This window comes from Arthrobacter sp. 147(2020), assembly GCF_013116715.1.
Taxonomy (GTDB): domain Bacteria; phylum Actinomycetota; class Actinomycetes; order Actinomycetales; family Micrococcaceae; genus Arthrobacter_D.
Window position 1 is genome coordinate 1 of the sequence record NZ_JABFOM010000022.1, and the last position, 56,753, is coordinate 56,753.

The following is a 56,753-nucleotide window of genomic DNA, read 5'->3' on the forward strand; positions in this document are numbered from 1 at the left end:
GTGCCGGGGCGGGCGGGTGCGAGTTGTTGTTGGCAGCCCCCGCGTGGGAGTTTTAGAGCATGCGAATCTACCCTGCCTTTTTTCGAGCAGTCTTCTCCCGTATGGACGCCGAACGGGCCCACCAGATCGGGTTCCGGCTGATTCGTGTCGCGGAGCGCACCCCCGCTGGCCCCGCGCTGCGTCATCTGACGAAACCGCACCCGGGACTGCAGACCTCGGCGTTCGGGATTACGTTCCCGTCCCCGTTTGGTCTGGCAGCCGGATTCGACAAGGGGGGTCACGGCATTACCGCCTTGACCAGCCTCGGATTCGGTCACGTGGAGGTCGGCACGATTACCGGCCAGGCGCAGCCGGGCAACCCAGCACCCCGCCTGTTCCGCCTGGTGGAAGACCGGGCTGTGATCAACCGGATGGGATTCAACAATGACGGCGCGGCGGCCGTCGCCCCACGGCTGAGGGCGGCGCGGACCCGGCTGGAACGGCGGTATGTGGCCAACCGGCCGATCATTGGTGTCAATATTGGCAAGACCAAGGCGGTCAATCTGCGGGACGCGGTCGCGGACTACTTGGTCAGCGCGAGGGAACTGGCGCCCGCCGCTGACTACCTGGTGGTCAACGTCAGCTCACCCAACACTCCGGGCCTCCGGCTCCTGCAGAACGTCGAATCCTTACGGCCGCTCCTGACCGCGGTCCGGAAGGCAGCCAACGACAGTGCGGGGCGTCCGGTGCCGCTGCTCGTGAAGATCGCCCCCGATCTGGAGGACCAGGACATCGACGACGTCGCGGCCCTCGCCGTCGACCTGGGTCTGGACGGGGTGATCGCCACGAACACCACCATCACCCGCTCGGGTCTGGCCAGCGACAACGCGCTGGTGATGAAGTGCGGGGTGGGAGGGCTGAGCGGAGCTCCGCTGAAGCAGCGCTCCCTTGAAGTGCTGCGACGGCTCCGCGCCGCGGCTGGCGATCAGCTGGCCATCGTGTCGGTCGGCGGAGTAGAAACCGCCGAGGACGTCCTGGAACGCCTCGACGCCGGCGCCACCCTGGTGCAGGGCTACACCGGATTTCTTTACGAGGGCCCCTTCTGGGCACGGCAGATCAACCGGCGGCTGGAAGAGTTGCTCGCAGCACGCCATTAGCCCTTAAAACTCTCACTCCCCGCCGGATGTGTCCGGGCGGGGAGTGAGAGGTAGGAGCCTAGGCCGGGTATTCGCCGCGCTTCACCAGCGGCTTGGGCAGCCGGAGCCGTCGGAGCTGGAGGCCGCGAGTGACCCCGTACCAGAGATCGCCGCGGGCGGGCTCGCCGAACTTGGCGGTGAGGCGTTTCTTGAGGCTGCGGCGCAGTAGGAAGCAGTCCAGGACGACGGCGAGGATGAGCACCCAGAAGGCGTTGAGCACGAGTGCCTGCACCTGGAGGTTCTGCACGAAGCTGAGGATCACAAACACCAGCGCTGCGACCATGAGGAACTCACCGAGATTCCAGCGGGCGTCGACAAAATCCCTGATGTAACGGCGGGCCGGGCCCTTGTCGCGCAGGGGCAGGTAACGCTCGTCGCCGGTATCGAGGGCCTGGCGCATCCGGAGCCTCTCGGCCCGCTGCGCATCCCTGCTGGCCGCCTTCGCGGCCTTCCGGTCATCGGGGACGAGCGGGCGTTTCCGCGCGGCTTCCTGCGAGCTACGGCGCGGCGTCGGCACTCCCTTGCCAACGGGGCGCTCTTCGGGCAACTGGTCTACGGGGGCCTCGGGGGCCTCTTTTTTACGTCCAAACACCCTTCAAGGATACCCGCCGCGCCGGTCACGTGCGCCCGGTCACTTCGCTGCGGTCACTCCACAACGCCACTGTGTAAGGTCGACTTACATGACTGATGAACAACTCGCATCCCCCCACGACTTTTCGGCTGGAGACCTCCGCGCCGCCGTCGCCGCCGGCTTCGACCAGGTGGTCACTGACCTCATTGACCTTGTCGCCATCCCCGGGATCGCCTGGGAAGCTTTCGACCCGGCCGAGCTGGACCGCAGCGCCACAGCCGTCTCGGACCTGATTCGTGCCACCGGCCTCAACGACGTCCAGATCCTCCGGGTCACCACCGACGGGGTCGAGGGCGGTCCCGCCGTCGTCGCCCGCCGGCCCGCCGCACCAGGGAAACCGACGGTGCTTCTCTACGCCCACCACGACGTGCAACCGCCGGGCGACCCTGCGCTGTGGGAGAGCGAGCCGTTCACCGCCGTCGAACGCGAGGGCCGGCTTTACGGCAGGGGAGCAGCCGATGACAAAGCGGGCATCATGGCGCACATCGGGGCCCTCCGCGCGCTGGACGATGTCCTCGGGCAGGACTTCGGCGTCGGCGTCACCCTGTTCATCGAGGGCGAGGAGGAGGCCGGTTCGCCGACCTTCCGTACGTTCCTCGACACCCATCGGGACCTGCTCCAGGCTGACGTGATTGTGGTCGCCGATTCCAGCAACTGGAAGGTCGGCGTCCCCGCCCTGACCACGAGCCTGCGCGGTCTGGTCGACGGTACCGTCGAGGTGCAGGTCCTTGAACACGCGGTCCACTCGGGCATGTTCGGGGGACCGGTGCTGGACGCACCGACGCTCCTCGCCCGGCTGATCGCCACGTTCCACGACGACGCCGGCGATGTCGCCATCGCAGGGCTCGCTGGCGGCGACGACGCCACAGTCGATTATCCGGAGGCCGACTACCGTGCCGACGCCTCGGTGCTCGACGGCGTCCAACTTGCCGGTACCGGATCCATCGCCTCGCGGCTCTGGACCAAGCCCGCGCTGTCCATCATCGGGCTGGACGCACCCACAGTTGCCCTGTCCTCCAACACCCTGCTCCCACGGGCCCGCGCCAAATTCAGCCTGCGCCTGGCGCCGGGCCAGGATCCGGCATCGGCGATGGCTGCGGTCAAGGACCATGTGGCGCGTCACGCGCCATTTGGTGCAACCGTGACGTTCACCGAGGGGGAGACCGGTAGCGCCTTCGCCGCCGACACGGCTGCACCGGCCGCCCAGACCGCCCTGTGGGCGCTCCAGGAAGCGTGGGGGGTCCCGGCCGTTGAAGCCGGAATGGGAGGCTCGATTCCCTTCATCGCCGACCTGACCGAGGTGTACCCCTCCGCGCAGATCCTGATCACCGGGGTTGAGGATCCCGACTCCCGCGCACACAGCGCCAACGAGTCGCTGCATCTCGCAGAGTTCCAGAAAGCTGTCCTTGCCGAGGCATTGATGCTCTCCCGCATCAATGCCGAGGGTCTCTGACCAACCCGGCCGGGGACGCCGTCCGCGACCTGCCCTGGCCGGGGTTGGTCGCGGACGGGACTGCCGACGTACCATTAGGTAGGACACAAAACCGCGACGCGTGTCCACAGCGAGGAGAAACCAGTTATGAGTACTTCCACCAGCGAAACCACCACCGGAACCACCGAGGCGGAATTGGCCGCCCATGAGGTGATGCTCTCCGATGTTGCAGCCGACAAGGTACGCAGCCTCCTGGAGCAGGAAGGCCGCACCGATCTGCGCCTCCGCGTTGCCGTGCAGCCCGGCGGCTGTTCAGGCCTGATCTACCAGCTGTACTTCGACGAGCGTACCCTCGACGGCGACGCCGTCCGGGAGTTCGACGGCGTCGAGGTCATCGTCGACCGGATGAGTGTCCCTTACCTTGCGGGCGCCTCGATCGACTTCGAGGACACCATCTCCAAGCAGGGCTTCACCATCGACAACCCCAATGCGGGTGGGTCCTGCGCCTGCGGCGATTCGTTCCACTAGCACGTGTTTGCTGCCCAAACAAACACCCAGGATGACCTGCCAAAAGTTCCGCGGCAGGCCGTCTTTGTGTCATCCGATGGCGGCGGTTACGGGTAAGCTCTACAGTAAGTAGTAAAACTAAATGTGTGCCTTTTGCGCACACGGGGTAACGCCGCCACGGGTGGCAGACACGTAAGAAAAGGAAGGGCCGTCTGTGAGTTCGCAGCACCGAACCGGCACCCGGCGCGCAAGGGTCACCAAGATCTCCAGCCTCATGCTGGTAGGCGCGTTGTTTCTGTCGGGCTGTTCAGCTGAAGTCCAAAGGGGTTGGTTGCCCGCCGAGCGCGACAACACCAACCACACCGGTCGGATCATTGATCTGTGGGTGAACTCCTGGATTGCGGCACTGATAGTCGGCGTCATCACCTGGGGTCTCATCATCTGGTGCATCGTTGCCTACCGTCGGCGCCGGAATGAGACAGGATTTCCCCGCCAGGTCAGCTACAACCTTCCCCTTGAGGTCTTCTACCTGACGATTCCCCTGTTCATGGTTCTCGTCTTCTTCTACTTCACTGACCGGGACCAGCAGGCCATTGATGCCCGCGTGGACAACCCGGACCTGGTAGTCGATGTCCGTGGCAAGCAGTGGTCATGGGACTTCAACTACGTGAACGAAGACAAGTACTTCAGCGGAGTCCAGGCCAACCTGACCGGTGAGGAAGGTGTCCCCGAGACACTTCCTACCCTTTACCTGCCGGTTAACCAGACCGTCGAGCTCCAGCTCAATGCCCGCGATGTGCTGCACTCCTTCTGGGTGCCAGCGTTCCTGCAGAAGCGTGACATGATTCCCGGTCGCACCAACTACATCACCCTCACCCCCACACGGGAAGGCACCTTCGACGGGAAGTGCGCCGAACTGTGCGGTGAATACCACTCGGAGATGCTCTTCAACGTTGCAGTGGTTTCGCAGGAAGAGTTTGATGCGCACATGGCCACCCTTGAGGATGGCCAACTCGGTGAAGAATACGATCGCAACTCGTACTCCGACAACGAACTTGAACCAGCAGGGAGTAACGGCTGATGTCCACTTACGAATACACAGCTGACGACTCCGGCACCACCGTCGCGCCCCGGGTCGTCCCGCGGTCCAAGGGCCGTGTCGTGGTCAGCTGGATTACCTCCACCGACCACAAGACCATCGGGTACATGTACCTGATTGCGTCCTTCATCTTCTTCTGCCTGGCCGGCGTTATGGCGCTCGTCATCCGTGCGGAGCTCTTTGAGCCAGGAATGCAGATCCTGCAGACCAAGGAACAGTACAACCAGCTGTTCACGATGCACGGCACGGTCATGCTGCTGATGTTCGCGACCCCACTGTTCGCCGGTTTCGCCAACGTCATCATGCCGCTTCAGATCGGCGCCCCCGACGTCGCGTTCCCACGCTTGAACGCGCTGGCCTTCTGGTTCTTCCTCTTCGGCAGCACCATCGCCGTATCCGGCTTCATCACCCCCCAGGGTGCTGCGTCCTTCGGCTGGTTCGCCTATGCGCCGCTGTCCAACACCACCTTCTCCCCGGGGCTCGGTGGTGACCTGTGGGTGTTCGGCCTGGCGTTGTCGGGCTTCGGTACCATCCTGGGTGCGGTCAACTTCATCACCACCATCATCTGCATGCGTGCCCCCGGCATGACCATGTGGCGGATGCCGATCTTTACCTGGAACACCCTCGTCACGGCGATCCTCGTGCTGATGGCTTTCCCGCCACTGGCCGCGGCACTCTTCGCCCTCGGTGCGGACCGGCGGTTTGGTGCACACATCTTCGACCCGGACAACGGGGGAGCGATCCTCTGGCAGCACCTGTTCTGGTTCTTCGGGCACCCCGAGGTGTACATCATCGCGCTGCCGTTCTTCGGCATCGTGTCCGAGATCTTCCCGGTCTTCAGCCGGAAACCCATCTTCGGCTACAAGGGGCTCGTCTACGCGACGATCGCCATTGCCGCTCTGTCGGTGACCGTCTGGGCCCACCACATGTACGTCACCGGTGCGGTGCTCCTGCCGTTCTTCGCCTTCATGACGATGCTGATCGCGGTGCCAACTGGCGTGAAATTCTTCAACTGGATAGGCACCATGTGGCGTGGCTCGATCACGTTCGAGACGCCCATGCTCTGGAGCCTCGGGTTCCTGGTGACCTTCCTGTTCGGCGGACTCACCGGCATCATCCTGGCTTCACCTCCGCTCGACTTCCACGTCTCGGACACCTACTTCGTGGTGGCCCACTTCCACTACGTGGTCTTCGGTACCGTCGTCTTCGCGATGTTCGCTGGCTTCTACTTCTGGTGGCCAAAGTGGACAGGAAAGATGCTGAACGAGCGTCTCGGAAAGATCCACTTCTGGATGCTGTTCGTTGGTTTCCACGGCACCTTCCTGATCCAGCACTGGCTGGGCGTCATCGGTATGCCCCGTCGTTACGCGGACTACCTGCCCGAGGACGGGTTCACAGCGATGAACCAGTTCTCGACCATCGCGTCCTTCGTTCTCGGTGCCTCACTGATTCCGTTCTTCTGGAACGTGTACATCACCTGGCGCAGCGGCAAGAAGGTCGAGGTCGACGACCCTTGGGGCTTCGGTGCCTCGCTGGAATGGGCGACCTCCTGCCCTCCCCCACGCCACAACTTCACGTCACTGCCCCGGATCCGGTCAGAGCGTCCCGCACTGGATCTCCACCACCCCGAGCTGCAGCAGCAGCACACGCCAAGCTCTGCCGTAGGACAGGCACTTGGCGCGGCCGACCGGAAGGACGCCTAGCACATGAAGGTTGAGACCGGACTCTTCTTCTGGGGAGCACCTTTCTTCGTACTCGTCGGAGTGGTCTACGGCTACCTCACCGGGTGGACCGAATACGTCGGGTTCCTCGGCATCCTGCTGGTCGGCGGACTGGCCGCAATGATCGGGTTCTACCTGGGGTTCACCGGCCGCAGGATCGGAATGCGGCCCGAGGATAGGCTCGACGCCGAGATCCATGAAGGGTCAGGTGAACAGGGTCATTTCAGTCCCTGGAGCTGGTGGCCCCTCGTGCTCGGTCTGTCGGCTGCTGGCGGCTTCCTGGGCCTCGCAGTGGGCTGGTGGGTGCTCTACATCAGCCTCGGCCTCTGCGTGATCGCCCTGGTTGGCTGGGTCTTCGAATACAGCCGTGGGGACCACGCCCACTAAATCAAGGATTGCAAGGCTCTAGTCAAGCATTGCAACGATGGGCCCCCACCTCCGGGTGGGGGCCCAACGTCGTTAACGGCAGGCCGTGTCGGCTAACGATAGCGGACCCTGGTCGCGGGAGGCTCGTCGAGAGTCGCGGCCCCGCTGTGGGTCCGACCTTCGCTCGGGGTAGGGCTAGCGAGCGGGGTGCGGCTATCGCTCGGCCGGGACCTGAGGCTCCGCGCTGGTGATTCTGACGAGGTGCTGGTGACTCTGGCAGGGTACTGAGAGCTCAGACATGGTTACTGGGAGCTCAGACAGGGCCGGGGTGGTGCCGGCCCCGCGGCCCTGCCGTGGCGGACCCGCAACCGCGGTGGTGCTACAGGCCCCGACGGCCAGCCCAGAGTCCGTGCAGGAGGGGGAGCGCCGAGGCGAGCATCAGCACGTTTCCCAGGCCTGTGTCATCGGCCCTCACCACCGAGCCAGCGATCAGCAACGCCGCGAAGACCAGTGCCGAAGCGGAACGCTGAGCTGTGCGGTCCAGGCGAGTGAGCCGTTGCTCCAGTCGGGGGTTGGCGACGGTCAGGGAGCCGTCCTCCACCCGGGTAATGAGCCCGTCGATGCGTTGTGGAAGCCGCACGGCCACCGAAGCCGCCGTGAGGGCCTGTTGGGCCACATCCTGAACAATGTTGCCGCGCTCGTCCCGCAGGAGCTGGGCGGCGTAGGGTTCAACGGAATCCCACAGGTTGAACCGGGGGTCGAGTGAACTTGCCACCCCCGACGTCAGCGACATGGCACGGATGATCAACAGGAAGTTCTCGGGTAGCTGGAAAGGCAACGAGCGGACCAGATCCCCGAATTCAACAGCAAAATCAAGGAACTCCTTGGGATCCACCTCCCGCAGTTCAGCGAATCCCATGCCGCCAAACCGGGCAAACAGGTGGGTCATCGCCCGCTCCAGTTCACCGGTATCCGCCGAGGGAACCAGCACGCCCACGTCCTTGATGGCGGCGACCAGTCCCTTCCCATCGCGGGTCGCAGCGGCGATCAGCAGTTTCCGCAGCCCATCTCGGGTGCTGGGCGGGACCTCGCCCATCATCCCGAAGTCGATGAAGGTGAGCTTCCAGGTGGTGGGTGCTCCAGGATTCTGCCGGTCAGGCGTCACAAAAATGTTGCCGGGGTGCGGATCGGCATGGAAGAAACCGTTGGTGAACATCTGGTCGAACATGACGGATGCGAACACGGGGGCTACCTGTGCAGGATCGATCCCAGCGGCCGCCAGGGCCGCCGTATCGGTGATCTTGATCGCTGTGACATCCTCAAGTGTCAGAACGCGGCGGGTGCTCCGTTCCCAGACGACCTCGGGCACTCCCACCCGATCGTTCTCGTCAAAGTCGGAGGCAAACCGTTCCAGGTTCTGGGCCTCCCGCAGGTAGTCAATCTCCATCAGACTGATCTGCGCAAACTCTTCCACCAGGGCAGGTACGTCGGCCCGCGAGGACACGATGCGGACGCGGCTAAGCCAGCCGCCCACCTTCCGCAGCGCCGCAAGGTCAATGTCGATGATCGCGTCGATGCCGGGCCGCTGGACCTTGACGACGACGTCGGCCAGCCCCGTGTCGGCCGCATCCAGTGCACGAAGCTGTGCGCGGTGCGCCTGCCCGAATGACGCCGCGGCGATAGGGGACTCTTCGATGGACGCGAAGACCGTCTCGAGCGGCCCTCCTAACTCCGCTTCGGCGAGGATCCGGATAGCAGGAAAGGGTACCGGCGGCACCTCGTCCTGAAGCCCTTCGAGTTCCGCGGTGATCTCGGGTGGCAGAACATCGAGTCTCGACGACAGGAACTGGCCCACCTTGATCATCAGCCCACCCAGGTCCACCGCCAATACCCTGAAGCGTCGTGCGAAGCGCAGCATCCGTCGGGTCCTGGTACGCTCGGCGATTCGTCCCAGCCCAATGCGAGGAAGGACCAGCTCGAACCACCAGGTTACGGCGAGATGCCACGCCGCGAACCGCACGATGCGCCGGTAGCGGGCGCGCGTGGCACCCACGCCGGGGAGCGAATCCGCCGTACCCCGGCGGTCCAAGCTCACGCCGGTCAGTCTTGGGCGAGGATCGAGTACAACCGGCGGCGCGCATCATTGAGCACCTTGACTGCCTCCTGAACCTGCGCCGGTGTCCCGGTCCGCCCCACCTGGGCCGCGGCCTGGGCCAGTTCAACTCCGGCCTTGGGCAGAGCACCGAACCCAGTAGCGCCCGAGTGCTCGGATGGCCCCCAGGGGCTACTGCCGGCACCCGCCACCTCCTCACGGCCCGCCTCGGTCAGCGAGAAAATCTTTCGACCGTTGGACTCTTCGGCACTGATGAAACCCTCATCCGCGAGCAGCTGGAGCGTGGGATAGACGGATCCCGCGCTGGGCTTCCAGCTGCCCCCGCTGCGTTCCTCAATTTCATGGATGATCTGGTACCCATGCATGGGCCTTTCCGCCAACAGGGCAAGGATGGCGGAGCGGACCTCACCCCGGCCAGCGCGTGTCCCCGAGCGTTTCTCAAACCGTGACCGGAGCTCTTCGACTGCCTGCCACATCCCGTCGATGTTGTTGCCGCCGAATCCACTTGGTGGGTAGGAACTTCGCATGATGCTCTCCTCAGTCGTCTTCAACGATATATAACGATAGTCAACGATACCCCTGGGGGCCCGGTGGAATCAACGCTGTGGGGGGACACCTTTAGACTGGAAGCAGCCAGTTGTTGCAGCTGTAGGAAAGGTCGCCACCGGTGTCGAGCACGCTACTGCGGTTACTCGAGGAAGGGCTCCGCCCCGATTCGACCGCCCCCAAACATGTGCAGCTGCGGGAGATCCTGCGCGAGCTGATTACTGCCCATGCCGAGCCGGGAACTGCCATCCCCTCGGAGCGTGAACTGACCCAACATTTCGGGGTGGCACGCATGACTGTGCGCCACGCCATCGACGCCCTAGTAGCCGAAGAGGTACTGGAGCGGATTGTCGGCCTGGGCACCTTTGTCGCGCACACGAAGCTGGATCTGCAGATGAAGCTCACCTCGTACAGCGAGGAGATGCACCGCCGGGGTATGGTTCCCGATGCGCGGGTCCTCAGCTTCGAACAGATCGGGGCGACCCCGCTGATCGCCAGGGAACTCCAACTGGAGCAGGGGCACCCCGTCGTACGGTTCCGGCGCCAGCTACTCGCCGACGGCGAGCCGATGAGCGTCGATGAGAACTTTATCCCGGCGCATCGGGTGCCCGGGATCCTTGATGAGCCGGCTCCCACGTCGCTGTACAACGTGTTGAGTGAAAGGTTTGGCCTGGTCATGGAGTGGGGGGAGGACACCATCGAGGCAACCGCAGCCTCAGCCTCCATCGCGCGCCTGCTCAACGTCGACCTCGGTGCGCCGCTGCTCAAGATCCAGCGCCATGCGTATGTGGCCCGGTCGATGATTGACTACTCGGTGTCCTACTACCGCGCCGACCGCTACAAGCTGTGGGTGCCTCTTCAGCGCCCCGGTGTGCGTTCGCCCCGCGCCTACACCGCCAAGCGACTCAACGGCCCTTAGGGTGGCTCAGGTGGTCGCTCTTCCCACGAGGTAAACGAAAGGGCCCGACCCAGCTGGTGCTGGATCGGGCCCTTTTGTTGACATGTTACTTGGAGACGGCTGCCTTGTCGTGCTGTTCGGCAATCGCATCGTGGTGCCCATGCGAGTGGGCTGCCTCGAGTTCGGCCGGGGTTACCGGTGCAACCCGGTCCTCGAAGAAGAAGCGGGACAACCGGCCGCGAGCCTTTTCGGTCCGGGTGACGTGACCGTTGACGTCGGCTTCGGCAGGAAGCACGCTGTGGGACTCGTAGTTGACCAGGTTGTAGCGCTTGTACTCGTCAAGGGGTTCGTGAACCTCGATGAACTCGCCGTGGGGGAGCCGCACAATCCGACCGGTCTCCCGGCCGTGGAGGGCAATCTCCCGGTCCTTGCGCTGCAGCGCCAGCGCGATGCGCTGTGCAACCATGAACCCGATGATCGGTCCGACGAAGAACAACACCCGCAACCAGTACGTGACGTCGTTGAGCGAGACGAAGAAGTGCGTGGCGATGAGGTCGGAGCTGGCCGCTGCCCACATGACGCAGTAGAACACGACACCGGAGACGCCGACCGCCGTGCGGAACGGTGCGTTACGCGGACGGTCCAACAGGTGGTGCTCCCGCTTGTCCTTGGTGAGCCATGACTCGATCCATGGCCAGGCGAACATGAGGGTGAAGACAATTCCTGCAGGAACCAGCGCCGGGAGGAGCACGTTCAGCGACAGGGTGTTGACGCCCCACGGCATCGGGATGTTCCACTCGAGCGGAAGACCGCCCAGCCAGCCCGGCATCAGACGCAGCGCGCCGTCAACCCAGCCGATGTACCAGTCGGGCTGGGTTCCAGCGGACACGGGGGATGGGTCGTACGGTCCGTAGTTCCAGATCGGGTTGATCGTGAAGGCTGCCGAGATGGCGGCGATGATGCCGAACACGATGAAGAAGAATCCACCGGCCTTGGCGGCGTACACGGGGCCGACGGGGAAGCCGACCACGTTGTCGTTAGTGCGGCCTGGGCCGGGGAACTGGGTGTGCTTGTGGGTCACAACCATGAAGAGGTGGATCACGATCATCAGCAGGATGATCGCCGGAATCAGGAGAATATGCAGCACATACAGCCTCGGGATGACCACGGTACCGGGGAACTCCCCACCGAAGAGGAAGAAGCTGATGTAGGTACCTACAACCGGTACCGCCTTGATCACGCCGTCGATGATGCGGAGGCCGTTACCGGAGAGCAAGTCATCGGGGAGGGAATAGCCAGTGAACCCTGCAGCCATCGCCAGGATGAGCAGGACGCAGCCCACCACCCAGTTCAGTTCGCGGGGACGGCGGAAAGCGCCGGTGAAGAAGACCCGGAGCATGTGCACCGATACGGCGGCAACAAAGAGCAGTGCCGACCAGTGGTGGACCTGACGCATGAACAGGCCGCCGCGAACATCGAAGGAGATGTTCAGAGCGGTGGCGTACGCCTCGGACATCTCTACCCCGCGGAGTGGGATATAGCTGCCCTCGTAGTGCGTCTCCGCCATCGACGGATCGAAGAAGAAGGTCAGGAAGGTGCCGGACAGGAGCAGGATGACGAATGAGTACAGCGCCACCTCACCGAACATGAAGGTCCAGTGGTCCGGAAAGATCTTCCGGCCGAACTCCTTGACGATTCCTGACCCACCGACCCGGGAGTCAACGTAGTTGGTGATCTTCCCAACGTTGGTCTTGGGCTGGTAGGTACTTTGCGTTGTCGTGCTGCTCATGTCAGCCACGCTCCCAGAAACTTGGTCCTACTGGTTCTTGAAAATCGCTGGTAGCGATGAGGTAGCCCTCGTCATCAACGGCGATGGGCAGCTGCGGTAGCGGTCGTGTCGCTGGTCCGAAGATGACCTTGCATTCCTGCGTGAGGTCGAAGGTGGACTGGTGGCACGGGCAGAGCAGGTGGTGGGTCTGCTGTTCGTACAGAGCAACAGGGCAACCCACGTGCGTGCAGATCTTGGAGTAGGCGACGATGCCCTGGTAACCCCAGTCCTCTCGCCCCGGGGAGGGGTTCAGGGAATCGGGGTTCAGGCGCATCAGCAAGACAACGGCCTTGGCCTTTTCCTCGAGGTAGTGCTCGGAATCCGAGAGTCCCTCGGGGATGACGTGGAACGCCGACCCGATGGTCACGTCGGAAGCCTTGATCGGAGTACCGCTGGGGTCCCGAGCAAGCCGCGTCCCGGCATCCCAGTAGGTGTGACGGAGTGCGTCACCGGGCAGGGGGCCCAGGTCGCGGAAGATGAAGACGGCGGGGAGCGGGGCCAGGAGCATCGCACCGAGCAGGGTATTGCGGATCAGCGGGCGCCGCTTTATGCCCGTCTCCTCAACGATGTCGTTGATGATCTTCTCGGCATCCGCGCGGTCGGCTTCGGTGCGGATCTCGTGGCGGTCCTCGGAGACTTCGTGATCCGGCATCAGGGTCTTGGCCCAGTGGACGATGCCGACGCCGATGCCGAGCATCGCAAATGCGGTGCCGAGGCCCAGTGTGAGGTTCTGGAGGCGAAGGGTCTCGATGGTCTCGTCGAGGGGAATGAGGAAGTACCCGACGAAGAACAGCACGGTGCCAATGATCGACACCAGGAAGAGAATCGCTACCTGCCGTTCGGCACGCTTTTCAGCGCGGGGATCCCTGTCGGCCAGCCGGGGACGGTGCGGTGGCAGTCCAGGGTTCTGGAATTTCTGCACATCGCCCTGACCGGGCCTAGCTACGACGCCAGTACTCTCTGGACTGCCGTGACTATGATCGGCCATGATCCCTCGCATCCTTCTGGAAAAACACTGCTTGTGGTCTGTTGTTAAGTTTGTGGGTGCCGCCCGTGGGCGGCCTGTGGTGCGCCATTGCGGTCTAGGACGATCGCGCGGTGAGCCAGACGGTGAAGGCGATGATCACGCCGAGTCCCGCTACCCAGATAAAGAGGCCTTCGGAGACCGGGCCGAGCGAACCAAGGTCAGCTCCACCGGGGGAGCCCTGCTCGTCGATGGTCTCAAGGAACGCGATCACGTCGCGCTTGTCCTCGGGGGTGATGTTGGCGTCGCTGAAGACCGGCATATTCTGCGGTCCGGTGACCATTGCCTCATAGGTGTGCTTGGCCGTCGAGCCTGAGAGGGCCGGAGCGTACTTGCCCCGTGTCAGGGCGCCGCCGGCAGCGGCAGCGTTGTGGCACATGGCGCAATTGACGCGGAAAACCACGCCACCGTTGGCGGGATCGGCGTCAGAAGTGTCGAGCATGTCCTCGCCGGGGATGGCCGGGCCAGCGCCAAGCGATGCCACGTAAGCTGCCATCTGCATGGTCTGCTCGTCATCGAACTGAGGTGGCTTGACCTGGGCCTGAGGGCCCTGCATCTGCATCGGCATACGCCCGGTGCCTACCTGGAAGTCGACTGAAGCTGCGCCGACCCCTACCAGGGATGGTCCGTTCTCCGAACCGACTGCACCCATCCCGTGACAGGTGGCGCAGTTCGCTACGAACAGCTTCTCGCCCTCGTCCACCTGATCAGCCGAGAAGGTCTGTGCCTTGGCTTCGTTGGTGCTGCTCGCCAGGGCGTAGACGCCGCCCGTGAAGAGTAATCCGATGAGCAACAAAGCTACCGCTGCCAGGGGATGACGTCGCCTTTGCGAAAGTGCCTTCACTTGCTGGTTCCTGCCTTCTGTCGTGCAATCACTGCCGGTACCGCTTGATGGAATTCTACACCTAGTAGAAGAGGGTTCAACTAAGGGTTACTTCAGGAAATAAATAATGATGAACAATGCAATCCAGACGACGTCGACAAAGTGCCAGTAATACGACACCACAATCGCCGAGGTGGCCTCAAAGTGGCCAAATCGTTTGGCGGCGAACCCTCGTCCGATGATGAACAGGAAGGCGATCAGCCCGCCGAGGACGTGGAGCCCGTGGAAACCGGTGGTGATGTAGAACGACGAGCCATACGCGTTGGAGGAGAGCGAGACACCCTCCGAGACCAGTACCGCGTACTCGTAGCCCTGCACTGCAACGAAGATGGAGCCCATGATGAACGTCAGGAGGAACCATTCGATCATGCCCCACCTCGCTGGGGAGAACACGCTGCCGGTGCGGCGAGGCTGCAACCGTTCTGCGGCAAACACACCGAACTGGCAGGTCACCGAACTCAAGACGAGGATGATCGTGTTGATCAGGGCGAACGGAACGTTCAGCTTTTCGGTCTCCATTGCCCATAGCTCACTCGAGGTGGAGCGCAGGGTGAAGTACATGGCGAATAGTCCGGCGAAAAACATCAGCTCACTGGACAGCCAAACGACGGTTCCGACGGAAACCATGTTGGGGCGGTTCAGCGTGGGATGCGCCGTGGTACTGGGGGCTTGAGTCGCAGATGTCACAGAGCCATTATGTCTCTAAAAAGCACCAGTTCACCAATGCTGATGCCGTCCCGGCGCGTCCCCGTGGACGTTGGGGACGCGCCATCCCAGTAACGGCGCGGAAGATGCCAACAGATGACTTTCTACAATTCGTAGATAACCTTGAGGTGTGACGACGATTTCCAGCCCCGACAACGCTTCCCCGACCTGGCCTGTCCTGATCTCAGCCCTGATCCGGAGGGACGATTTATCCTCAGCCCAGACCCGCTGGGCCATGGACCAGATCATGGAGGGCGAGGCCAGCCACGCCCAGGTGGCGGGGTTCCTGGTGGGCCTGCGGAGCAAGGGGGAAACCGTCGGCGAGCTCGTCGGGCTGGTTGAAGCGATGCTCGCCCGCGCGCACCGTATCGAGGTCCCCGGCCCCACCCTCGACATTGTCGGTACCGGAGGGGATGGCCTGAACACCCTCAACATCTCCACCATGTCCTCCCTGGTGGCAGTGGGCGCGGGGGCGAAGGTGGTCAAGCATGGCAACCGGAGTGCTTCCTCATCCGCTGGCGCCGCCGACGTCATCGAGGCGCTGGGCGTCCGGCTGGACCTCTCAATCGCCGACGTCGCCCGCTCGGCCGAGGAAGCCGGGATCACGTTCTGTTTCGCCCAGGTGTTTCACCCGTCCATGCGTCACGTAGCGGTTCCGCGGCGTGAACTGGGGGTCCCCACCGCTTTCAACTTCCTGGGACCGCTCAGTAACCCCGCAGGCGTCGATGCGCAGGCCATGGGCTGCGCCAGCGAGCGGATGGCGCCCCTGATGGCTGGCGTGCTCGCTGCGCGGGGGACCCGCGCCCTGGTCTTCAGGGGAAGCGATGGCAGGGACAAGCTCACCACCAGCGGCTCGTCAACTGTGTGGGAGGTCAGGGACGGAACGGTCACCGAGCACACTGTCCACCCCGCTGACTTCGGGTTGCCGGTTGCCCCGGTCGAAGCGCTGCGTGGCGCTGACGGGGCCAGCAACGCGGCAGTGGTGCGGGCGCTGCTCGCGGGGGAGCGCGGGCCGGTACGGGACGCCGTCGTACTCAATGCAGCTGCCGGACTCGTAGCGTTCGCTACCGACCATGAGGCGCCCCTGGTGGAAAGGATCTCGGCAGCGATGCGGCGTGCCGAGAGGTCGATCGATTCGGGGGCTGCCCAGGCCGCGCTGGACAAGTGGGTGCAAGTGACCGCCGGCGCTGCCTAAGGCAGCTGGATCGCCTGCTCGATCACCGCTGCAACCTGCAGCGGGTCGGTGACCTGGTAGCTGTTGCCCTCCGTGTCAGCCACTCCCAGGGAAATCCCGCCTCCGGGCGGACGGTGGGTTGCCTTCGCCGAGAGGTGGACCTCGGTGATGCCGACGCGGGACAGGGCCGGCAGGTCGTCCAGGGCCACGCCACCACCCGCCAGGATGGTCAGACCGCTCTGCGCAGCAACCATCGCCGCGAGAGTCTCAAGGCCCTGTGCCGCGGAGGGCGCGCCGCCGGAGGTGAGGACCCTGTTGAACCCTGCCGCGGAGATCGCGTCAAGGGCGTGGACGGGCGAAGGGGTGTGGTCGATTGCCCGGTGGAAGGTGTACTCGAGTGCGGGCGCCACCTGCCTCAGGGCCCCCAGCGCTTCGGCGTCGACGGTGTCGCCGGCGGCCAGGACCCCGACGACGACGCCCGCCACCCCCTCGGCTGCGACCGCCTCGATATCCGCGGCCATCACGTCGAGCTCGGTGGGGGAGTAGGTGAACCCTCCGGGACGGGGGCGAATCAGCACATGCAGCGGGAGTGCCGGGACCTGGGCCCTGATCCGGCGGATCAACCCGGCGGAGGGCGTCAGTCCTCCCAGCGGCAGCCCCACGCAAAGCTCGGCGCGCACTGCGCCGGCGTCGTGCGCGATGGCCGCGCCAGCGGCGTCCTGCACCGCGATCTCGACCCGCATCCTCAGCCTTCGAAGCCCAGCGAGAACGCAGTATCGAGATCGTGCTGAGAATAGGACCGGAAAGCGATCTGGGTGGTGGTGGACTCCACTCCTTCGATCTTGGACAGGCGGTCGGCGATGACGTCGGCCAGGTCCTCGTGCCTGCTGACCCGGGCAATCGCAATGAGGTCCCACTCACCGGTGACCGAATAGACCTCGCTGATGCCGTCGATCTCGGAGATTTCCTGGGCACACTCGGGAATCCGGGAGGCGTCGGTTTGGATCAGGACGAAAGCGGTAATCATTGGAGGTCTCCCTGGCAGAGGTGGAACTGATGGGTGGTAGAGGCTTGCAGCTAACTTATCGCGAAGTAGCACGCCGCCGCAGGACCAGCGTCGCCACCGTGCGGGGGAGCAGCAGGACCACGCCCAGCACGACGACGGCGACCACGAGGAAACTCACCGCCATCCCTCCTCCGAACAGCGCCCGGAGTGCAAGGCCTCCCACGGCTGTGCCGAGCCAGACCAGCACCCCGGTGGGCCAGGGCGCGGCAGGCGAGCGCCAGGCCCTCAACACCACCCACGTCAGCAGGCAGGCAGCGAGGAAAGGCCCGGCGGTGCTGAGGATGCCCAGGATCGCCAGCCCGGATTCGTGGGTCGAGCGCCCGGTCGCCGCGAAGGCAACAACCAGCGCAAGATCGGCTAGCAGCCAGCCTGCGGCCCGCCCACCTGTTACTGCCGGGCGGGTGGTCGACGGCAGGTCTTGTGGGGGAGTCATCGACTTCCGCGCTCAGGAGGTGCTGTCGAGGATCAGCCGCGCGGTCTGGGCGGGCTGGTCCCAGTGGGGGAAGTGCCCGCTCGAGTCGAACCAGTGCAGCGATGCGTCGGGGAAGCGCTTCTGCGCCGTCGCCGCCTGGCTGGGGAGAGTGACGCGGTCCTGCCGACCCCATCCGATGACAGCCCGGCCGGGAAGGGATCCGCTGGGTGCTCCCTGCTGCACCGGTCCCTCGATGAGGGAGCGTCGGGCCTCGTCGAGGCTGGGGGACGCGGAGTAGCCCTGCAACTCGGTCAGGACCAGCTCGGGGTCGAGCTTCCACGGGTGGGCCGAGAACTGCGCCAGGAGGGCGGTCCGACCGGCCGCTGACCTGGTCAGGAAAGGCAGCGCAGGCTGGATGGCCCGCACCAGGGCGACCGAGGCAGTGATACTGACACCGAACACCAGCCGCTGGCCACCGGTCCAGAATCCACCCGGGTCCAGCGCAATGGCGGTGCCCGGGTGCCCGCGCCGGGAGAGCTCGAGCACCATCCGTGCGCCCATCGAACTTCCCACCAGGTCTATGCCCTGAAAGCCCTCAGTCTCGATGAACTGACCAAGGGCGTCGGTAAGTGTTCCAATAGTCGCCGGGCCCACCAAGGGGGCGGTCTGGCCAAACCCGGGGAGGTCGACGGCGATCACGTCACGCTCGGCGGTCAGCGCTGGCATGATCGGGTCCCAGGTGCGGAGGCTTGAGCCGAGTCCGTGCACCAGGAGGAGGGGTTTGCCACTGCCGTGTCGTTCGAAATGCATCAGGATCCTTCGCTTGGGAGTCCTCCAACTGTAGGCATTCATCAGTCGAATAGCTGAACCGGACCAGCTATTCCCCCCGCGCTGAAGTCGGCCTACGCTATGGAATATGTGCAGAAACATCCGACCTCTGTCCAATTTCGAACCGTCTGCCACCGACGAGGAAATCCATGCTGCCGCCCTGCAATACGTTCGCAAGGTGAGCGGTTCCACCCGTCCCTCGAAGGCAAACCAGGAGGTGTTCGACACCGCCGTCGAGCGCATCGCCCACGTGACGGCGCACCTGCTCGACGATCTGGTGACCACGGCTCCTCCCAAGGACCGGGAGATTGAAGCTGAGAAGCACCGCGCGCGAACAGCTAAGCGGTTCGCGACCGCTTAGCTGTTCCTGGCCCCGGGCCGACACGGCCGGGGTCGGGCAGGCTCCCCGGGGTCTGCCATCAATGACCGCTGTCTAGCCTTCACCCCTCCAGCACTGTCAGGAGTTTGTGATGACCACCCGATTGAATCCCTACCTCAATTTCAATGGCAACGCCCGGGAGGCAATGACCTTCTACCACTCGGTCTTCTCCGGGGAGCTCTCACTGAGCACTTTCGGTGAAAACCAGATGAGCCAGGACCCATCCGACGCCGAAAAGATCATGCACGGGCAGCTCGAAACTGATGGCGGGCTCCTGTTGATGGGCGCCGATATTCCCAACGGTATGTCCTACACGGAGGGCGACAACTTTTCGGTGTCACTAAGCGGCGAAGACGAGGAGGAACTGCGCGGCTATTGGGAGAAGCTCTCGGGTTCAGGCACCGTCACCGTGCCGCTGGAGCGGGCACCCTGGGGCGACAGCTTCGGTATGTGCAAGGACCAGTTCGGGGTCGACTGGCTGGTCAACATCAGCGGAGCCTGAGCTCGCACGCAGGTAGCGCCAGAGTGGGGTGTACATGGGATTCGCCGTTGGCGCCGACTCCTATGACCGCTTCATGGGACAGTATTCGGTGCCGTTGGCCCGGGAGTTCGTCAGTCTTGCCGGAGTCCACCACGGCGAGCGGGTGCTGGACGTCGGGTGTGGCCCCGGAGCGTTGACCGTTCAACTCGCGTCACTGCTGGGCCCGGAGCAGGTCGCGGGGGTTGATCCGTCGGCCCCGTTTGTCGATGCTGCCCGGGTACGGCTGCCCGGCGTTGACATTCGTCGGGGCACCGCCGAGGACCTGCCTTTCCGGGACGGTTCCTTCGACGTCGCCCTCGCGCAACTGGTGGTTCATTTCATGGCAGACCCTGTTGCAGGCCTGCGGGAAATGTCGCGGGTCACCCGCAGCGGTGGGATCGTTGCAGCCTGCGTGTGTGACCACGCCGGCGCGAAAGGTCCACTCGCCACGTTCTGGGAGGCGGTCCAATCGATCGACGATCTGGCGCCGACCGAAGCGGACCTCGCCGGCACGGCCGAGGGACAGTTGGCCGCCCTGTTCGATGCTGCCGGACTGAGAGAAATCGAGCAGGGCAGTATGACAGTGCGGGTGGAGTTCGAGTCGTTCGCTGCCTGGTGGGAGCCCTATACCCTCGGTGTCGGACCGGCGGGAGACTATGTCAGGCGCCTGGACATGCCAGGCCGTGAAGAGTTGCGGCATGCCTGCGCCGGGTTGCTTCCGGCCGCCCCGTTCGGGATCGACGCGACGGCGTGGACGGTCAGGGCGCGCCCAGGGTGACCCCTGTTGGCCCGGGATGGACAGTCTGCTCGCAGCACTGGGTAATTCCAGTTCTTTGGTCAGCTCAGGACGTCCTGTCGACGGCGGCGAGAAGCACTGTGCCGAGATCCGCGGGACGGGTGAACTGGGGCCAGTGTCCGGTGGGTAGGTCGACGTAGTCGACATCCTGGACACGGGCCAGTTCGGCGACGAACGGATCCCCGGCAGCCATCCATCGTTTGAGCTGCTCCGAGGTGAATTCGCAGCAGATCACGGTCGTGGGAACAGTGAGGCGGCGTTCGTCGTGCAGTACCTGGCGGTCGGTGGCGACGCCCTTCGGCTGCGGGATGGCACGGGCGATGAACGCCGCGCGCAGTCCATCGTCCAGATCGATGAGGTCATCCTCCTCGAAGACCTCCCAGGCGGGGAGCGGAATGTCGTCGCCGTAGGATGGCAGTTCGTCGTTGATGTTTCCGCCGTCACCGAGGGGACCGCTGTCAACGTAAATCGCCCGCAGCACCCTATCGGGGCGCTGATCGAGCGCGCCGTAGATGATGGCTCCGCCGCCGGAATGACCCACCAGTACCACCGGCCCGCCGACGTCGTCGATTGCCTTCACCACCGCGTCGATGTGCTGGCGAAGTCCGATCCCGGACCGGGGTGCGTCCTTCGCCTCGAGCCCGGGCAGGGTGAGGGGATGAACCTGGTGTCCAGCCGCCACGAGCGGCGGAGTCACCTCATCCCACGACGATGCATCCAGCCAGAATCCGGGTACCAGAATGATGTCCATGCCCGGACCCTAGTCCGAACCGGCGCTTATCGGCAAGCAGCTGCCACTGCCCGAGCAGGCGGGCGGCGGTTGGCGCCCATCACGTGCAGGTCACCGGTTCAGGCAGGTACACACGCAGGCTTTGTTGCCCTCAGGATCGGCCAGGACGACGAAGGCGGGCGCCTGTTCGTCGTCGACCACGCGTCCACCCGCAGCAACGGCAGCGGCGATGCGCTGCTCGGCCACGTCGTGGGGGACCCACAGATCAACGTGGAAGCGCTGCCGTGGAGTGTCGTGCGGGTCGGTGGACTGGAACCAGAGGACCGGCATCCGGCCATTGGGGTCAACGATGTCGTCACCCTCCTGCGCGTCAGCGCTGCCCGTGAGGAGGGCCGCCCAGAAGGGTCCCACGGCGGCGAGGTTGGCGGTATCCAGGGAGAGCTCCAGTCCACCCAACGCTTCGGGACTAGGTGGCAAGCCCATCTCCCGCGCAATGTCGCTGACCGCCCGCGCCAGGTCCACATCACGCTGAGACACCCCGCCGACGTCGTGGCTGATCAGGGAAAGGTCGACATACGACGTGGTCAGGGTGATGGACGGGTGGTGGTTCTTCGCTGCAGCGGCTTCAGCGATGGCGGCAACAAAGGCGGCACCGGTGGCGTAGTCGGGAATGCCAAATCTGGCATGGATAGCCTGTGCCAGTTTCCGCCAGTCGGCGAGGTCTGCTTCGAGGAGCTGGTCGATGGTGAGTGAGTCCATGCCACCAGTATGTCGGCGGGAGGCCTGCCCGGGAAGGACCTTGGGCGAGGCAGCGAAGGGTGGGTGTTAGCGGTCCACAGCGATCCCAGGCTGGTCGGCCGGGGGAGTGGCGCCGGTACCGTCGACTACTGGCGACTGGTCCCTCAGGAAGAAGGCGCCCAGGGAGCCAGCCAGGGTGGCGAACACTGCTACCGAGTAGATGGCGAGCAGCACCTGGAGGATCCGGGCAAAGTGGTCGGTGGGGGTGATTCCGGTTCCGGTGATGGTGGCCATCGAGGCCTCGAAGAGGGCCTCGGTGTAGGACTCGTGGGACCCCGTGGCGTAGAGCAGTTGGCTGGCAGCGAGGATGACGACGGCGGTCACAGCCGCGAGCCACCCAATCCTGCTGGAAAGCAGCCTGCCAGCCGAGCGCGACCCCCTGATGCCGGCTGAAAGGATGCCGCCGAACCGGGCAAACCGGGCGACCCTGATCAACCGGAACGCCTGCAGGGCCCGAAAGAATCGCAGGAAAGGAACCAGCAGGAAGATCAGCTGCCACCAGTTCTTTCGCCAGAACGCGCCGCTGAGCTCCCCGTCAATGACCAGGGCAACCGGCTTCGCAGTAACGAGTGAGCGGACCCACGGCCACCGTGCCGAAAGCCAGGCGACAATGAACTGGAGGGTTGCGAGCAACACCAGGGCGGTGATTCCCTGGGCAAAGGTGACATCGGCGCTGAGCAGGATTGTCGCCAGGGTGGATCCGAGGGCCACCGTGACGATGAAATCGAAGGCGTTGAGCTGGCCGAGCGTGCGTTTGCCCGAGGCCCGCAACACCAGGACCAGTGCGGCGTAGGACACCGATCCGATGATCAGCACACGGACAACCTGTTCCCACGATTCAAACCACATACCGAAATCTCTTCACACCGGCTGGATCCGGCGGTTCGGGCTCATAGGGCCAGGGCTAGCGAACTGCTGGAGTATCGCCGACGTCACGCTGGCGAGTGCTCCCTTGACTTCTCTGCTGACCGTCGTCAGGCTTGTCGACAACAGGAGGGGCATCTGTCAGCTCCTGGCCAATGGAGGATACCGATGATCCGTGCCAGGTCGCTGATGCGCTCCACGACCTCCGGAGACGGGGTCACCCGCCTTGAGCTATTCTTCGATCTGGTGTTTGTCCTCGCGTTGTGGCAGCTATCGCATCATTTGCTGGAGCATCCTTCCTGGGTGGGGGCCGGCGAGACATTTGTGCTTCTGCTTGCGGTCTACAAGGTGTGGGTGTACACGACCTGGTCCGCGACGTTACTGGACACTTCGCGGCTTGAGGTGCAATGGATGCTCCTGGTCGTCATGCTTGTCACGCTGTTTATGAACGCCTCAATCGGATCAGCGTTTGGCGCGTTCGGCTGGCTCTTTGCTGGAAGCTATCTCCTGGTCCAGCTGGGCCGGGGTGTCTGGATGCTCACTGCCGGACTTGACCGCACCACTCACAGCCATTTCGTGCGCACTCTGATCTGGGGGTGGATGAGCGCGCCGTTTTGGATTGCCGGCGTCTTCTTCGGTCCGGAGCTGCGTTTGATGTTCTGGGGTTTCGCTGCCGCAATCGATCTTGGCGGCCATATGCTTGCGCACCGGTTGCCTGGGCGAAAGACCGAAGGAGGCAGTGTTCCGCTGCCGGGGGAGAGGATCTTCGAGCGGTTCGGGTTGTTCTACCTGATCGCGCTCGGCGAGACGATCCTTTCAACCGGCCTGGCAATTGCAGGCAACCTGCAGGATCCCTTCATATTTCTGACGGGGACCATAAGTTTGGCCGGAAGCGTCGCTATTTGGTGGTGCTATTTTCATGGCCTCGAACAGGACATTCTGGACAGGCTCAAGTCCGTCGATGATCAATTCCGGCCCGGTATTTTGGCTGGTAACACCTTGGTCCTGTTATTGGCAGGCTTGATCCTGGTGGCGGTGGGTGATCAGCTTGTGATCAACGATCCGGCCATCCGCCCCGATCTATCAACTGTTCTTCTTCTCTATAGTGGGCCGGCTCTCTTCCTTGCCGCACGGGGCTTTCTCATCCGACAGGTACTGGACCGACGCACCCCATCTGATCTCGCAGGAATCGGAGCCCTGGTGGTGCTGGCAACGGTGAGCTTCCTCCTTCCCGCCTTCATCGCCGCGATGGGGGCGGTTCTTCCTCTCATCGGCGTAGCAGTTTTCGACGCCGTGGACCGCCGACGCCGAACGCACCAGGCAGTCCGCTGATCACCTGCTCGACGCCCAGGCGCGGACCCGAATCCAGCTTTGCCAGTTGCGAAGTGGTCTGCCAAACAACGAAAACCGGCTCCTGAAATTCGAGGGCGACAGTCGAGTCGCTGGGCAGCGGAGTAGGGAATCCATTCATTAGTTGACATAATGTAGATTATCGGCGCTTTATCAAACGCGGCGGAAGGGGCAGAACGGGCTTGTTAGGATCCGCTGACGATAACCAGTTCGTTACCCTCGGGATCGGCCACACGCCAGCGCCCAGCAGACTCCTCAAGGAGCGTGCCACCGGCGGCGAGGCACGCAGCGAGTCGCGGGTGAACGGCATCCGACGGCACGGCAAGCTCAACATGGATTCGGTTCCGCTGGCGGCGTCGATCAGCGTCTGTCGCGTCAAGTTCCTGAAACACCAGAACCGGATTCAGACGCAAAGGATCGACAATATCGCTGACCCCGTCCCGCGGGTCCGCGACGTATCCGAGCGCGGCGATCCAGAATGCCCGCACCAGAGGTAGATCGGCGGCGTCGAGGAACAGTTGGGCAAAGCGTGGCAGCGCCGGATCAGCAGTTGCCCCGAGCCGGCGTGCAGCGCCCTGGAGTTTCACGGCGAGGTCAGTGAAGTCCACGCCGTCGGGGTTGTCTTCCCACTGGTCCTTGCCGCTGTCCAGGATCACCAGCCCGGGTCTCAGGTCGATCACCAGGGGAAGGCCTGCGGCGTCGGCCAGCGACGCTGCTGCAGCGGCCAGGTCGCGCTGCTGTGGTGGTGAGGTGGTCCGGTAGCACGCCATAGCGCTGAACACCGCTAGCCAATCGGCGGTCCCACTCCCCTCACCCAGCGCTCCGCCGGGTACCAGGTCAACCTCGTTGCCGTCGGGATCGGCGTAACAGACCCCGTACGGCCCTGAGGCTTCGCCGAGACCGGCCTGTCCGACCGCTTCGGCAGGCCGTACGACGTCGAGGTGGATGCGGTTTCTCAGGGGCCGGACCTCGGCCGTGGACTGGATCCGCAGTGCCGGATCGCGCTTTAGCGGATCAGCCAGACCGCCGTCCGCTGCGGGCACGTAGGCGAACGCACGCTGCCAGAAGGTCCGGAGCGCCGACGGGTTCGTTGATTCAAACACGACATTCACGTGCTGCAGCCCTGCAGTGTTCGCGGCCAACCCGAGGTCACGCGCCGCGGCGGACACCGCCCCGGTGTGGTCTGCCGAATCGGCGCGGACCCGCACGCCTGTCGCGCGGACGTCCACCACCTGACCGGGTGAGAGCTCCATGATGCGCCCCGCCAGCGCTGCACCCTCGCTCAGCGATGGCGCGTCGAACCATGCCGTGAAGGCGCCGTCGACCGCACGCCAATCCGTCCCGATCCCAGTCATACCCGGCACTGTACAACCCATTCCCTGCAATCTCCAGAGACGAATGTTTCGTTGGAAGTCGTCCGGATCGAGGGTGTTCTTGATCGGCCAATCATTGTGCGATTAGATCACCATAGTCCTTTTCGGGTATCGCTCCCCGGGACTGAACAACCATCCAGAGCGGCTGAGAGACCTGGCTCGTTGAAGCCGCAGCAACCACCCTTTGGGGCCGGTGCTACTGCCAGGACCGATGGAGATAGCCTTATCCCCCGTTGGTTCCGCCCCCTCGTTTTGGGGTCCGATCCTTCAGCGTGCGCGGATAGGGAAGCTCGATCATGACTGAGAGGATCGGCATGACTTCCCGCCCCAACAGAACCCCACCACGACGTGTCCCAGCGCGTCACTCGCTCCGTCTGACAGCACTGCTGGGGATCGCAGCGCTGGCCCTGGCTGGCTGCGGTTCAGCCGCTGGCCCAGCTACCGGGCAGAACCCTGTGTCCGGCGAACCCGTTGAGGGAGGAACCCTGGTCTACGCCGAGGTGACGCCGATCAACAACTGGCAGACCCAGTCCGCCCGGTTCTATGAGAAATCAAATGTGCTCAACAGCGTGCTGGACCGCCTGACCTATTTCGATGCAGGTACATCCGAACTGGTCCCCTGGATCGCGTCCGAATTCTCCAGCAGCGACGACGCCACCGAGTTCACCTTCACCATTCGACCCGGTGTCACGTTCAGCGACGGCAGCCCGCTCGACGCCGAAGCCGTCAAGCTGAACTTCGATGCCCTCGGTCTGGGCATCGAAGCAGCCCAAATCCAGCCAAACGTGGACTTCGCGGGTTACGAGAAGGCCGAGGTGATCGGCGAAGACCAGGTCCGGGTGACCCTGACCTCTCCCAACGCCAACTTCCTGCGCGCCACCTCATCGGTCACTGCCGGGCTGGTCTCCCCCGCAACACTGAAGTTGGACGCCGCCGGGCAATCAGCCATCGCCGAGATCTCCGGATCGGGACCATTCACCTTCGAATCGGAGCAGCCCGATGAGGAAGTGGTCCTGGCGAAGCGTCCCGACTACGCCTGGGCTCCGGAATCGGCTGAGAACCAGGGGGACCCCTACCTGGACAAGGTGGTCATCAAGTATCTGCCGGAGGTCGCCCACCGGGCGGGCGCGATCCAATCGGGGCAAGTGGATCTGGCACGTGGCCTCCAGCCCCTGGACGAGGGGACCCTCGCGGCATCAGGGAACCAGGTCCTCCCCGCGCAGGGGGTGGACCTGACCGTGAATATGGCGGCGGTCCGGATCGGGAGCGGGAAGCTCGACGACGTGAACGTCCGCCGCGCCCTGCAGATCGGCATCGACCGGCAGTCCCTCAAGGAGACAGTCCTGTCCGACAGCTATGATCTCGCTGCGTCGGTGCTGAACCGTCAGGCACCAGGCTTCACTGACCTGTCCGCTGAACTTGAATACCAGCCTGACAAGGCCAGGCAACTGCTCGACGACGCCGGATGGACAGTCGGGGCGGACGGCATTCGGGAGAAGGACGGCGTGGCGCTGGAAGTCACCGTCACCAGCTCCAACAATTCGGTGGTCATCAAACCCGCGTTCGAGCTGATCGAGCAGCAGTGGCGGGAGATCGGTGTGAAGCTGATCAACCGGGCCGGCGACAACACCTTCCTGGCGACAGCGATGCCGGACCCCTCGGTCGAGTTTTTCGGCACCCGCCAGTTCATCTACGGAGGCCTCGGCCCCATCTTCGAGCCAGCCAATAACACCATGACCCATACCAGCGACGACGAACTCAATGAGATTTTCGCCGCCGAACGCGCCGCCACGCCCGGTCCGGAGCGTGATGAACTATTAGCCGCGGAGCAACACGCACTGGTCGTGGATAAGGCCTACTCCCTGGTGTTGTGGGACGAGGTCCAAGTCTACGGCGCGCACCGGGATACCCGGGTGGAGTTCACCTCGGGGACGGCACCTGTCTTCCAGGGCGCCTGGAAGACAGGTGGGTAGCACCGGTGGCCCGCTATCTCGCGCAACGGGTGGGCCAGGCGATCCTGGTGGTGTGGCTCGCCTACACCCTGGTTTTCCTCGCGGTTCAACTGCTGCCCAGCGATCCAGTGACCATCTTCCTGACTGCAGATTCTGCGGTGGACCAGGCAGCAATCGACACGATGAAGAGCCAATACGGCTATGACCAGCCGCTGTTGGTGCAGTACCTGAACCAACTCGTGGGTGTGCTGTCGGGCAATTTCGGCTACTCCCTGGCATCGGGACAATCGGTGCTGGACCGGATCAGCGGTGTGGCCGGGTCGACGGTTGCCTTGGCTGGCTCGGCCTTCATCGTCGCCGGCCTGATGGCCGTCATCGTCGTTGCCGCCGCCACCCTGACCCGGTCGGCGATTCTCCGCCGGGTCCTGGTGAACCTGCCGCCCCTGCTCGCTGCCGTACCGGTGTTCTGGCTCGGCCTGGTGCTGCTGGATCTGCTCTCGATCCGCTGGGGAGTGATGTCGCTGTTCCCCGATGGATCCGTGCTGTCCCTGGCCATACCGGTATTGGTCCTTGCGGCGGTTGTCTCGGCGCCCCTGGCCCAGGTGCTGCTCAAGAGCATGAACCAGGTCTACGACCAGCCGTTTATCGATGTCCTGCGCGCAAAGGGTGCGTCACGGTCCTGGATATTTTTCCGCCATGCCCTGAAGAACGCGGCCGGCCCCGCACTGACGGTCATGGGCATCACCGTCGGAACGCTCTTCGCCGGATCCGTGATCACTGAGACTGTCTTTGCGCGATCCGGTCTGGGCTCGGTGGTCCTGACGGCTGTCACTACCCAGGACGTGCCACTGGTGCAGGGGCTGGTCCTCCTGACGGCTTCGGTTTTCGTTGTCGTCAACCTGGTAGTCGACCTGCTGTATCCGCTGCTCGATCCCCGCATCCTCAAAAGCAATGGGCAGGGCGCCCCACGGGCCCTGACCGCCTGATGATCTACCTTCGATTGAGGTTTCACCGTGTCCACTACTCATGATTTCCCCGCCGGGGCACCCGTGCGTGACGGTGCCGGGCAGCCTGCCGCTGTCGCGCCAGCTTCCCCTTCCGGTCGACGGCGACTGAGGAATCCGTCCCTGTGGCTGACGGCGCTTCCCCTGGCCGTGATCGCTGCCTGGGCCATAGTCCCCGAATGGTTCACCGCCTATTCGCCGTTCGACGGGGTGCCCAGCGAAAATTTCCGGGCTCCGGACGCACACCACCTGTTTGGAACTGACCATTTGGGTCGTGACGTTTTCACCCGGGTGGTATTCGGGACCCGGCAGACTCTTCTCACCGCGGGTCTGGCCGTCGTGATCGGGCTGGTCGCGGGAACGATCATCGGACTGATCGCCGCCACCGCAGGACGGGTGGCCGACTCCGCGGCCATGCGGCTCGTTGACGTGCTGCTCGCCGTCCCGGGGTTCCTGATATCGCTGGTCATCGTCACCGCGTTCTCCCCCGGCCCCATCTCGCTCGGGATCGGGATCGGCATCGCGTCGGTTGCGTCCTTCGCCCGTGTGGTCAGGTCGGAGGTGCTGCGGGTGCGTAACCTCGACTTCGTTGAGGCGTCCTTCCTTAACGGTGGCACCTACCGGTCCGTCGTCGTCCGCCATATTCTGCCAAACGCAAGCGGGCCCGTCCTCGCGCTGCTGGCGGTAGACCTCGGTGCCGCCATCCTCGCCATCTCCGGGCTTGGCTTCCTGGGCTTCGGCGCTCCCCCACCGACCCCTGAATGGGGCCTGCTGATCGCCGAAGGGCGGCAGTACCTTGGCACTGCGTGGTGGCTTACCACCCTGCCGGGTGTCGTGATTGTGCTGACGGTCGTCCTGCTCGCCGCCCTGGGACGCCAACTTCTGAAAACCTTCCGTATCTAGCCAGGAGCACACTGTGAACACCAGCGAACCAGCTACCTACCCGGAGCGTGATCCGTTGCTCGTTATCGAGGGCTTGGAGATCGTCTACGGGCACGGCCCCACCGCTACGACCGCCGTCAACGACGCTGATCTCACCATCCGGCGTGGTGAGATTGTGGCAGTGGTCGGTGAGTCAGGATCCGGGAAATCGACCCTGGTGAAGTCCATCATCGGGTTGCTCCCAGCGGCTGCACGGCGCACAGCCGGATCCGTCATGCTCGGGGACACGAACCTCACCGACGCGAGTGAAAGGGACCTGGAAAGACTCCGGGGGGTTCGGATCTCGCTGGTGCCGCAAGACCCCGGTGCATCGCTCGACCCGGTGAAGACCATCGGGTCCCAGGTGGCCGAAGTCTTCCGGCTACACCCAGACGGTCCGCGACGATCACGCGCGGAGGTCAGGGCGGACGTCGTCCGGTTGCTCACTCTGGTGGGAATTGACCGCCCGGAGGAACGATTGAAGCAATACCCCCACGAGCTGTCTGGCGGCCTGAAGCAGCGTGTGCTCATCGCGATCGCGTTCAGCCTGCAACCTGATCTGTTGATCGCTGACGAGCCGACGTCGGCGCTCGACGTCACAGTGCAGGCGAGGATCCTCGACATCTTCGAACGCCTGGCGCGGGAATTCGGCACCGCGGTGATCTTTGTCACCCATGACCTCGCGGTCGCCACTGATCACGCCGTACGCATCGTGGTGATGCACCGTGGCCGCATCGTCGAGGACCGTCCTGTCGGCGACATCCTCGCCGCCCCCGAGCAGGACTATACGGTGCGGCTGCTCCGCGAGGCCTCACCGCACCGCCTCCCGGCCGAGCCCCGGCCCGGACTGGAACTGGATCGCACGTCAGCCACCCCGGCGATTGAGGTCACCGGCCTCACCCGTGACTTCAGCAGGGCGGGCGAAGTGCATCGGGCGGTCGACGACGTGTCGTTCAGCATCGCTGCGGGAACCACCTTTGCTCTAGTCGGTGAGTCCGGGTCCGGCAAATCGACCACCGCACGCCTGATCCTCCGGCTGCTCGATCCGGGGGCAGGACAGATTCGCGTCCACGGCGACGACGTCACAACCGCCACCCGCCGCCAGAAACGCGAACTCTGGCGGAACCTGCAGCTGGTCTACCAGAACCCCGACTCGGCCCTCGACCCCCGTCTGCCCATCCGGGACATCGTTGGCGAGCCGCTCCTGAACTACCGCATCGGTAGCCGGGCCGAGCGGGCCAGACGCGTCGGCGAACTCCTTGAGCAGGTCGACCTTGCGCCCGGTTTCGCCAGCAAGCGCCCCCACGAATTATCGGGAGGGCAGCGCCAGCGCGTCGCGATCGCACGGGCCCTCGCGTTGGGTGCGCGGACCCTGGTTCTGGATGAGGCGCTCTCGGCCCTGGATGTCCTCACCCAGGCGCAGATACTCGACCTGTTGCGGAGCCTGCAGGACAGTCTCGGACTGACCTACCTGTTCATTTCCCACGACCTTCACGTCGTCGAACGGATCTCCACCACCGTTGGCGTCATGCGGCAGGGGAAACTCCTCGAAACGGGGGCCACCGCGCAGGTCTTCGGCAGTCCGGCGACCGAATATACCCAGTTGCTGCTCGCCGCCAACCCCGGCCACCGCCTTCGGCAACAGACCCCACTCTCCAGCCGGCCCCACGCCCTCTCAGCCACGTAAGGACAATCGATGACCACGACCACCAGTAACCAGAGCCCCAGGATCGAATCCCCCAGGGCCCACTCCGGCTCGGGTGAAGCGCGGTACGCAAAGCTTGCCGCCAGGTTCCGGCCGGTCTTCGACCGGATTGCCGAGGGGGAGCTGCACCGCGAAAAGAACCGGATCCTGCCCTATGAACAGGTGGGGTGGCTCAGGGAAGCAGGGTTCACCACCCTACGGGTACCAGCGGCCTTCGGCGGAGACCCGGTAAGTCATGAACACTTGTTTCGCCTCCTGATCGAACTGGCTGCCGCCGACTCGAATGTCGCACACTTGTTGCGCTCCCACTTCTCTTTTGTCGAGACGGCATGCCTGCAGTCCCCAGCCTTCAAGGACCGTTGGTTCCCGCGCATTGCGGCCGGCCAGATCTTCGGCAACGCGGCCACAGAACGTGGGGGAAACGCGCTGGGGACCACCCGGACCAGGCTGCACAACGAGCAGGGCCAGTGGTACCTGACCGGTGAGAAGTTCTACACCACCGGCAGCATCTTCGCTGACTGGGTGGTGGTCATGGCCAGCACCGAGGGTGTTGAGGGGCGCCAGTACGCGCTGGTGCCCGCTGGGGACCCGGGCGTCACCATCATCGACGACTGGGATGGGTTCGGCCAGCCCCTGACCGGGACCGGAACTGCGCGCTTCAACCGGGTGCCCGTGGTGGCGGAGGACATCTTGCAACGACAGGTGACCAGTACGCTGGAACCCGCGTTCTTCCAGCTTTTCCTCCTGGCTGTGCTGGCCGGCATTGGACGTGCCGCCCTGCGCGACGCCGTCGGACTGGTGCGCGCCCGGACCCGGACCTTCAACACAGGATCGGGAGGCTTGTTCCGTGACGAGTCACAGATCCAGGAACACGTCGGCCTGATCGCGTCGAAAGCCTACGCAGCCGACGCGATAGTAACCATCGCGGCCCGCGACCTCGACGCAGCCGTCGATCCCGCCCTGCAACTGCCCCCCGAGTCTGCCTTCCTCCGCGCTGAACTCGCCGTCGAACAAGCCCATGTGGCAGTTCCACCGCTGGTCCTCGCCATCACCAGCGAACTGTTCGACGTTGCTGGCGCTTCAGCCGTCGGCAGGGACAAGGCGCTGGACCGCCACTGGCGCAACGCGAGAACAGTTGCCACCCACAACCCGGCCCTCTTCAAAGCACGCTCCGTTGGTGACTACCTCATCAATGGCACCATCCCCGTGGGCCTGAACAGCATCGGCGACGCCGCAACCACACCATCGTCAACAACCGGAGGTACCCCGTCATGAGCGTTTTCACCGAACGACCCCGTCTGCTCCTCAGCGCGTTCGCCATGAACACCACCAGCCACATCCTCGGCGGACAATGGCGCCATCCGGCCGCCGAGCAGCACCGCTTCAACGACCTGCGGCTTTGGACCGACCTCGCACGGACTCTCGAAGAGGCCAAGTTCGATGCGCTCTTCCTTGCCGACGTCGTCGGACTCTACGGCAACCATGGTGGCGGCTGGAGCTCGCACGTGGAACGGGGGCTCCAGGTACCGGCGAACGACCCGCTGGTCCTGCAGTCGGCACTGGCGGCATCGACCGAGCACCTGGGTCTCGCTCTGACCAGCTCAGTCGTCCAGGCCCACCCATTCCAGTTCGCCCGGCAACTGTCTACCCTGGATCACCTCAGTGGCGGGCGGGTCGCCTGGAACATCGTCACCAGCGTGCTGGAAAACTCGTTCAGGAACTTCGGCAACGATGGACTGGTGGAACACGACAGCCGCTACGACTGGGCCGACGAGTATCTGGAGGTCTGCTACAAGCTCTGGGAAGGGTCCTGGGACGACGGCGCTTTGGTCCAGGACAAGGCCACCGGACGCCATGCTGACCCCTCAAAGGTGCACAAAATCAATCATCAGGGGCCGCGTTACTCGGTGGAGGGCCCGCATCTGGTGGCTCCCTCGCCCCAGCGCACCCCGCTCCTCTTCCAGGCCGGATCCTCGGGACGGGGCCAGCACTTCGCCGCCGCCAACGCCGAAGCCGCCTTCCTCTTCGCGCCGAACGTCGAGTATGCACGGAAAACGACTGCGTCAGTACGTGCCCTTGCCAGGACACTGGGCCGGCGCGACGAGGACATCAAGTTCTTCGCCGGGTTGTCCTTCGTCGTCGGGTCCACCGAAGCGGAGGTCAGGTCCAAGCAGGCCGAACTCGACGAGTACCTTGATCTTGACATGATCGTGGCGCACATCGGCGGAGGCATCGGGGTTGACCTGGGCGGCCTGCCCCTCGACACCACGCTTGGCGATGTCCGCACCGACGGCGCCCGCGGCGTCCTGGAGGCACTGTTCGCGTCGGTGCCTGGAGGCAACCCCACCATCGCCGATGTGGCCCGCTACCGCGCCTACAACCAACAGATCGCTGGTACGCCTGAACAAATCGTTGACCAGCTGGAATCCTGGCAGGAAGCCGGAGTGGACGGTATCAACATCATCAACCAGACCATTCCGGGCTCCTACCAGGACTTCATCGACGGAGTCCTTCCCGAACTGCGGAGGCGGGGCCTGGCCCAGACCGAGTACCGGCCAGGCACCCTGCGGGACAAGCTCTTTGGCGAGGGGCCTCTGCTCCCCCGCCGCCACCGGGCGGCCGCCCACCGCGGCGCATTCGCCGAGGCACTGGACCCGGTGACCGCCGGGTGACCTGGCCCGGGCCACACCGCCGGGAGCATCAGGCGACGTAGGTCGCCAGATGCTCCCCGGTAAGTGTCGACCTGGCCGCGACCAGATCAGCCGGCGTTCCCTCAAAGACCACCAGGCCGCCGTCGTTCCCGGCACCCGGACCCAGGTCGATGATCCAGTCGGCGTGGGCCATCACCGCCTGGTGGTGTTCAATCACGATGACCGACTTACCGGAGTCGACGAGCCGGTCCAGCAGTCCGAGCAGGTTCTGGACATCGGCCAGGTGCAGGCCGGTCGTCGGCTCGTCCAGCACATAAACGTCACCCTTGTCGGCCATCTGGGTGGCCAGTTTGACGCGCTGCCGCTCACCGCCGGACAGGGTGGTGAGCGGCTGCCCGAGGGTTAAATAGCCCAGCCCCACATCGACGAGCCGGGCGAGGATCTTGTGTGCTGCGGGCGTCTTGGCGTCCCCGTCGCTGAAAAATGCTTCAGCCTCGGTCATCGACATCGACAGTACCTCGGAGATATTGCGGCCACCGAGGGTGTACTCGAGCACCGACGCCTGGAATCTCCTGCCCTCACAGTCCTCGCAGGTGGATTCGACAGTGGCCATCACACCCAGCTCGGTAAAGATTATCCCGGCACCATTGCAGGTGGGGCACGCACCCTCCGAGTTGGAGCTGAACAGTGCCGGCTTCACCCCGTTGGCTTTCGCGAACGCCTTGCGGATCGGTTCCAGCAACCCCGTGTACGTGGCGGGGTTGCTGCGCCGGGACCCCTTGATCGCACCCTGGTCGATCACGACGACGCCGTCGCGGCCCGCCACCGATCCGTGGATCAGCGAGCTCTTGCCCGACCCGGCCACCCCGGTGACCACACACAGCACGCCGAGCGGCACGTCAACGTCCACGTCCCGCAGGTTGTGCATCGTGGCACCCCGTACTGCAAGCGTTCCCGACGGGGCACGCACCGTCTCCTTAACGGCAGCCCGGTCATCGAGGTGGCGCCCGGTGATGGTGTCACTGGTCCGCAGCCCGTCGACGCTGCCTTCGAAACACACGCTGCCGCCCTGGGACCCGGCGCCGGGACCCAGATCAATCACATGGTCGGCGATGGCGATGGTCTCGGGCTTGTGCTCGACAACGAGCACCGTGTTCCCCTTGTCCCGCAGCTGAAGCAACAGGCCGTTCATCCGTTCAATGTCGTGGGGGTGCAGGCCGATGGTCGGTTCGTCGAAGACGTAGGTGATGTCGGTCAGCGAGGAGCCCAGGTGCCGGATCATCTTGGTCCGCTGCGCCTCTCCCCCGGACAGGGTGCCCGCCGGCCGGTCGAGGGACAGATAGCCCAGCCCAATTTCGGCGAACGAGTCGAGGAGGTGCTGCAGGCCGCGCAGCAGCGGGGCAACCGAGGGTTCGTCGAGGCCCCGCACCCAGACGGCCAACTCATCGATCTGCATGACGCACAGGTCGGCAATATTTTTTCCCCGGATCTTTGACGACCGAGCCTCGGGACTGAGGCGGGTGCCCTCACACTCGGGGCATGGCTGGAAGGTGATGGCCCGTTCCACGAACGCCCTGATGTGGGGCTGCATGGCCTCGACGTCCTTGGACAGCATCGACTTCTGGATCTTCGGGATGACCCCCTCAAAGGTGAGGTTGATTCCCTCGACCTTGACCTTGGTGGGTTCCTTGTAGAGGAGATTGTCGAGTTCCCGCTTGGTGAACTTCGCGAGCGGCTTGTCGATATCGAAGCCGGCCCCGGCGAAAATGCGGCCGTACCAGCCGTCCATGCTGTAGCCGGGGATGGTCAGCGCCCCCTCCCCCAGCGACTTGGTCTCGTCGAACAGCGCCTTGAGGTTGAAGTCGGACACCGATCCCATGCCCTCGCAGCGAGGGCACATGCCACCCAGGTAGACCGCGTCCTTGACGACACTCTTCTCGACCCTGCCACCCTTGTCGGTGCTCATCACCCCGCTCGCCTTCCGGGTAGGGACGTTGAAGGAGAACGCCGTCGGTGGGCCCACATAGGGCGACCCCAGGCGGCTGAACAGGATCCTGAGCATGGCGTTGGCGTCGGTGGCTGTTCCCACTGTCGACCGGGGATTCGCGCCCATCCGCTCCTGGTCGACGATGATCGCCGTGGTCAGCCCCTCCAGATGGTCGACGTCGGGCCGGGCCAGGTTCGGCATGAAACCCTGCACGAACGCGCTGTAGGTCTCGTTGATCATCCGCTGCGACTCGGCGGCGATGGTGGCAAACACCAGCGAACTCTTCCCTGAGCCCGAGACGCCGGTGAACACGGTCAGCCGGCGCTTCGGGATCTCCACGAAAACATCCTTGAGGTTGTTTTCGCGGGCGCCCTGCACCCGGATCAGGTCGTGCTGATCGGCGGTGTGTGAAGCGGATGGAGGAGTTTCGGTCCTCGTCGGCGTGCTCATTGTGTCTCCTCCTGCCGTCCTGCCCGCGCGGCGGTGACCGACGGCGTCGTTGGCCTGGTGTTCTCCACCTTCAGACTACGACTGATTGTGCTGCAGCGGCCGGTGCGGTGGCAACGCCCCGACAGTGTCAGCCGAGTTCGTTGATCCGGACGAGGTTGCCTGAGGGGTCACGGAAGGCGCAGTCGCGCACCCCGAACGGCTGCTCGGTCGGCTCCTGCACCACCTCAGCACCGCTGGCGAGCACCCGCTCGAAGGTGCCGTCCAGGTCCGTGGTACCCAGGACGATGCGTGCGTAGCTGCCCTTCGCCATCAGCTCGGCAATGGTGCGCCGCTCCGGCTCGGATAGACCCGGGTCGGCCGACGGCGGTTCCAGCACGATGGATGTCCCCGGCTGTTCGGGCGGGCCGACGGTGATCCGCCGCAGGCCGCCGTAGCCGACGTCGTTGCGGACCTCGAAGCCCAGCACGTCGCGGTAGAAGGCAACGCTGGCATCCGGGTCGGTGTGCGGGAGGAAGGTCCAGTGGATGGTGAGGTTCATGGCAGACACCCTAAATCGGCAGTAGTAACGGCGCTACTCGATTCCTGACCAGTCAGGTGAAATGCTGCACCCGCCGCGTAAAGTTGTCCAGCAGCCGATGGCTGGGGCTTACCCTTGCGGTATGAAAAGCACTAGCCCGTGGCGCTGGACGTCGAGCATCCGCGTGCGGATCGTCGCCGTGGTCGTAGTGCTCCTGGTCCTTTCCTCGGTGGGATCGGTCCTGTTGCTGCGCCTGGTCCTGTTTGAACGGCTCAACGAAGAGATCAGCATCAGCCTTGACCGTGAGGCGGAGGAGTTCAGGCTGCTCGCCGGAGGCGTTGACCCGCGAACCGGTGAACCGTTCGGTGAGGACCTCTCGGCTATCTTCGACGTGTACTTCTCCCGCGAGATCGCCGACGAGGGTGAAACGCTGCTGGCCTTCCTCGATGGTGAACTTTACGAATCCCGCCGCGCACAGCAGGTGCCCGATCCCGAAGAGTTCCGCAGCACAGTGGACTACTGGCTGGGGCTTGAAGAGATGGAGAAGGGGACCATTGATACGCCGGCCGGGAAGACCAGCTACGTGGCGGTGCCCTTCGACGGTGATCCTTACGACGGACTTTTCGTGGTCGCGAACTTCCCCGCCAATGAACAGAGCGAGATTGACCGGGCGGTCCAGACGCAGCTCGTGGTTCAGCTGGGCACCACCATCTTGGCCTCGCTCCTCAGCCTGGCCCTTGCCGGGCGAGTGCTTCGCCCCCTGAAGTCCCTGGCGGAGACGGCGCGGATCATTTCGGACACCGACCTCAGCCGGCGGATCGAAACCACCGGCAAGGATGAGGCATCCCAGATCGCCGACGCTTTCAACGACATGCTGGCACGGCTTGAACAGTCCTTCACTACCCAGCGGCAGTTCCTGGACGACACCAGCCACGAGCTGAGGACGCCCCTGACGGTGATCCGCGGACATATGGAGTTGCTCGATCTCGACGAGACCCCCGAGGAGCGCGCTGCAACCGTTGCGCTGGTCACCGATGAGGTGGACCGGATGAACCAGATCGTCTCGGACCTGTTCGTCCTGGCCCGCGCCGAGCGGCCGGACTTTCTGGCCCTCGACCGGGTCGAGGTGCGGGAACTGGTGCTGAGCGTGTACCGGAAGATGACGGCCCTCGCCGACCGGGACTGGCAGGTCGACGCGCCCGAGCCGACGGTCATTCTCGCTGACCGGCACCGGGTGACCCAGGCGCTGCTCCAGCTGGCAGACAACGCGGTCAAGTTCACCGAGGCGGGCGCCACGATCCGGCTCGGCGCCGATGTCTCGCCCGAGGCGGTGCGTCTGTGGGTGCTGGACTCTGGCCCCGGCATCCCCGCGCAGGACGCGGACCAGATCTTCACCCGTTTCAAGCGCGGCTCGGGACGGGACACCGCGAAAACTGGCGGCGCTGGCTTGGGCCTGTCCATCGTGGCCGCGATCGCCGAGGCGCACGGCGGCAGCGCGTCGCTGGTGACACGACCGGGCTGGGGAGCGTGTTTCGAAATCCTGCTCCCCCGCCACGCCGTGCTGCCGCCGGCAAGCCCCGGCTAAACCGTCAGACGGGCTGGTTCTGCGGCGTGGGCAGGTAGGTCGCCCACCACTGCAGGATGTGCTCGAACCGCTGCCGGCGGTGCCACGGCGATCCGGCCCGCGACAGCTCGTGGGTCTCCCCCGGGAAGACCAACAGTTCGGTAGGCACGCCCCGCAGCTTCAACGCCGTGTAATAACGCTGTGCCTGTTCCAGTGGGCAGCGCAGATCCTCCTCCGAATGCACAACGAAAGTGGGGGTCTGCACCTTATCCACATGCGCGAACGGGTTCTGTGCCTTGATCTGTTCCGGATCGGACCCGGTGTAGGCGTCGGAAAAGAACCAGCCAATGTCCGACGACCCGACGAAGGATGGTGGGTCGAGGTACCCGCGCTCCACCACCGCCGCAGTGAACCGATGGTCCTGGGAGATGGTCCACGCGGTCAGGTAGCCACCATAGGATCCGCCCATCACCCCCAGCCGTTCCCGGTCCATCGCCGGGTACTTCTCCAGCGCGCCCTCCAGGAAGCCCAGCACGTCCTGCAGGTCGACGGTGCCCATGGCTCCCTTGATGACCCGTCCGTGCTTCTGCCCGTAGCCCGCAGCGCCCCGCGGATTGCACATGACCACCGCGTAGCCAGCATCGACGTACACCTGCGCCTCGTCGAAGTAGCCCCAGCCGTACTGGGCAAACGGGCCGCCGTGGATGTTCAGCAGGACCGGGTGGGGGCCCTCCCCAGCGGGTTCGAGGACCCATCCGTGCACCGGGTGACCATCGCCAGCGGTGAAGGTCTCCTCCACCGGTGTCACCACAGTGGTCTGCTCCCGCAGGTCGCTGGAGAAATCGGTCATCGGGGAGAGGGTTCCCCCTGACACCACCGCCACGTCGCCCATGGTGTGCGCGTCCGTGTAGGAGGCGACGACCACATCGCCGGCCGCTGCAGCGCCCGTGACGATCAGCTCGCCGTCCAGGAGCTCCGTCAGCGTGCCGTCAGCCGAGACCTCCAGGAGGGTTCCCTTCCCCCGGGTGCGGTTGAACACGAGCACCGAGTCGTCGCCCCGGGGCACGATGTCACCGACCTCCCCGAGGTCGACAGTCTCCGCGTCGGTGAGGGCGCGCGTCTCGCCGGGTGCGTCCACCGGGGCGACATACAGCGCCGTGTTGCGGGCCAGGAAGTCGAGTCCGTCCTCGGACAGGTCGCTGCCCAGGAAGAAGAGCCATTTGCCGTCGAGGCTTTCCACCGGGCGGTTGCAGCCAAGCCGGGTGCCCGCCCCGTTGTTGGTCAGCCGCGACAGGCCAGTTCCGTCCACCGCCATCGAGTGAATGTCGGTGTACAGCGTGGTGTCGGCGTCCGGGTGTAGCGCAGCGGTGAACAGGATCCGCTGCCCGTCGCGGGAAAACACCGGCTCGTTGTGGTCGGTGTTGGCGGTGGTCAGCTGGACCGCGGCGGGGAGACCCTTGGAGCCAGCCCCCGTCGACCCTTCCGGCGTGTCCGCACCCTCGGCTGCCGCCGCTTCCTTGGCACGGCCTACCGGTTCCACGAACGGTGCCGCATCCAGGTCCGGCAGGTCAAGGACGAAAATGTGGTTGCGCTTGTCCACCGTGTAGCCCAGGCCGTTCATACGGTACTTGAACGTGCTGATCCGGCGGGGGTCTTCAAGGCCGGGCCCGACGCCGTCGACGGTTCCGTACCGGCCATGCTCGGGCATCCGGGAGGTGAAAACGATCTTCGACGAATCCGGCGAGAAGTTGAACGCCCCGACTCCCATTTTCTGGTCGGTGAGTGCCTGCGGTTCGCCGCCGCGGCTATCGACCATCATCAGCTGTGGCTTTCCACCCGGCGCTGACCGGAGAAACGCGAGGAGCCTGCCGTCAGGCGAATACTGGGGTGCGGTGTCGCGGAAGCCGCGGGTCAGCCGGCGGGCGTGGCCACCGGCGACCGGAAGGTCCCACAGTTGTCCGACATAGGAGTCGGCCTGGAAATCGGGTCGGGTCACTGAGACGACGCAGTGCTGCGCGTCGGGTGAGAGCGACGGTGAACTTACGGACTGGAGGAGGTTCAGCTCATGTGGTTTCACAGGTTCGAGACTAGATCAGTCATCGGGACTTCCCAATTCGGACACGGGGGCAGCGTCGCGGGCCCTAGGATGAAGGCATGCCCCGCCTCCCGGAGAACATTTTGCGCTGCCCCGTGTGCTCGGTGGTGCTTGAACTCTCGGCAACGGGCCGGACCCTCGGGTGCGCAACCGGGCACCGGTTTGATGCGGCGAAGCAGGGGTACTTCAACCTGCTCACCGGCCGGGGCACGCCGTTCCTGCCCGATACTGCCGCAATGGTGCAGGCCCGGACCGACTTCCTCGGAGCGGGCCACTACGACCGCCTCCGGGACACGGTCTCAGTCCTGGCGCAGCGGCGGGCCGTGGCGCCGCGGGTAATCCTGGACGCCGGAGCAGGCACCGGCTACTACCTTGACGGGTTGCGCCGCGGCCACCCGGAAGCCTCCCTGGTGGCCCTGGACATCTCCAAGTTCGCCCTGCGCCGTGCCGCACGGCTTCTCGACGACGACGGCGTCTGCCTGGTCTGGGATGTCTGGCGCCCGCTGCCCATCCAGGACGGCGCGGTCGACCTCTTGACGAACATTTTCGCTCCCCGCAATCCTGAGGAGTTCCACCGGGTGCTGCGGCCCGGCGGCGTGCTGGTGGTGGTGACCCCCCTGCCTGGTCACCTGGCGGAGATCGCCGACGACGCCGGCCTGCTCGTGGTGCCCGGAGACAAGGCCGACGGGGTGTCCACCACGCTGGCCGGTTTGTTCCACGAGATGGAGGCGGTAGTTGTTGACTATCCGCTGCGCCTCTCGCGCACCGACGTCTACAACGCGGCCCTGATGGGTCCGGCCGGACACCATCTGGACCAGGCCGTGCTCTTGGACCGGCTCGCCAGTCTCCCGGAGTGGACCGGGGCTAGAGCCCGTTTCACCGTCCAGGTGTTCGGGCGGTCAGCGGGGACCGCGACCCTTGCGGATGTATAACAACCGCCCTGTCGTGCTTCCCATCCCTAGGTTTCGTCACTCTGCTTTGGCATGATGGAGGTACGCAGTACGTGCGCCCAATGGCGCCCTAGCCCAAGGGGAAGACATGTTTGAGTGGCTTATGGAGAACGGCTGGATACTCTGGCTCGTCCTGTTCCTGGGGCTTGCCGCTGTGGAAACCCTGACTCTCGACCTGTTCTTCATCATGATGGCTATGGGCGCCCTCGCCGCCATGATCAGCACCTTCATCGGCGCGGCCTTCTTCCTGCAGGTCGTGGTGTTCTGCGTGGTGTCCCTGCTCATGGTGCTGGTGGTTCGGCCGGTTGCCCTGAAACACCTGAAGCGTGGCTCCCCCGAGCAGCTGAGCAACATCGACCGGTTGATCGGCGAATCAGCGCTGACCCTCGACGTGGTGACCGGGGAATCCGGCACCGTGAAGATCGGCGGCGACACCTGGTCTGCCCGGACCGTCGACGGCTCCCTGATCCCTGCCGGCGAACGCGTCGCAGTTTCACGAATCGACGGAGCCACCGCCCTGATCTCAGCACCTGCTCAGCCGAAAGCCGCCGACTCCGGCGCCGTCTAGGCTCCATCGCCAACCGTCTACCCATCCCAGTGGCACTTACCCGTGACACTGGACCTGTGCCACCAACCTCAAAGGGGAACACATGCCTAGCGACGCAGGGGCCATCGGACTAACAGTCGTCCTGATTGCCCTGATAATCTTCGTCCTGATCGTGCTGGTTAAATCGGTCAGGATCATTCCTCAGGCCCGCGCTGGCGTGGTGGAACGGCTGGGAAAGTACCAGCGAACCCTCCAGCCAGGCCTGACGATCCTGATCCCCTTCGTGGACCGGTTGCTTCCCCTGCTTGATCTGCGCGAGCAGGTCGTGTCCTTCCCACCGCAGCCTGTCATCACCGAGGACAACCTGGTGGTTTCGATCGACACGGTGGTCTACTTCCAGGTCACTGACCCGCGGGCGGCGACCTACGAGATTGCCAATTACATCCAGGCCGTTGAACAGCTGACCACCACTACCCTGCGTAACGTCGTCGGTGGTCTGAACCTCGAAGAGGCGCTGACCTCCCGTGACCAGATCAACGGACAACTCCGTGGGGTCCTCGATGAAGCCACCGGGCGCTGGGGCATCCGCGTGTCGCGGGTGGAGCTGAAGGCCATCGATCCTCCTCTGTCCATCCAGGACTCGATGGAGAAGCAGATGCGCGCGGAGCGGGACCGCCGCGCGGCCATCCTGACCGCCGAGGGCACCAAGCAGTCCCAGATTCTCACCGCCGAGGGTCAGCGGCAGGCGGCGATCCTCGCCGCGGAGGGTGATGCCAAGGCAGCCATCCTGCGCGCCGACGGTGAGTCCCAAGCCATCCAGAAGGTCTTCGACGCCATTCACAAGGGCAACCCGACCCAGAAGCTGCTCGCGTACCAGTACCTCCAGACGCTTCCGAAGCTCGCCGAAGGGTCCTCCAACAAGCTGTGGATCATTCCCAGCGAGGTTGGCGAAGCGCTCAAGGGAATTGGTAACGTCCTCGGTAACACGACGGCTGACGCTCCCGACGGCGAAAGTGCCTCACCTTCCTACAGGGCCTAGAACCGTCACCGCCTGACCGTCCCCTACCGGACCTGACCCCGGGGAATTCCCCGACCGATGACGGCCGGCTAGCCAACCGCTAGCCGGCCGTTTCTGTTTGGCCACCACTCCGGCGTATAATTGTGTGTTTGCCGTAGTTTCGCTGCTGTGATCGGGAACAGACTCAAATTCCACAGCGTTATGTAGATGGCAGGACGTGGCGGAAAACGCCACACCACCATCCGCCGTTACGGATGCCAAATTGTTGAGTAGGAGAATACATGAGCGATCGTAGCTTGCGCGGAATGCGCCTCGGAGCGCAGAGCATGGAGACAGAATCCGGGGTTGAGCCGGCTCCCCGTCAGCGGGTCGAATACCGCTGCGGAGACGGCGAGCGGGTGTTCGTCACCTTTGCGGCGGAAGCTGACGTCCCACCGGTCTGGGTATCCAAGACCGGCAAGGAAGCGCTGCTCGTCGACGGAGAGCGCCCCGACACCTCAGGTGACAAGCCGGTGCGTACGCACTGGGACATGCTGCTGGAACGCCGCAGCATGGACGAGCTGGAGCAGATCCTCCAGGACCGCCTGACCATTCTTCGGGAACGCCGCGGAGAACGTCAGTCCGCCTAGATGCACTGACAAAGCCGGGCCTCCTGCCTCCGGGCAGTAGGCCCGGCTTTTTTTGTGTCCTGGCTAACCGGTGATGTTGCTGGGCTCACCGCGGGTGGTGAGAGCACGCCAGCGTGCAGCAAGGCCCCACCGGGTGACATTTCCGATGGCTTCCAGGACGATGCCGCCGCTCATCTTCGACGCCCCAAATTCGCGCTCGACGAACGTGATCGGCACCTCAACGATCTTCAGGCCCAGTTTGGCGACCCGGAAGGTCATGTCCACCTGGAAGCCATAACCGACTGAATCCACCTGGGTCAGATCGAGTTTTTCAAGGGTCTCGCGGCGGAACGCCCGGTACCCGGCGGTGATGTCCCTGACGTTGATGCCGAGCATGATCCTGGAGTAGGTGCTGCCCGCCCTGGACAGGAGTTTCCGGCGTCGCGGCCAATTCACCACCGACCCTCCCGGAACCCATCGGGAACCGATCACCAGGTCCGCGTCAGCCACCTTCTCCAGCAGCGACTGCAACTGTTCAGGGCGGTGTGAGCCGTCAGCGTCCATCTCCACCAGCACGTCGTAGCCGGCGTCGAGCCCCCAGGTGAACCCGGCGATGTAGGCGGCCCCAAGCCCCGCCTTGCCTTGACGGTGCAGCACGTGGATCTGGGGGTCGGCGGCGGCGAGCGTGTCAGCCAGGTCGCCCGTGCCGTCAGGACTGTTGTCATCCACCACCAGGACATCCGAGTGGGGCACGGCACTGCGGAGACGGGCAACCGTCAGCGGCAGCGACTCGATCTCGTTGTAGGTGGGAATGATGGTGACGACTCGCACGCAGGCAACCTTTGGTCAAGTAGCAGGTGCGCCGCAGCGCACGTCCCGGGGGTCGGAACCAAACGCCCAGTATATTGGATGCCCGCGCAGGATCGAAAAGCCGGTGGGGTCAGGTCGTCATCATGATTTGGGTAGGTTCGCGCGCCTTCGGGCCAGCACGGATCGACAACGATCCAGCTGTTTTCTACTGACGCGCGAACCTACCCGTTTCATGAGCACCGATACCGTGACACATGTCTAGCCATCTTCAATGGTGGTGGCTGCCGCAGGCATGAAATCAAACCGGTTCGGTCGGGTGAGCTATGGTTCCTGACTTTCTCAACCCGTTGACACCACAGCCTACGCGCTGTGGAGTTCGTGTCAACAGCCCGCTGACCTGCGGAAACTCATGTTTCCGCAGGTCAGGACGCGGGCTGAAGGGTAGAGGGTAATTCGTTGAAACCTTCGGCCTGGTACAGCTGCCGGCCGTGGTGCACCGTTTCCAGGCAGAAGGGATCCGAGGCTGTATCAAGGGCGGGCAGCAAGGGTGTTCCGGCCCGCGGATCGGTGCTCCAGGACTGGACCCGGCTGTCCGCCGTCTGCACCATCAGTTCCTCCACCTCCCATACCGCGTAGGACGCCGGAGCGCCCGGCACCAGCTGGCCGAGGAGGGGGTTCCCGGACCCCACCGCCCGCCACCCCGCCCGGGTGTGGGCGATGAAAGCGGCTCGGGCGGAGATGCGCTGGGCCGGGTTGTTGTGCAGGACAGCGGCCCGCAGGGTGGACCACGGGTCGAGCGAGGTGACGGGGCTGTCGGATCCGAAGGTCAGGGGTACCCCTGCCGCAAGGAAACTGGCAAAAGGGTTCATGCCGGCCATCCGGGCCTCCCCCAGCCGCTGGCTGTAGAGGCCGCCGACGGCTCCCCAGCGGGCGTCGAACGCCGGTTGGGCGCTGACGGTCACGCCGAAGTGGACCAACTGGGCGATGGCGTCGCTGTCGGCGAGCTCCACGTGCTCCAGACGGTGGCGGGCCTTTCGTACCTTCTCGATGCCGTGCTCCCCCGCCGTACGCGACAAGCCGTCGAGCACCACGTCCAGTCCGGCGTCTCCGATCACGTGGAAACCGGACTGCAACCCGATACTCGTCGCGGCGCCCAGATGAGCGGCGACGGCATCAGCATCCAGGAACACGGTGCCCTGGTGGGAGTCGTCCGAGTAGGGCTCTCTCAGGGCTGCAGTGCGGGAACCGATCGACCCGTCGACGTTCAGGTCGCCTCCAAGTCCGGCCAGGCGCCCGTCGAAGATCTCCAGGATGTCCCTTAGCTCGGACGCCGACCCGACGGCCTGACCCCAGTAGGCCAGCACCTCGGGGAGCGGCTCATCCGCCGGGTTCTGGCCGAGCCGCAGCAGCGCCTGAAGGTCGGCGGCGGGCGAGATGTGCGGTGCGCCCATCTCGGCGACAGCAACGATTCCGTTGGCTGCCGCCCGCCGGAGGGCTGCCCGTTGGTATGAGGTTCGCTGAGCGTCATCGAGGTTCCGTGAGGCCAGCCGGGCGGTGACGTGGGCGTCCCGCACCACGAAGCCGTTGTCCCAGCCGTCGAGGGCTGCCAGCCCGAGGGTGGACGCCAGCGAGCCGGACACCACCGCCGAATGGACGTCGGCGCGCGTCAGGTACACGGGTTTCCCGTTGCCGGCCAGGTCCAGCTGCGCAGCCGTGGGCACGGTCCGGTCCGGCCAGCGGGATTCGTCCCAGCCGTGGCCCAGAACGGTACCCACACCGCTCCTCGCGGCGGCGGCGACCCGGTCCAGCAGTTCGTTGAGGCTGCCGCAGCCTCCGAGGTCAATGGACTCCAGGGCCAGACCGGTCTCGGTGGTGTGGACGTGGGAGTCGACGAATCCAGGGGTGATCAGTGCGCCAGCGAGGTCGACGACCGTCATGGTGGAATCTGCGAGTGACTCGGCGGCATGCTCGGAGCCGATCCAGGCGACCGTGTCGCCGTCGACCAGCATGGCCGTCGCAAACGGATCCGCTGCGCTATAGACGGAGCCGTTGCGGTATAGAACAGGGCGGGGCGGGGTCATGCGTGCTCCAGACAGGTGGGGGAAGGTGATTTCTAGTCGCCGATGGCCGAGTAGGCCACCACGCCGCGACGGATGAGTCCAATGGCATCGATGCATCGTCGGCGCTGCCCGCTCGGCAGGTCGTCGATCTTGGCCAGCTGATCGAGCAGGTCGATGACCTGCTTGGTCCACCGGACGAAATCTCCGGCGGCCAGGTCGGTTCCGCTGAGGGCGGGCTGGAGGGCCTTCCCTCTGGCCCACTTGTACATGGGCCAGACGAGACCCAGCTCGGGCTCCCCGGTGACCGGCAACTTGAACTGTTCCTCAAGGTCGGTCAGCGCGGACCACTGGCGGACGACGACGTCGATCGAGTGGTCCAGGGTTGCCCCCGGCATTTTCGGGCGCAGTCCGCGCTCCTCGCGCTTCGCCTGGTACACGAGGACAGAGGCTAGCGCCGCTGTTTCGGCGGCGTCCAGTCCCTCGAAGGCGCCGTGCTCGAGGGACAGCGCGATCAGGAGGTCCTTCTCGCCATACACCCGGCGCAGCTTGCGGCCGGCAGCGGTGATGGTGGTGCCCGACGGCGTGTCCTGCAGGTACCCGTAATGGAGCAGGACATCGGAGACCCGGTCGAAGGTCTTGGCGATGGTATTGGTGCGCCCCCGGATCTGACTGGTCAGCCGGTCGGTTTCGCGGCGGAGCTTCCACCACCGTTCGGCCCACCGGGCGTGCTGCTCCCGGTCGCTGCAGCCGTGGCAGGGGTGAGCCCTGAGTTTCCGGCGCAGTTCAGTGATGGCCGCCTCTTGGCGGTCGGTGGCGCCGGAGAGGAAGCCGTCCTGGGGGCCCGTACCGCGGCGGGGCGGACGTTTGTCGTGCAGCGCGTTGCGGAGCGACGAGCTGAGGTCGCGCCTGTCCTTGGGGCTACGGGCGTTGAAGTTCTTGGGGATCCTGATGTGGGACAGGACGTCCAGCGGCCCGGTGAGGTCCTGCACACCCACGCGTCGGATCTGCTTGTCTTCGGTCAGCACGGTGGGCCGCGGCTCCCGGGAATTGTCAGGGCTGAGGACCACTGCGTACCCCTGGACCCGACCGGCCGGCACATCAATGACATCACCGGGCCGCAGCATTTCCAGGGACGACGCGGCTGCTGACCGGCGGTTCCGGGACGAGGCTTTAGCGGCGAGGGTCTCGAGGTCCGACAGTTCCCGGCGTAGCTTCGAGTACTCGGTGAAGTCCCCCAGGTGGCAGGTCATCGACTGTTCGTAGCCCTTGAGGGACTCCTCACGGGTCCGCACCTGCTTCGCGAGCCCCACCACCGAGCGGTCCGCCTGGAACTGGGCAAAGGAGGTCTCGAGGATCTCGCGGGAGCGGTCCTGCCCAAACTGGGCGAGCAGGTTGATGCTCATGTTGTAGGTGGGACGGAAGCTGGAATTCAGCGGGTAGGTACGCCGGGACGCCAGCCCAGCCACCGCACCGGGATCGGTGCCGGGCTGCCAGAGGACGACGGCGTGACCTTCCACGTCGATGCCCCGGCGGCCTGCGCGGCCGGTCAGCTGGGTGTACTCCCCCGCTGTCACGTTCACGTGCGCCTCGCCGTTGAACTTGTCGAGCTTCTCCAGCACCACCGACCGGGCGGGCATGTTCACGCCGAGCGCCAGGGTTTCAGTGGCGAAGACGGCCTTCACCAGCCCCATGGCGAAGAGCTTCTCGACGACTTCCTTGAAGGTGGGCAACATCCCGGCGTGGTGGGCGGAGAAACCGCGGATCAACCCTTCCCGCCACTCCCAGAAGCCGAGCACCGCCAGGTCCTCGGGCGGCAGGTCGACCGCTGCCTCGTCCACCCGCAGGCTGATGATCTCCCGTTCGGCCTCAGTGGTGAGCCACAACCCGGCGTCGAGGCACTGGCTGACGGCTGCCTCGCAGCCGTTGCGGGAAAAGATGAAGGTGATCGCGGGGAGCAATCCGTCCTTGTCCAGGGCGCTGATCACCTGGGGGCGGGTGGCACGCCGCACGCGGGATACAGCCTGCGGCGGCCGTTTCGCCGGGCCCCTCCCCCGCCGTGAGCCACCGCCCGCTCCCCAGTTGGCCCGCTGGGTCAGCCGGGTTTCCGAACTGGCCAGTTCCAGGAGTTCGGGGTTGACCTCGTACCGGTCCTGCGCGCCGGACTCGGCTCCGGCGGGGGCCGCTTCGTCGAAGGCCACCTCCCCGGCGAACAGGTCCAGGAGGTTCTGCCCCACCATCACGTGCTGCCAGAGGGGAACGGGGCGGTGCTCGGAGACCACCACGTCGGTGTGGCCGCGGACGGTGTCCAGCCACGCCCCGAACTCCTCGGCGTTGGATACCGTCGCGCTCAGTGACACGAGCCGGACCTCGGAGGGCAGGTGGATGATCACTTCTTCCCAGACGGCCCCACGGAACCGGTCCGCCAGATAGTGCACCTCGTCCATGACCACGTACCCGAGGTCGTCGAGGGTATCCGAGTTCGCGTACAGCATGTTCCGCAACACTTCGGTGGTCATGACGACGACGGGGGCGTCCGGGTTGATCGTCGTATCGCCGGTGAGTAGACCCACCCGGTCCGAGCCGTAGACCGCGCACAGTTCCGAGTACTTCTGGTTGCTGAGGGCTTTGATGGGGGTGGTATAAAACGCCTTGAGACCCTTTTCCAGGGCCAGATACACGGCGAACTCTCCGACGACTGTCTTGCCTGCGCCGGTGGGCGCCGCGACCAGCACGCCGCGGCCCGCTTCAAGGCAGACACAGGCGTCCCGCTGAAACTGGTCCAGGTCGAATCCCAGGGTCTGCTCGAACTGGAACAGCGCGGTTGCTGAGTGTGCGGTGCGCGCCTGTGCTAGCTGGTACCGCTCGGCGGGGGAGGTCATGGTTCAAGCCTAATCTGTCCCGGCTGGCGGGTTTGCAACGTCCGGCTCGGGTGCCTAAAGCTCGTCGAGGGGGGACGCGGTGTCGGCGCTGGCTTCCACCTCGGCGTCCTGTGCGGCCCGCCGGCGGTCTCGCCGCTTGTCGTTCACGAGGCACAGCATGATGGCGATAAAGAAGAGCACCACCATCGGGGCGGCCAGGTAGAGCATGCCGAGCGCGTCGCCGCCGGGTGCAGCCATGGCGGCGAAGACGCAGATCAGGAAGACGGTGATCCGCCAGGCTTTCAGGATTTGCCGGCCGGTGAGGATTCCCACCAGGTTCAGCCCGAACAGCACCACCGGGAGCAGGAAGGCGATCCCGAAGGCGAGCATGAGGCGCAACACAAAGGTGATGTACTCGGTGACGAGGATGAAGTTCGAGAACCCGCTGGGGGTGAAATCGGTCAGTACCCGGACCGCGTTCGGCAGCACCAGCCAGGCGAGGTAGATCCCCGCGAGGAACAGGGGCACGGCGACGGCGATGAAGGACAACGCCACCCGGCGTTCCTTGGTTTTGAGTCCGGGGGTGATGAACGCCCATAGTTGGTAGAGCCAGACCGGGCTCGCCAGGATGATCCCGATAAAGACCGAGATCTGCACGAGCAGATCGAACGGCGAGGCGACCCCGGCGAAGTTCAGGACCGCTTCCCGGCCCTCACGGGCGTTGATGTCCAGGATCGGCTGTGACAGCGCGGTGAGGACAGGGTTGTAGATGAAGAACCCCACCACCGTCCCGAGGACCAGCGCGATCGCCGATTTGATCAGGCGATTCCGGGCTTCCAGCAGGTGCTCCCGGAGAGCCATCCGCGCCTCGGGGTTGGATTTGCGACCTCTGCCGCGCACCTTCAGCACCGCCAGCTCACCCTAGGGTGTGCGCGACGTCGGATCGGCTGGACCCGGCGGATTGTGCTGTCCGGGTGTGGCCGGACCCTGCTGATCGGGGTGGTCTGAGCGGCTGCGTGCTGGCGGGACAACGCGTCCCTCGACGGGTGCGCCGTCGTCGGCCGCCTCGGACGGACCGTCGTCCTTCATCTGCTTCACCTCGGACTTGAAAATCCGGAGGGACTGGCCGACGCTCCGGGCCAGGCCCGGCAGCTTGGGCGCTCCGAAAAGCAGCAGTGCGACAACTACAATGGCAACTAGTGCCCAGCCTTCAGGTCTCATGATGAAATCCTTTCATAGTTCTCGCTAAGGCGATTCCCTGCATGGGTCACCCTCTGATCCTGCACGGACCGGGCCCTAGACATGCGGGAGATCTCTCAGGCTCACGGGCTGGGAGCGGTTCACCCGGCGGTGCACGCGGCGTTCACGGCGCTTGGCAACCCGCAGGGCCTTACCCACAGCCCGTTCATCCCTGACGTCCGCGGGGTCGCGGAACACTGCCGGCACGAATTCCCGGACGGCTTCGTCCGGGCTGGCCGCGGGGGTGGTCGACCGGTCAAATACCTCACCGGCATGCTCCACCTCTTTGAGGAGGGCTTTGACCTTCCGGAAGAGGTAGTACCCGAGCGCGGCAAGTACCAGGAGGGTCAGCGCAAGCAGGGCCACCCAGATCACAATCCACGTCCACCAAGGCATGATTCAAGTCTAAGGGAGTCCTGGCTGTCGCGGGGACAGCGCCGCGGGACCCCTGCTGACTGATGCGCACGGTACCGGCCAGAGCGGTTAGGGATAGTTCAGCCGGGCAGCGGACAGCCAGGCCGAGCACTCCCGTGACAGATCCTCGGGGGCGCTGACCATGGCGTCCCCTCCGAGCCTGCCGACCAGGCCCGGGATCCACGAGGTGGTAGCTACCCGTATCTCTGCTGCCAGCCGTCCCTCGGGCAGCTCGACGGTCCGGGCGGCGTCGTAGTGCTCGGCGACCCAGCGGGCGGGATCCTGGAGGATGAAGGTCACCAGCTCGTCGCCCGCGGCCGGGCGGAACACCGCGTCGCCGACCGGCACCGGCCGGGGCCCTGCCTGAACGGGAACCGTGGTGACCCGGGCGTCCTGGATCCGGTCCAGCCGGAAGTTCCTGACTGCCTCCGCGCCGATGCACCAGGCCTGGAGATACCAGACGTCGTCGCGGGAGAAGGCGCGGATCGGTTCCACAGTCCGGTAGGTGACCTCGTCGCGGGCGGGCACCAGATAGGTCAGTTCCAGCTGAACCCGGTCGCGGAGGGCGGTCTGGAGGGTTTCGAGGGTGGGCCCCACTGCATCGTCGGTCAGGGTGGTGGCGATGGCTTTCCCTGCCCGACCGGCGTCCCCGGCAGCCTCGGTGAGTTTCGCGTGGGCGCTGGCCGCTGCGGACCCGGGATCCAGACCGGGCAGCCGGCGGAGCGTGTCCAGCCCCACGATGAGGGTGCAGGCCTCGTCGAGGTTCAGGCGGACCGGTGCCGCGAGGTTGTCGGCGTTGCTGAGGAAAATGCGGTCCCCGTCGAGGCTGACCTCGACCAGGCCGTCCGGGTAGTAGCGGGGTCCGCTGACGAACAGCAGCTCAAGGTCGGCGGCTAGCTGGTCGCGGGTGACACCGAACCGCCTGGCGGTCTCTTCCATGTCCGCCCCGGGATGGTCCAGGAGGTAGGGCACCAGGTCGAGCAGTCTCCGTAGCCGCGTGTCGGCTGAGGCCTTGCGGCGGACTGGACGTGGCGCCGGACCGGTGAACTCGACCACCGGGAAGGGTCCCTCCTGAGCGGCGGCCGCGCGGATCAACCGGTCGCGTACCTGATCCACCAGGTCGGCTGGGGCGACGGCCCGGGCGCGGGGTCCGAAGGCGGCGATGTCGGCGGCGGTGTCACCCGGATCGCCGTAGGGGAAGCGCAGCAGATCCCAGCCGCCATCGGCACCGTCCAGGACTGCGCCGCGGCGGGTGCGCAGCAGGTGGCAGGTATCGGGCTGCACAGCCACTACTGCTTCGAAGGGGTCGCCTGCACGGTCGAGGGAGTCAAGTGAATCGTGCATCGCGAAGTTCTCGGGCACCTCATAGGTGCCCTCCAGGAGCTTCGGTGCCGTCGTTATCCGGGAGAGCCTGAAGTACCGTTCCTCGCCGCGGTCCAGGTCCAGGCCCACCACGTACCAGTGCCCGTAGCGGCTGCCCATCCCCCAGGGTTGGAGGGTGCGTGGTTCTTCCCGCCCGGTGCTTGCTGCGCGATAGCCGAAGGAGATCGGGCGGCGGGAGGTGGTGGCACGCCACACCTCGTCCCAGTGCGGCTCATTGGTCCGGATGCGGGGTTCCACGGGAAGGGGCGCGGGGCCGTCGTCGGCCGCGCCGCGGTCCTGCAGCTTCCGCAGGGCCCGGGCGGCTGCCGAGTCGAGGGTGGCTACATCCCACATGCCGGCGGCGAGGGTCAGCGCGGCTGATTCCTCGGCGCTGAAGGTCACGGCGGGCAGCCGGTACTCGGCGGCGTCGATCCGGTAGCGGCGGATGGAGTTGTCGTGATCGAAGGCGGGATCATCGCTGAAGGACTGGACGGGGATCCCTTGTTCGCGGAGCATCGCCTTGTCCCGGTCGAAGAGTTTTTCCCGGGCCGAGGGTGTGGGTGCCCCGGCGTAGAGTTCGATTTCCCTGAACAGCTCCTCCTTGGTGTAGCCGCGCTGCGTGGAGAGCAGCAGCATGACCAGGGTGAGGAGGCGTTCCGTTCGTTTAGCTGACACGTTGGCAAGAGTACCTGCAAGACGATGGCCGGGGCACACTGTGCCCCGGCCATCGGTCGAACAGGTACTGCGGTTAGCGCAGGCCCATCAGGTCGACCACGAAGATCAGCGATTCGCCGGGAGCGATCGCCCCACCCGCGCCGCGGTCACCGTAGGCGAGGTTCGCCGGGATTTCCAGCCGGCGACGTCCGCCGACCTTCATGCCGAGCAGGCCCTGGTCCCAACCCTGGATGACCTGGCCGATGCCCACCTTGAAGTCCAGCGGTGCACCCCGGTTCCAGGAGGAGTCGAACTCTTCCCCGGTGGAGAAGGCGACACCCACGTAGTGGGCGGAGACGGTGTCCCCGGCCTTGGCCTCGTCGCCGGAGCCCTCGATCAGGTCAGAGATGACCAGTTCGGTGGGGACTTCGGTGCCGGGGAATTCGATCTCCGGCTTGGTGCGGTCGGTTCCGTTTGATCCGATAGACATATTTCTCCTTGAGATGGTGGTGAACAGGTGCCGCCGAAACTATTCGGCGGCGACCTTCTCGACGATTTCTACATAGAACGCGAGGGTGCCGGACGGGCGTCCCTCGGGTGCCGGGTCGCCGTAGCCCATGGGGGCGGGGATGACCAGCAGCACCTTGCTGCCCACGGTCTGGCCGGCGAGGCCCTTGGTCCAGCCTTCGATGACGCCGGTCAGGGGGAACTCGACGGGCTCGCCGCCGGGGTAGCTGGAGTCGAACTGCTCTCCGTCTTCCCAGCGCCAGCCAGCGTAGTTGGCGGCGATGGTGTCGGCCTCGGTGACCACTTCGCCGTCGCCGGCCTCAAGAACCTTGATGACCAGGTCGTCAGAGGGCTCATTGTCGGGGATCTCAATGACCGGCGCGTCGTCGTCGTCGAAGGTGAACGTGGGCAGCTGGCCGCCGGCGTCGAGTTCCTCGACCGCTTCGGGGCTGAGGACCTCGGGAACGGGGGGTGCCTCTTCGGCACTCAGCACGCGCATGACGATCAGCTGCTGCGGGTCCTGACCCTCAAGGACTGTGGTGTAGGCGATCTGAGAGCCGATGGGGGTGCCCAGCAGCACCTCGTACAGCTCCGGGTCAACCTCCTGGAGCTGCTCAGTCAGGTCGAGGGTCTGCGGCTGCCCGGCGGAGTAGGTGTCTCCGAGCACTGAGCCGTCCTCGGCGTTGAGCCCCACCAGGTGGAACGAGACGCGGTCGCCGTCGGCGATGGGTTCGCCCTCGCCGGTGGTGATGGCTGCGGCTGCGGGGCCGGTGACCTCCAGGGGCGACTCGAAGGTTACTTCGGGGGCTTCCTCATCGGTGCCGCCGTCAACGCGAACGGATTCCAGGATCGCGGCGTCCCCGGCGGTCTTCCCCCCAGGGCCATCGGAGCCAGCGTCACCACCACAGGCAGTCAGCGCAAGCAGGAGGGGCAGAGTCAGGGTGAGAGCTTTTCGCACGGTGCTTCTTTCACTGTTGATCGGTGGTGCATGCCATCCGGCCGCGACAGACGGGCCGTAACTGATGAATGAACCTCACCAGCCTAACGGTTGAGTAACTGAGGTTTCTCCCGCGCACCTGTTCCTCCGGCAGTTTCCCTGCGTATTCACAGCTGCGCGAGCAGCGCTTCGACCCGTTCGTCGACCGACTGGAACGGGTCCTTGCAGAGGATCGTCTGCTGGGCGCGGTCGTTGAGTTTGAGGTGCACCCAGTCGACGGTGAAGTCCCGGTTGGCTTCCTTGGCGCGCCGCACAAACTCGCCCCGCAGACGCGCCCGGGTGGTCTGGGGTGGGATGTCCACCGCGTTCTTGATGTCGACGTCGTCCACCACCCGGTCGGTTTCTCCGCGCTGCTGGAGCAGGAAGTACAGGCCGCGTTCCCGGGAAATGTCGTGGTAGGTGAGATCGAGTTGCGCCACTCGCGCCGATTCGAGCCCCAGCCCGTGGCGGCCGCGGTAACTGTCGATCAGCTTCTTCTTGATGGCCCAGTCGATCTCGCGGTCGACGAGCCAGTGGTCCCCGGTGTCAACGGCGTCCAGGGTGCGGCCCCACAGTTCAAGGATCCGCTCGACGTGAGGGGTGTGGGCGCCGTTCGTGTCGACAAACTGGCGGACCCGGGAGAGGTACTCCCGCTGCATTTCAAGCGCAGAGATGCGGCGCCCGCTGGCCAGTTTGAGCGGTTGTTTGCCGGTGAGGTCGTGGGAGATTTCCCTGATGCTGCGGATCGGGTTCTCCAGCCGGAAGTCCTTCATGATGACGCCGGCCTCGATCATCCGCAGGATCAGGTCCACCGACCCCACCTTGAGCATGGCGGTGGTTTCGGACATGTTCGAGTCCCCGGCGATCACGTGGAGCCGGCGGTAGTACTCGGCGTCGGCGTGGGGTTCGTCCCGGGTGTTGATGATGGGCCGTGACCGGGTGGTCGCGGAGGAGACACCCTCCCAGATGTGGTCGGCGCGCTGCGAGAAGGCGTAGATGGCGCCGGTCTGTGTCTTGAGGACCTTTCCGGCCCCGACCAGCAGTTGCCGGGTGACCAGGAACGGGATCAGAATGTCGGCCAGGCGGCTGAACTCCAGCTTCCGGGGAATGAGGTAGTTCTCGTGGCTGCCATAGGAGTTCCCTGCTGAGTCGGTGTTGTTCTTGAACAGGTACACCCGCCCGTCGTACCCTTCGTGGGCCAACCGCCGTTGTGCCTCGGCGACGAGGTCCTCAAGGATCAGCTCCCCCGCCCGGTCATGGGCGATCAGTTGGGCGACGTCGTCGCACTCGGCGGTCGCGTACTCGGGGTGTGAACCGACGTCGAGGTACAGCCGGGACCCGTTGGTGAGGAAAACGTTGGAGGACCTCCCCCAGCTGACCACTTTACGGAACAGGTAGCGGGCCACCTCCTCGGGTGAGAGGTGACGGGAGTTCGGTCCGGAATAGGCGATCCCGAACTCGGTTTCAATGCCGAAGATCCTGCGATCCATCAGTGCTGCGTCCCTTCGAGCATGGTGGCGACTTCAGCTGGGAGGAACCGTCGGAACGCGCGCCGCGCACCGCGGGTGGTCAGCGGGTCACGGTCCAGGACTGCGACCTCCAGGGCGCCGGCGTCCAGGCGGACCCGGGGTTCGCTGACGCCCCCGACGGCGCCTCCACCGTCGTTACGCAGGGCATCGACGGCCGTCCTCACCGCTTCGCCGAAGTCATGGTCGGCGTCCCAGCGGCTCGAGAGTGCGTCCACCACGGCGTCTGCCTGCCCACCCATCACGATGAACCGTTGTTCGTCGGCGATCGACCCGTCGAAGGTCAGCCGGTACAGGTGGTCCGAGTCCGGGTGGGAACCCACCTCGGCAACGGCAAGTTCCACTTCGAAGGGTTTGCTGTCGGCGGTGAACACGGCGCCCAGACTCTGCGCGTAGACGCTGGCCAGCCCACGGGCCGTCACGTCGCCGCGGTCGTAGGAGTAGCCCCGCACGTCGGCGTAGCGGACCCCTGCCTGCCGCAGGCTCTCGAACTCGTTGTACTTCCCGACGGCGGCGAAAGCGATCCGGTCATAGATCTCGCCGACCTTGTGTAGCGACGGTGAGGGATTCTCTGCAACCAGGGCGATCCCGTCCCGGCAGCTCAGCACCACCACCGAACGGCCGCGGGCGATTCCCTTCCGGGCGAAGTCGGCACGGTCCCGGGTGAGCTGCTCAGGAGACACATAGAACTGTTGGGTCATGCTCATGCCTCCCGGCCCGCCACTGACCGCGAGTCAATCACCTGGGCGGCGGCCAGGGCCAGTTCCCGCTCGGGTACCCGGCGGGCGCCTGCGCTGTTCGCCGTGTAGACCACCGGCCACAGCTGGCGGACCACATCGGGACCGCCCGTCGCGGAATCGTCGTCTGCCGCGTCGTAGAGCGACTCCACTGCCACCCGTACCGCGCGGTCCTCGTCAAGGTTCGGTTTCCACAGCTTCTTCAGTGCACCGCGGGCGAAGGCGGCGCCGGATCCGACACTGTGGTGTTCCTGTTCCTCGTAACGGCCACCGGTCACGTCGTAGGAGAACAGCCGGCCGACCCGCTGGGCGGTGTCGAATCCGGCGAACAGGGGGACCACGGCGAGGCCCTGGAGTGCCAGCGGCAGGTTGGCCCGGATCATCGCGGCCAACCGGTTGGCCTTGCCGTCGAGGCTCATCAGG

The 56,753-nt window shown here is 65.1% G+C and carries 53 protein-coding genes and 1 riboswitch (1 of these 54 running past the window's edge); of the genes, 23 read left to right on the forward strand and 30 right to left on the reverse strand.

The features are described from left to right. The first annotated feature begins 59 nt into the window (after positions 1-59). On the forward strand, positions 60-1,136 hold the full coding sequence (locus tag HMI58_RS13230) for a quinone-dependent dihydroorotate dehydrogenase (protein ID WP_171585242.1): 1,077 nt from the start codon (positions 60-62) through the stop codon (positions 1,134-1,136). Positions 1,137-1,194: 58 nt separating this feature from the next. On the opposite strand, the gene HMI58_RS13235 is transcribed toward HMI58_RS13230, so the two are convergent. Next, positions 1,195-1,767: a DUF3043 domain-containing protein gene (locus HMI58_RS13235; RefSeq protein WP_171585241.1), complete on the reverse strand. Its 573-nt coding sequence runs from the start codon at positions 1,765-1,767 to the stop codon at positions 1,195-1,197. Between the two features lie 88 nt (positions 1,768-1,855). Between HMI58_RS13235 and HMI58_RS13240 the strand changes: the two genes are divergently transcribed. The 5 genes from HMI58_RS13240 (at position 1,856) to HMI58_RS13260 (ending at position 6,952) form a co-directional block, all read left to right on the forward strand. Beyond that, complete coding sequence (locus tag HMI58_RS13240; protein WP_171585240.1) at positions 1,856-3,259, forward strand: dipeptidase; 1,404 nt, start codon at positions 1,856-1,858, stop codon at positions 3,257-3,259. 126 nt (positions 3,260-3,385) lie between these two features. Further along, on the forward strand, positions 3,386-3,766 hold the full coding sequence (locus HMI58_RS13245; RefSeq protein WP_171585239.1) for an iron-sulfur cluster assembly accessory protein: 381 nt from the start codon (positions 3,386-3,388) through the stop codon (positions 3,764-3,766). A gap of 193 nt (positions 3,767-3,959) precedes the next feature. Further along, positions 3,960-4,826: a cytochrome c oxidase subunit II gene (gene coxB / locus HMI58_RS13250; protein ID WP_171620402.1), complete on the forward strand. Its 867-nt coding sequence runs from the start codon at positions 3,960-3,962 to the stop codon at positions 4,824-4,826. Next, the gene (gene ctaD, locus HMI58_RS13255; RefSeq protein WP_171585237.1) at positions 4,826-6,547 is read left to right on the forward strand and encodes a cytochrome c oxidase subunit I; all 1,722 of its coding nucleotides are present in this window, start codon (positions 4,826-4,828) and stop codon (positions 6,545-6,547) included. Before coxB ends, ctaD begins: the two co-directional genes overlap by 1 nt. Before the next feature lie 3 nt (positions 6,548-6,550). Continuing rightward, positions 6,551-6,952, forward strand: a complete 402-nt coding sequence (locus HMI58_RS13260) for a cytochrome c oxidase subunit 4 (protein WP_171585236.1) — start codon at positions 6,551-6,553, stop codon at positions 6,950-6,952. Positions 6,953-7,310: 358 nt separating this feature from the next. Here HMI58_RS13260 and HMI58_RS13265 read toward each other — a convergent pair whose 3' ends face one another. Together HMI58_RS13265 and HMI58_RS13270 are read right to left on the reverse strand one after the other, a co-directional pair. Further along, positions 7,311-8,849: an AarF/UbiB family protein gene (locus HMI58_RS13265; protein ID WP_225668139.1), complete on the reverse strand. Its 1,539-nt coding sequence runs from the start codon at positions 8,847-8,849 to the stop codon at positions 7,311-7,313. 182 nt (positions 8,850-9,031) lie between these two features. Next, the gene (locus HMI58_RS13270; RefSeq protein ID WP_171620406.1) at positions 9,032-9,571 is read right to left on the reverse strand and encodes a PadR family transcriptional regulator; all 540 of its coding nucleotides are present in this window, start codon (positions 9,569-9,571) and stop codon (positions 9,032-9,034) included. A gap of 155 nt (positions 9,572-9,726) precedes the next feature. On the opposite strand from HMI58_RS13270, the gene HMI58_RS13275 reads away from it, so the two are divergent. Continuing rightward, positions 9,727-10,509: a GntR family transcriptional regulator gene (locus tag HMI58_RS13275; RefSeq protein WP_171620468.1), complete on the forward strand. Its 783-nt coding sequence runs from the start codon at positions 9,727-9,729 to the stop codon at positions 10,507-10,509. 85 nt (positions 10,510-10,594) lie between these two features. Here HMI58_RS13275 and HMI58_RS13280 read toward each other — a convergent pair whose 3' ends face one another. The 4 genes from HMI58_RS13280 to HMI58_RS13295 all read right to left on the reverse strand — a co-directional run bounded on the left by HMI58_RS13280 (position 10,595) and on the right by HMI58_RS13295 (position 14,910). Continuing rightward, positions 10,595-12,277, reverse strand: a complete 1,683-nt coding sequence (locus tag HMI58_RS13280; RefSeq protein ID WP_171620408.1) for a ubiquinol-cytochrome c reductase cytochrome b subunit — start codon at positions 12,275-12,277, stop codon at positions 10,595-10,597. A 1-nt stretch (position 12,278) separates the two neighbouring features. Beyond that, positions 12,279-13,304 (reverse strand): Rieske 2Fe-2S domain-containing protein, encoded by a 1,026-nt coding sequence (locus HMI58_RS13285; RefSeq protein WP_171585232.1) that lies wholly within the window; start codon positions 13,302-13,304, stop codon positions 12,279-12,281. 94 nt (positions 13,305-13,398) lie between these two features. After that, positions 13,399-14,184 carry a cytochrome c gene (locus tag HMI58_RS13290; RefSeq protein WP_171585231.1) on the reverse strand — a complete coding sequence of 262 codons (786 nt, stop codon included), beginning with the start codon at positions 14,182-14,184 and terminating at the stop codon, positions 13,399-13,401. An 87-nt stretch (positions 14,185-14,271) separates the two neighbouring features. After that, positions 14,272-14,910, reverse strand: a complete 639-nt coding sequence (locus HMI58_RS13295; RefSeq protein WP_171585230.1) for a heme-copper oxidase subunit III — start codon at positions 14,908-14,910, stop codon at positions 14,272-14,274. 148 nt (positions 14,911-15,058) lie between these two features. On the opposite strand from HMI58_RS13295, the gene trpD reads away from it, so the two are divergent. Next, complete coding sequence (trpD, locus tag HMI58_RS13300; RefSeq protein ID WP_171620410.1) at positions 15,059-16,123, forward strand: anthranilate phosphoribosyltransferase; 1,065 nt, start codon at positions 15,059-15,061, stop codon at positions 16,121-16,123. On the opposite strand, the gene HMI58_RS13305 is transcribed toward trpD, so the two are convergent. The 4 genes from HMI58_RS13305 to HMI58_RS13320 are packed head-to-tail and all read right to left on the reverse strand — an operon-like array spanning position 16,120 to position 18,390. Further along, a complete protein-coding gene (locus HMI58_RS13305; RefSeq protein ID WP_171620412.1) occupies positions 16,120-16,845 on the reverse strand; it encodes a copper homeostasis protein CutC in 726 nt (241 codons plus the stop codon). The genes trpD and HMI58_RS13305 overlap by 4 nt on opposite strands. A 2-nt stretch (positions 16,846-16,847) precedes the next feature. Further along, positions 16,848-17,129: an Lrp/AsnC ligand binding domain-containing protein gene (locus HMI58_RS13310; RefSeq protein WP_171585227.1), complete on the reverse strand. Its 282-nt coding sequence runs from the start codon at positions 17,127-17,129 to the stop codon at positions 16,848-16,850. Between the two features lie 55 nt (positions 17,130-17,184). Further along, entirely contained in the window at positions 17,185-17,601 is a 417-nt protein-coding gene (locus tag HMI58_RS13315) for a DUF3054 domain-containing protein (protein ID WP_171620414.1), read from the reverse strand. 12 nt (positions 17,602-17,613) lie between these two features. Continuing rightward, positions 17,614-18,390, reverse strand: a complete 777-nt coding sequence (locus HMI58_RS13320) for an alpha/beta fold hydrolase (RefSeq protein ID WP_171620416.1) — start codon at positions 18,388-18,390, stop codon at positions 17,614-17,616. Between the two features lie 106 nt (positions 18,391-18,496). On the opposite strand from HMI58_RS13320, the gene HMI58_RS13325 reads away from it, so the two are divergent. The 3 genes from HMI58_RS13325 to HMI58_RS13335 all read left to right on the forward strand — a co-directional run bounded on the left by HMI58_RS13325 (position 18,497) and on the right by HMI58_RS13335 (position 20,085). Then, positions 18,497-18,769, forward strand: coding sequence for a DUF2277 domain-containing protein (locus HMI58_RS13325; RefSeq protein ID WP_171585224.1), 273 nt, complete (start codon positions 18,497-18,499; stop codon positions 18,767-18,769). Between the two features lie 109 nt (positions 18,770-18,878). Then, the gene (locus HMI58_RS13330; RefSeq protein WP_171585223.1) at positions 18,879-19,289 is read left to right on the forward strand and encodes a VOC family protein; all 411 of its coding nucleotides are present in this window, start codon (positions 18,879-18,881) and stop codon (positions 19,287-19,289) included. Between the two features lie 34 nt (positions 19,290-19,323). After that, positions 19,324-20,085 (forward strand): class I SAM-dependent methyltransferase, encoded by a 762-nt coding sequence (locus tag HMI58_RS13335; protein ID WP_171620418.1) that lies wholly within the window; start codon positions 19,324-19,326, stop codon positions 20,083-20,085. A gap of 64 nt (positions 20,086-20,149) precedes the next feature. Here HMI58_RS13335 and HMI58_RS13340 read toward each other — a convergent pair whose 3' ends face one another. The 3 genes from HMI58_RS13340 to HMI58_RS14765 all read right to left on the reverse strand — a co-directional run bounded on the left by HMI58_RS13340 (position 20,150) and on the right by HMI58_RS14765 (position 22,480). Further along, positions 20,150-20,854, reverse strand: coding sequence for an alpha/beta hydrolase (locus HMI58_RS13340; RefSeq protein ID WP_171620420.1), 705 nt, complete (start codon positions 20,852-20,854; stop codon positions 20,150-20,152). A gap of 90 nt (positions 20,855-20,944) precedes the next feature. Next, entirely contained in the window at positions 20,945-21,592 is a 648-nt protein-coding gene (locus tag HMI58_RS13345) for a VOC family protein (protein ID WP_171620422.1), read from the reverse strand. Between the two features lie 66 nt (positions 21,593-21,658). Then, positions 21,659-22,480, reverse strand: coding sequence for a hypothetical protein (locus HMI58_RS14765; RefSeq protein ID WP_225668135.1), 822 nt, complete (start codon positions 22,478-22,480; stop codon positions 21,659-21,661). A 183-nt stretch (positions 22,481-22,663) separates the two neighbouring features. On the opposite strand from HMI58_RS14765, the gene HMI58_RS13360 reads away from it, so the two are divergent. Continuing rightward, positions 22,664-23,827: a low temperature requirement protein A gene (locus HMI58_RS13360; protein WP_171620424.1), complete on the forward strand. Its 1,164-nt coding sequence runs from the start codon at positions 22,664-22,666 to the stop codon at positions 23,825-23,827. Between the two features lie 203 nt (positions 23,828-24,030). On the opposite strand, the gene HMI58_RS13365 is transcribed toward HMI58_RS13360, so the two are convergent. Continuing rightward, positions 24,031-25,200: a VOC family protein gene (locus HMI58_RS13365; RefSeq protein ID WP_171620426.1), complete on the reverse strand. Its 1,170-nt coding sequence runs from the start codon at positions 25,198-25,200 to the stop codon at positions 24,031-24,033. A gap of 147 nt (positions 25,201-25,347) precedes the next feature. Continuing rightward, positions 25,348-25,436, forward strand: a riboswitch (SAM riboswitch). Positions 25,437-25,514: 78 nt separating this feature from the next. Here HMI58_RS13365 and HMI58_RS13370 point away from each other — a divergent pair. The 6 genes from HMI58_RS13370 to HMI58_RS13395 are packed head-to-tail and all read left to right on the forward strand — an operon-like array spanning position 25,515 to position 33,472. Then, positions 25,515-27,191 carry an ABC transporter substrate-binding protein gene (locus tag HMI58_RS13370; RefSeq protein WP_225668137.1) on the forward strand — a complete coding sequence of 559 codons (1,677 nt, stop codon included), beginning with the start codon at positions 25,515-25,517 and terminating at the stop codon, positions 27,189-27,191. Positions 27,192-27,196: 5 nt separating this feature from the next. Beyond that, positions 27,197-28,156, forward strand: coding sequence for an ABC transporter permease (locus tag HMI58_RS13375; protein ID WP_171620428.1), 960 nt, complete (start codon positions 27,197-27,199; stop codon positions 28,154-28,156). 27 nt (positions 28,157-28,183) lie between these two features. After that, positions 28,184-29,077: an ABC transporter permease gene (locus HMI58_RS13380; protein WP_318779221.1), complete on the forward strand. Its 894-nt coding sequence runs from the start codon at positions 28,184-28,186 to the stop codon at positions 29,075-29,077. Positions 29,078-29,090: 13 nt separating this feature from the next. Next, positions 29,091-30,782 carry an ABC transporter ATP-binding protein gene (locus tag HMI58_RS13385; RefSeq protein WP_171620430.1) on the forward strand — a complete coding sequence of 564 codons (1,692 nt, stop codon included), beginning with the start codon at positions 29,091-29,093 and terminating at the stop codon, positions 30,780-30,782. Positions 30,783-30,791: 9 nt separating this feature from the next. Then, a complete protein-coding gene (locus tag HMI58_RS13390; protein WP_171620432.1) occupies positions 30,792-32,075 on the forward strand; it encodes an acyl-CoA dehydrogenase family protein in 1,284 nt (427 codons plus the stop codon). Continuing rightward, positions 32,072-33,472 carry an NtaA/DmoA family FMN-dependent monooxygenase gene (locus HMI58_RS13395; RefSeq protein ID WP_171620434.1) on the forward strand — a complete coding sequence of 467 codons (1,401 nt, stop codon included), beginning with the start codon at positions 32,072-32,074 and terminating at the stop codon, positions 33,470-33,472. Before HMI58_RS13390 ends, HMI58_RS13395 begins: the two co-directional genes overlap by 4 nt. A gap of 28 nt (positions 33,473-33,500) precedes the next feature. Here HMI58_RS13395 and HMI58_RS13400 read toward each other — a convergent pair whose 3' ends face one another. Together HMI58_RS13400 and HMI58_RS13405 are read right to left on the reverse strand one after the other, a co-directional pair. Beyond that, on the reverse strand, positions 33,501-35,888 hold the full coding sequence (locus tag HMI58_RS13400) for an excinuclease ABC subunit UvrA (protein ID WP_171620436.1): 2,388 nt from the start codon (positions 35,886-35,888) through the stop codon (positions 33,501-33,503). Positions 35,889-36,015: 127 nt separating this feature from the next. Then, the gene (locus tag HMI58_RS13405) at positions 36,016-36,426 is read right to left on the reverse strand and encodes a VOC family protein (protein ID WP_171620438.1); all 411 of its coding nucleotides are present in this window, start codon (positions 36,424-36,426) and stop codon (positions 36,016-36,018) included. A gap of 121 nt (positions 36,427-36,547) precedes the next feature. Between HMI58_RS13405 and HMI58_RS13410 the strand changes: the two genes are divergently transcribed. Beyond that, positions 36,548-37,990 carry a HAMP domain-containing sensor histidine kinase gene (locus tag HMI58_RS13410; RefSeq protein ID WP_171620440.1) on the forward strand — a complete coding sequence of 481 codons (1,443 nt, stop codon included), beginning with the start codon at positions 36,548-36,550 and terminating at the stop codon, positions 37,988-37,990. 4 nt (positions 37,991-37,994) lie between these two features. Here HMI58_RS13410 and HMI58_RS13415 read toward each other — a convergent pair whose 3' ends face one another. Further along, a complete protein-coding gene (locus HMI58_RS13415) occupies positions 37,995-40,046 on the reverse strand; it encodes a S9 family peptidase (protein WP_171620442.1) in 2,052 nt (683 codons plus the stop codon). A gap of 77 nt (positions 40,047-40,123) precedes the next feature. Between HMI58_RS13415 and HMI58_RS13420 the strand changes: the two genes are divergently transcribed. The 4 genes from HMI58_RS13420 (at position 40,124) to HMI58_RS13435 (ending at position 43,208) form a co-directional block, all read left to right on the forward strand. Next, on the forward strand, positions 40,124-40,996 hold the full coding sequence (locus HMI58_RS13420) for a putative RNA methyltransferase (RefSeq protein ID WP_171620444.1): 873 nt from the start codon (positions 40,124-40,126) through the stop codon (positions 40,994-40,996). Positions 40,997-41,102: 106 nt separating this feature from the next. Continuing rightward, complete coding sequence (locus HMI58_RS13425; protein WP_171585208.1) at positions 41,103-41,582, forward strand: NfeD family protein; 480 nt, start codon at positions 41,103-41,105, stop codon at positions 41,580-41,582. Positions 41,583-41,664: 82 nt separating this feature from the next. Next, positions 41,665-42,600, forward strand: a complete 936-nt coding sequence (locus tag HMI58_RS13430) for an SPFH domain-containing protein (RefSeq protein ID WP_171620446.1) — start codon at positions 41,665-41,667, stop codon at positions 42,598-42,600. A 260-nt stretch (positions 42,601-42,860) separates the two neighbouring features. After that, a complete protein-coding gene (locus tag HMI58_RS13435) occupies positions 42,861-43,208 on the forward strand; it encodes an RNA polymerase-binding protein RbpA (RefSeq protein WP_024477045.1) in 348 nt (115 codons plus the stop codon). Positions 43,209-43,271: 63 nt separating this feature from the next. On the opposite strand, the gene HMI58_RS13440 is transcribed toward HMI58_RS13435, so the two are convergent. The 12 genes from HMI58_RS13440 to prcB form a co-directional block, all read right to left on the reverse strand. Then, positions 43,272-44,018 carry a polyprenol monophosphomannose synthase gene (locus HMI58_RS13440; RefSeq protein ID WP_171620448.1) on the reverse strand — a complete coding sequence of 249 codons (747 nt, stop codon included), beginning with the start codon at positions 44,016-44,018 and terminating at the stop codon, positions 43,272-43,274. A gap of 401 nt (positions 44,019-44,419) precedes the next feature. Further along, the gene (locus tag HMI58_RS13445; RefSeq protein WP_171620450.1) at positions 44,420-46,078 is read right to left on the reverse strand and encodes an amidohydrolase family protein; all 1,659 of its coding nucleotides are present in this window, start codon (positions 46,076-46,078) and stop codon (positions 44,420-44,422) included. 32 nt (positions 46,079-46,110) lie between these two features. Continuing rightward, positions 46,111-48,936: a DEAD/DEAH box helicase gene (locus HMI58_RS13450; protein WP_171620452.1), complete on the reverse strand. Its 2,826-nt coding sequence runs from the start codon at positions 48,934-48,936 to the stop codon at positions 46,111-46,113. Positions 48,937-48,990: 54 nt separating this feature from the next. Continuing rightward, a complete protein-coding gene (gene tatC / locus HMI58_RS13455) occupies positions 48,991-49,776 on the reverse strand; it encodes a twin-arginine translocase subunit TatC (RefSeq protein ID WP_171585255.1) in 786 nt (261 codons plus the stop codon). 60 nt (positions 49,777-49,836) lie between these two features. After that, on the reverse strand, positions 49,837-50,136 hold the full coding sequence (tatA, locus tag HMI58_RS13460; protein ID WP_171585203.1) for a Sec-independent protein translocase subunit TatA: 300 nt from the start codon (positions 50,134-50,136) through the stop codon (positions 49,837-49,839). A gap of 75 nt (positions 50,137-50,211) precedes the next feature. After that, on the reverse strand, positions 50,212-50,550 hold the full coding sequence (locus HMI58_RS13465; protein WP_171620454.1) for a hypothetical protein: 339 nt from the start codon (positions 50,548-50,550) through the stop codon (positions 50,212-50,214). Positions 50,551-50,637: 87 nt separating this feature from the next. Next, a complete protein-coding gene (locus HMI58_RS13470; protein WP_171620456.1) occupies positions 50,638-52,605 on the reverse strand; it encodes a WYL domain-containing protein in 1,968 nt (655 codons plus the stop codon). A 73-nt stretch (positions 52,606-52,678) separates the two neighbouring features. Continuing rightward, on the reverse strand, positions 52,679-53,074 hold the full coding sequence (locus tag HMI58_RS13475) for an FKBP-type peptidyl-prolyl cis-trans isomerase (protein WP_171585200.1): 396 nt from the start codon (positions 53,072-53,074) through the stop codon (positions 52,679-52,681). A 39-nt stretch (positions 53,075-53,113) separates the two neighbouring features. Beyond that, complete coding sequence (locus tag HMI58_RS14980) at positions 53,114-54,049, reverse strand: FKBP-type peptidyl-prolyl cis-trans isomerase (RefSeq protein WP_171620458.1); 936 nt, start codon at positions 54,047-54,049, stop codon at positions 53,114-53,116. A 146-nt stretch (positions 54,050-54,195) separates the two neighbouring features. Next, entirely contained in the window at positions 54,196-55,557 is a 1,362-nt protein-coding gene (pafA, locus tag HMI58_RS13485) for a Pup--protein ligase (RefSeq protein ID WP_171620460.1), read from the reverse strand. Further along, complete coding sequence (gene prcA / locus HMI58_RS13490) at positions 55,557-56,294, reverse strand: proteasome subunit alpha (protein ID WP_171585197.1); 738 nt, start codon at positions 56,292-56,294, stop codon at positions 55,557-55,559. Before prcA ends, pafA begins: the two co-directional genes overlap by 1 nt. 2 nt (positions 56,295-56,296) lie before the next feature. After that, positions 56,297-56,753, reverse strand: partial view of a proteasome subunit beta gene (prcB, locus tag HMI58_RS13495; RefSeq protein ID WP_171585196.1) — the 3' portion only. The gene runs 368 nt beyond the window's last position; 457 of the gene's 825 nt are visible here — the last part of the coding sequence; its start codon lies off the right edge, out of view; its stop codon occupies positions 56,297-56,299.

Excerpts from the sequence above, each read along its gene's own strand:
- HMI58_RS13435 (WP_024477045.1), top strand. The coding sequence starts at position 42,861 with ATGAGCGATCGTAGCTTGCGCGGAATGCGCCTCGGAGCGCAGAGCATG.
- HMI58_RS13325 (WP_171585224.1), top strand. The coding sequence starts at position 18,497 with ATGTGCAGAAACATCCGACCTCTGTCCAATTTCGAACCGTCTGCCACC.
- HMI58_RS13420 (WP_171620444.1), top strand. The coding sequence starts at position 40,124 with ATGCCCCGCCTCCCGGAGAACATTTTGCGCTGCCCCGTGTGCTCGGTG.
- HMI58_RS13425 (WP_171585208.1), top strand. The coding sequence starts at position 41,103 with ATGTTTGAGTGGCTTATGGAGAACGGCTGGATACTCTGGCTCGTCCTG.
- tatC (WP_171585255.1), bottom strand. The coding sequence starts at position 49,776 with ATGGCTCTCCGGGAGCACCTGCTGGAAGCCCGGAATCGCCTGATCAAA.
- HMI58_RS13340 (WP_171620420.1), bottom strand. The coding sequence starts at position 20,854 with ATGGACATCATTCTGGTACCCGGATTCTGGCTGGATGCATCGTCGTGG.
- HMI58_RS13475 (WP_171585200.1), bottom strand. The coding sequence starts at position 53,074 with ATGTCTATCGGATCAAACGGAACCGACCGCACCAAGCCGGAGATCGAA.
- HMI58_RS13445 (WP_171620450.1), bottom strand. The coding sequence starts at position 46,078 with ATGACCCCGCCCCGCCCTGTTCTATACCGCAACGGCTCCGTCTATAGC.
- HMI58_RS13465 (WP_171620454.1), bottom strand. The coding sequence starts at position 50,550 with ATGCCTTGGTGGACGTGGATTGTGATCTGGGTGGCCCTGCTTGCGCTG.
- HMI58_RS13280 (WP_171620408.1), bottom strand. The coding sequence starts at position 12,277 with ATGAGCAGCACGACAACGCAAAGTACCTACCAGCCCAAGACCAACGTT.
- HMI58_RS13335 (WP_171620418.1), top strand. The coding sequence starts at position 19,324 with ATGGGATTCGCCGTTGGCGCCGACTCCTATGACCGCTTCATGGGACAG.
- HMI58_RS13400 (WP_171620436.1), bottom strand. The coding sequence starts at position 35,888 with ATGAGCACGCCGACGAGGACCGAAACTCCTCCATCCGCTTCACACACC.
- HMI58_RS13270 (WP_171620406.1), bottom strand. The coding sequence starts at position 9,571 with ATGCGAAGTTCCTACCCACCAAGTGGATTCGGCGGCAACAACATCGAC.
- ctaD (WP_171585237.1), top strand. The coding sequence starts at position 4,826 with ATGTCCACTTACGAATACACAGCTGACGACTCCGGCACCACCGTCGCG.
- HMI58_RS13260 (WP_171585236.1), top strand. The coding sequence starts at position 6,551 with ATGAAGGTTGAGACCGGACTCTTCTTCTGGGGAGCACCTTTCTTCGTA.
- HMI58_RS13240 (WP_171585240.1), top strand. The coding sequence starts at position 1,856 with ATGACTGATGAACAACTCGCATCCCCCCACGACTTTTCGGCTGGAGAC.
- HMI58_RS13430 (WP_171620446.1), top strand. The coding sequence starts at position 41,665 with ATGCCTAGCGACGCAGGGGCCATCGGACTAACAGTCGTCCTGATTGCC.
- HMI58_RS13305 (WP_171620412.1), bottom strand. The coding sequence starts at position 16,845 with ATGCGGGTCGAGATCGCGGTGCAGGACGCCGCTGGCGCGGCCATCGCG.
- pafA (WP_171620460.1), bottom strand. The coding sequence starts at position 55,557 with ATGGATCGCAGGATCTTCGGCATTGAAACCGAGTTCGGGATCGCCTAT.
- HMI58_RS13310 (WP_171585227.1), bottom strand. The coding sequence starts at position 17,129 with ATGATTACCGCTTTCGTCCTGATCCAAACCGACGCCTCCCGGATTCCC.
- HMI58_RS13345 (WP_171620422.1), bottom strand. The coding sequence starts at position 21,592 with ATGGACTCACTCACCATCGACCAGCTCCTCGAAGCAGACCTCGCCGAC.
- HMI58_RS13320 (WP_171620416.1), bottom strand. The coding sequence starts at position 18,390 with ATGCATTTCGAACGACACGGCAGTGGCAAACCCCTCCTCCTGGTGCAC.
- HMI58_RS13405 (WP_171620438.1), bottom strand. The coding sequence starts at position 36,426 with ATGAACCTCACCATCCACTGGACCTTCCTCCCGCACACCGACCCGGAT.
- HMI58_RS13370 (WP_225668137.1), top strand. The coding sequence starts at position 25,515 with ATGACTGAGAGGATCGGCATGACTTCCCGCCCCAACAGAACCCCACCA.
- HMI58_RS13245 (WP_171585239.1), top strand. The coding sequence starts at position 3,386 with ATGAGTACTTCCACCAGCGAAACCACCACCGGAACCACCGAGGCGGAA.
- HMI58_RS13285 (WP_171585232.1), bottom strand. The coding sequence starts at position 13,304 with ATGGCCGATCATAGTCACGGCAGTCCAGAGAGTACTGGCGTCGTAGCT.
- HMI58_RS13410 (WP_171620440.1), top strand. The coding sequence starts at position 36,548 with ATGAAAAGCACTAGCCCGTGGCGCTGGACGTCGAGCATCCGCGTGCGG.
- HMI58_RS13390 (WP_171620432.1), top strand. The coding sequence starts at position 30,792 with ATGACCACGACCACCAGTAACCAGAGCCCCAGGATCGAATCCCCCAGG.
- HMI58_RS13365 (WP_171620426.1), bottom strand. The coding sequence starts at position 25,200 with ATGACTGGGATCGGGACGGATTGGCGTGCGGTCGACGGCGCCTTCACG.
- HMI58_RS13360 (WP_171620424.1), top strand. The coding sequence starts at position 22,664 with ATGATCCGTGCCAGGTCGCTGATGCGCTCCACGACCTCCGGAGACGGG.
- HMI58_RS13265 (WP_225668139.1), bottom strand. The coding sequence starts at position 8,849 with ATGCTGCGCTTCGCACGACGCTTCAGGGTATTGGCGGTGGACCTGGGT.
- HMI58_RS13230 (WP_171585242.1), top strand. The coding sequence starts at position 60 with ATGCGAATCTACCCTGCCTTTTTTCGAGCAGTCTTCTCCCGTATGGAC.
- tatA (WP_171585203.1), bottom strand. The coding sequence starts at position 50,136 with ATGAGACCTGAAGGCTGGGCACTAGTTGCCATTGTAGTTGTCGCACTG.
- HMI58_RS14765 (WP_225668135.1), bottom strand. The coding sequence starts at position 22,480 with ATGTGGTTTGAATCGTGGGAACAGGTTGTCCGTGTGCTGATCATCGGA.
- HMI58_RS13315 (WP_171620414.1), bottom strand. The coding sequence starts at position 17,601 with ATGACTCCCCCACAAGACCTGCCGTCGACCACCCGCCCGGCAGTAACA.
- HMI58_RS13450 (WP_171620452.1), bottom strand. The coding sequence starts at position 48,936 with ATGACCTCCCCCGCCGAGCGGTACCAGCTAGCACAGGCGCGCACCGCA.
- HMI58_RS13330 (WP_171585223.1), top strand. The coding sequence starts at position 18,879 with ATGACCACCCGATTGAATCCCTACCTCAATTTCAATGGCAACGCCCGG.
- HMI58_RS13395 (WP_171620434.1), top strand. The coding sequence starts at position 32,072 with ATGAGCGTTTTCACCGAACGACCCCGTCTGCTCCTCAGCGCGTTCGCC.
- prcA (WP_171585197.1), bottom strand. The coding sequence starts at position 56,294 with ATGACCCAACAGTTCTATGTGTCTCCTGAGCAGCTCACCCGGGACCGT.